The 56,457-nt window shown below is 71.9% G+C and carries 52 protein-coding genes (2 of these 52 cut by a window edge); 24 read left to right on the top strand and 28 right to left on the bottom strand.

Translation table 11 applies throughout. The annotated features are described in order from the left end of the window. On the top strand, positions 1–1,293 hold the 3' portion of the coding sequence (locus BLT97_RS06495) for an MFS transporter (RefSeq protein ID WP_093607641.1). Its footprint begins 24 nt before the window's first position; the window shows 1,293 of its 1,317 coding nt (coding positions 25–1,317); its start codon lies beyond the left edge, outside the window; the stop codon is at positions 1,291–1,293. Here the strand turns inward: BLT97_RS06495 and glgX are convergent. After that, entirely contained in the window at positions 1,268–3,403 is a 2,136-nt protein-coding gene (gene glgX / locus BLT97_RS06490) for a glycogen debranching protein GlgX (protein WP_093607640.1), read from the bottom strand. The genes BLT97_RS06495 and glgX overlap by 26 nt on opposite strands. Positions 3,404–3,603: 200 nt before the next feature. Here glgX and BLT97_RS06485 point away from each other — a divergent pair, with 200 nt between their 5' ends. From BLT97_RS06485 to BLT97_RS06470, 4 genes are all read left to right on the top strand, one after another. Then, the gene (locus BLT97_RS06485; RefSeq protein WP_245769157.1) at positions 3,604–4,395 is read left to right on the top strand and encodes a Tat pathway signal sequence domain protein; all 792 of its coding nucleotides are present in this window, start codon (positions 3,604–3,606) and stop codon (positions 4,393–4,395) included. Between the two features lie 125 nt (positions 4,396–4,520). Then, positions 4,521–5,861 (top strand): copper amine oxidase, encoded by a 1,341-nt coding sequence (locus BLT97_RS06480; protein WP_093607639.1) that lies wholly within the window; start codon positions 4,521–4,523, stop codon positions 5,859–5,861. 146 nt (positions 5,862–6,007) lie between these two features. Beyond that, on the top strand, positions 6,008–7,255 hold the full coding sequence (locus tag BLT97_RS06475; RefSeq protein ID WP_093607638.1) for an SAV2148 family HEPN domain-containing protein: 1,248 nt from the start codon (positions 6,008–6,010) through the stop codon (positions 7,253–7,255). Between the two features lie 98 nt (positions 7,256–7,353). Beyond that, a complete protein-coding gene (locus tag BLT97_RS06470) occupies positions 7,354–8,076 on the top strand; it encodes a 3'-5' exonuclease (RefSeq protein WP_093607637.1) in 723 nt (240 codons plus the stop codon). A 25-nt stretch (positions 8,077–8,101) separates the two neighbouring features. On the opposite strand, the gene BLT97_RS06465 is transcribed toward BLT97_RS06470, so the two are convergent. Beyond that, entirely contained in the window at positions 8,102–8,965 is an 864-nt protein-coding gene (locus tag BLT97_RS06465) for a phosphotransferase enzyme family protein (protein ID WP_093607636.1), read from the bottom strand. A 203-nt stretch (positions 8,966–9,168) separates the two neighbouring features. On the opposite strand from BLT97_RS06465, the gene BLT97_RS06460 reads away from it, so the two are divergent. The 5 genes from BLT97_RS06460 to BLT97_RS06440 all read left to right on the top strand — a co-directional run bounded on the left by BLT97_RS06460 (position 9,169) and on the right by BLT97_RS06440 (position 14,829). Further along, complete coding sequence (locus tag BLT97_RS06460) at positions 9,169–10,098, top strand: carbohydrate ABC transporter permease (protein WP_093607635.1); 930 nt, start codon at positions 9,169–9,171, stop codon at positions 10,096–10,098. Then, positions 10,098–10,931, top strand: a complete 834-nt coding sequence (locus BLT97_RS06455; protein ID WP_093607634.1) for a carbohydrate ABC transporter permease — start codon at positions 10,098–10,100, stop codon at positions 10,929–10,931. Before BLT97_RS06460 ends, BLT97_RS06455 begins: the two co-directional genes overlap by 1 nt. Continuing rightward, positions 10,931–12,217 (top strand): ABC transporter substrate-binding protein, encoded by a 1,287-nt coding sequence (locus tag BLT97_RS06450; protein WP_093607633.1) that lies wholly within the window; start codon positions 10,931–10,933, stop codon positions 12,215–12,217. The genes BLT97_RS06455 and BLT97_RS06450 overlap by 1 nt, the downstream gene beginning before the upstream one ends. A gap of 60 nt (positions 12,218–12,277) precedes the next feature. Beyond that, positions 12,278–13,372 carry a glutamate--cysteine ligase 2 gene (locus BLT97_RS06445; protein WP_093607632.1) on the top strand — a complete coding sequence of 365 codons (1,095 nt, stop codon included), beginning with the start codon at positions 12,278–12,280 and terminating at the stop codon, positions 13,370–13,372. Positions 13,373–13,623: 251 nt separating this feature from the next. Then, entirely contained in the window at positions 13,624–14,829 is a 1,206-nt protein-coding gene (locus tag BLT97_RS06440) for a PP2C family protein-serine/threonine phosphatase (RefSeq protein ID WP_245769156.1), read from the top strand. 43 nt (positions 14,830–14,872) lie between these two features. Here BLT97_RS06440 and BLT97_RS06435 read toward each other — a convergent pair whose 3' ends face one another. Further along, complete coding sequence (locus tag BLT97_RS06435; protein WP_093607630.1) at positions 14,873–15,313, bottom strand: SRPBCC family protein; 441 nt, start codon at positions 15,311–15,313, stop codon at positions 14,873–14,875. Between the two features lie 223 nt (positions 15,314–15,536). Between BLT97_RS06435 and mgt the strand changes: the two genes are divergently transcribed. The 3 genes from mgt (at position 15,537) to BLT97_RS06420 (ending at position 17,753) form a co-directional block, all read left to right on the top strand. Next, the gene (gene mgt, locus BLT97_RS06430; protein WP_093607629.1) at positions 15,537–16,730 is read left to right on the top strand and encodes a macrolide-inactivating glycosyltransferase; all 1,194 of its coding nucleotides are present in this window, start codon (positions 15,537–15,539) and stop codon (positions 16,728–16,730) included. Positions 16,731–16,840: 110 nt separating this feature from the next. Further along, positions 16,841–17,389, top strand: coding sequence for a DUF1697 domain-containing protein (locus BLT97_RS06425; protein ID WP_093607628.1), 549 nt, complete (start codon positions 16,841–16,843; stop codon positions 17,387–17,389). After that, on the top strand, positions 17,382–17,753 hold the full coding sequence (locus BLT97_RS06420) for a nuclear transport factor 2 family protein (RefSeq protein ID WP_093607627.1): 372 nt from the start codon (positions 17,382–17,384) through the stop codon (positions 17,751–17,753). The genes BLT97_RS06425 and BLT97_RS06420 overlap by 8 nt, the downstream gene beginning before the upstream one ends. Here the strand turns inward: BLT97_RS06420 and BLT97_RS06415 are convergent. The 16 genes from BLT97_RS06415 to BLT97_RS06345 all read right to left on the bottom strand — a co-directional run bounded on the left by BLT97_RS06415 (position 17,737) and on the right by BLT97_RS06345 (position 32,947). Beyond that, complete coding sequence (locus BLT97_RS06415; protein WP_093607626.1) at positions 17,737–18,588, bottom strand: aldo/keto reductase; 852 nt, start codon at positions 18,586–18,588, stop codon at positions 17,737–17,739. The genes BLT97_RS06420 and BLT97_RS06415 overlap by 17 nt on opposite strands. After that, on the bottom strand, positions 18,585–19,118 hold the full coding sequence (locus tag BLT97_RS06410; RefSeq protein ID WP_425442649.1) for a GNAT family N-acetyltransferase: 534 nt from the start codon (positions 19,116–19,118) through the stop codon (positions 18,585–18,587). The genes BLT97_RS06415 and BLT97_RS06410 overlap by 4 nt, the downstream gene beginning before the upstream one ends. A 67-nt stretch (positions 19,119–19,185) precedes the next feature. After that, the gene (locus BLT97_RS06405) at positions 19,186–19,959 is read right to left on the bottom strand and encodes a sirohydrochlorin chelatase (RefSeq protein ID WP_093607624.1); all 774 of its coding nucleotides are present in this window, start codon (positions 19,957–19,959) and stop codon (positions 19,186–19,188) included. Between the two features lie 5 nt (positions 19,960–19,964). Further along, positions 19,965–20,945 (bottom strand): ABC transporter permease subunit, encoded by a 981-nt coding sequence (locus tag BLT97_RS06400; protein ID WP_093607623.1) that lies wholly within the window; start codon positions 20,943–20,945, stop codon positions 19,965–19,967. After that, positions 20,932–21,741 (bottom strand): ABC transporter ATP-binding protein, encoded by an 810-nt coding sequence (locus BLT97_RS06395; RefSeq protein WP_093607622.1) that lies wholly within the window; start codon positions 21,739–21,741, stop codon positions 20,932–20,934. The genes BLT97_RS06400 and BLT97_RS06395 overlap by 14 nt, the downstream gene beginning before the upstream one ends. Before the next feature lie 55 nt (positions 21,742–21,796). After that, positions 21,797–22,948 carry an aliphatic sulfonate ABC transporter substrate-binding protein gene (locus tag BLT97_RS06390; RefSeq protein WP_093607621.1) on the bottom strand — a complete coding sequence of 384 codons (1,152 nt, stop codon included), beginning with the start codon at positions 22,946–22,948 and terminating at the stop codon, positions 21,797–21,799. A 249-nt stretch (positions 22,949–23,197) separates the two neighbouring features. Then, entirely contained in the window at positions 23,198–24,550 is a 1,353-nt protein-coding gene (locus BLT97_RS06385; protein WP_093607620.1) for a sulfate adenylyltransferase subunit 1, read from the bottom strand. Further along, positions 24,551–25,486, bottom strand: a complete 936-nt coding sequence (gene cysD / locus BLT97_RS06380) for a sulfate adenylyltransferase subunit CysD (protein WP_093607619.1) — start codon at positions 25,484–25,486, stop codon at positions 24,551–24,553. Beyond that, on the bottom strand, positions 25,483–26,061 hold the full coding sequence (gene cysC, locus BLT97_RS06375; RefSeq protein WP_176953658.1) for an adenylyl-sulfate kinase: 579 nt from the start codon (positions 26,059–26,061) through the stop codon (positions 25,483–25,485). The genes cysD and cysC overlap by 4 nt, the downstream gene beginning before the upstream one ends. Next, positions 26,043–26,753 (bottom strand): phosphoadenylyl-sulfate reductase, encoded by a 711-nt coding sequence (locus BLT97_RS06370; protein ID WP_093607617.1) that lies wholly within the window; start codon positions 26,751–26,753, stop codon positions 26,043–26,045. Before BLT97_RS06370 ends, cysC begins: the two co-directional genes overlap by 19 nt. Further along, a complete protein-coding gene (locus tag BLT97_RS06365) occupies positions 26,750–26,947 on the bottom strand; it encodes a hypothetical protein (protein ID WP_093607616.1) in 198 nt (65 codons plus the stop codon). The genes BLT97_RS06370 and BLT97_RS06365 overlap by 4 nt, the downstream gene beginning before the upstream one ends. A gap of 28 nt (positions 26,948–26,975) precedes the next feature. Further along, positions 26,976–28,670, bottom strand: a complete 1,695-nt coding sequence (locus BLT97_RS06360) for a nitrite/sulfite reductase (RefSeq protein WP_093607615.1) — start codon at positions 28,668–28,670, stop codon at positions 26,976–26,978. A gap of 142 nt (positions 28,671–28,812) precedes the next feature. Further along, complete coding sequence (locus tag BLT97_RS39070) at positions 28,813–28,896, bottom strand: putative leader peptide (protein ID WP_352248988.1); 84 nt, start codon at positions 28,894–28,896, stop codon at positions 28,813–28,815. A 191-nt stretch (positions 28,897–29,087) separates the two neighbouring features. Then, positions 29,088–29,642, bottom strand: a complete 555-nt coding sequence (locus tag BLT97_RS06355; protein WP_093607614.1) for a GNAT family N-acetyltransferase — start codon at positions 29,640–29,642, stop codon at positions 29,088–29,090. Positions 29,643–29,712: 70 nt separating this feature from the next. Continuing rightward, positions 29,713–31,005, bottom strand: coding sequence for a GAF domain-containing protein (locus BLT97_RS06350; RefSeq protein ID WP_245769155.1), 1,293 nt, complete (start codon positions 31,003–31,005; stop codon positions 29,713–29,715). A gap of 295 nt (positions 31,006–31,300) precedes the next feature. Further along, positions 31,301–32,947 (bottom strand): acyl-CoA dehydrogenase family protein, encoded by a 1,647-nt coding sequence (locus BLT97_RS06345; protein ID WP_093607613.1) that lies wholly within the window; start codon positions 32,945–32,947, stop codon positions 31,301–31,303. A gap of 17 nt (positions 32,948–32,964) precedes the next feature. On the opposite strand from BLT97_RS06345, the gene BLT97_RS06340 reads away from it, so the two are divergent. Further along, on the top strand, positions 32,965–34,149 hold the full coding sequence (locus BLT97_RS06340; protein WP_093607612.1) for a YihY/virulence factor BrkB family protein: 1,185 nt from the start codon (positions 32,965–32,967) through the stop codon (positions 34,147–34,149). A 16-nt stretch (positions 34,150–34,165) separates the two neighbouring features. Here BLT97_RS06340 and BLT97_RS06335 read toward each other — a convergent pair whose 3' ends face one another. Together BLT97_RS06335 and BLT97_RS06330 are read right to left on the bottom strand one after the other, a co-directional pair. After that, positions 34,166–35,071 carry an NmrA family NAD(P)-binding protein gene (locus BLT97_RS06335; RefSeq protein WP_245769154.1) on the bottom strand — a complete coding sequence of 302 codons (906 nt, stop codon included), beginning with the start codon at positions 35,069–35,071 and terminating at the stop codon, positions 34,166–34,168. A gap of 101 nt (positions 35,072–35,172) precedes the next feature. Continuing rightward, on the bottom strand, positions 35,173–36,033 hold the full coding sequence (locus BLT97_RS06330; RefSeq protein ID WP_093607611.1) for a fructosamine kinase family protein: 861 nt from the start codon (positions 36,031–36,033) through the stop codon (positions 35,173–35,175). 62 nt (positions 36,034–36,095) lie between these two features. On the opposite strand from BLT97_RS06330, the gene BLT97_RS06325 reads away from it, so the two are divergent. Both BLT97_RS06325 and BLT97_RS06320 read left to right on the top strand, forming a co-directional pair. Next, positions 36,096–37,070, top strand: coding sequence for an AraC family transcriptional regulator (locus tag BLT97_RS06325; RefSeq protein WP_093607610.1), 975 nt, complete (start codon positions 36,096–36,098; stop codon positions 37,068–37,070). A gap of 207 nt (positions 37,071–37,277) precedes the next feature. Continuing rightward, positions 37,278–37,982, top strand: a complete 705-nt coding sequence (locus BLT97_RS06320) for a helix-turn-helix domain-containing protein (protein ID WP_093607609.1) — start codon at positions 37,278–37,280, stop codon at positions 37,980–37,982. Between the two features lie 55 nt (positions 37,983–38,037). On the opposite strand, the gene BLT97_RS06315 is transcribed toward BLT97_RS06320, so the two are convergent. Further along, positions 38,038–38,928, bottom strand: a complete 891-nt coding sequence (locus BLT97_RS06315) for an NAD(P)-dependent oxidoreductase (RefSeq protein WP_093607608.1) — start codon at positions 38,926–38,928, stop codon at positions 38,038–38,040. Between the two features lie 97 nt (positions 38,929–39,025). Between BLT97_RS06315 and BLT97_RS06310 the strand changes: the two genes are divergently transcribed. Then, complete coding sequence (locus BLT97_RS06310) at positions 39,026–39,385, top strand: winged helix-turn-helix transcriptional regulator (protein ID WP_093607607.1); 360 nt, start codon at positions 39,026–39,028, stop codon at positions 39,383–39,385. A gap of 30 nt (positions 39,386–39,415) precedes the next feature. Here the strand turns inward: BLT97_RS06310 and BLT97_RS06305 are convergent, their stop codons facing one another. Beyond that, positions 39,416–39,823, bottom strand: coding sequence for a VOC family protein (locus BLT97_RS06305; protein ID WP_245769153.1), 408 nt, complete (start codon positions 39,821–39,823; stop codon positions 39,416–39,418). A gap of 156 nt (positions 39,824–39,979) precedes the next feature. Between BLT97_RS06305 and BLT97_RS06300 the strand changes: the two genes are divergently transcribed. From BLT97_RS06300 to BLT97_RS06290, 3 genes are all read left to right on the top strand, one after another. Continuing rightward, positions 39,980–40,582: a hypothetical protein gene (locus tag BLT97_RS06300; protein ID WP_093607605.1), complete on the top strand. Its 603-nt coding sequence runs from the start codon at positions 39,980–39,982 to the stop codon at positions 40,580–40,582. 97 nt (positions 40,583–40,679) lie between these two features. Next, positions 40,680–41,399, top strand: coding sequence for a 4'-phosphopantetheinyl transferase family protein (locus tag BLT97_RS06295; protein WP_093607604.1), 720 nt, complete (start codon positions 40,680–40,682; stop codon positions 41,397–41,399). Positions 41,400–41,454: 55 nt separating this feature from the next. Then, entirely contained in the window at positions 41,455–42,117 is a 663-nt protein-coding gene (locus BLT97_RS06290) for a ThuA domain-containing protein (protein ID WP_093607603.1), read from the top strand. On the opposite strand, the gene BLT97_RS06285 is transcribed toward BLT97_RS06290, so the two are convergent. Further along, on the bottom strand, positions 42,091–45,009 hold the full coding sequence (locus BLT97_RS06285; RefSeq protein WP_093607602.1) for a glycoside hydrolase family 2 TIM barrel-domain containing protein: 2,919 nt from the start codon (positions 45,007–45,009) through the stop codon (positions 42,091–42,093). The genes BLT97_RS06290 and BLT97_RS06285 overlap by 27 nt on opposite strands. Before the next feature lie 351 nt (positions 45,010–45,360). After that, positions 45,361–46,452: a ribosome small subunit-dependent GTPase A gene (rsgA, locus tag BLT97_RS06280; protein WP_093607601.1), complete on the bottom strand. Its 1,092-nt coding sequence runs from the start codon at positions 46,450–46,452 to the stop codon at positions 45,361–45,363. Positions 46,453–46,802: 350 nt separating this feature from the next. Here rsgA and BLT97_RS06275 point away from each other — a divergent pair, with 350 nt between their 5' ends. The 3 genes from BLT97_RS06275 to BLT97_RS06265 all read left to right on the top strand — a co-directional run bounded on the left by BLT97_RS06275 (position 46,803) and on the right by BLT97_RS06265 (position 49,863). Beyond that, entirely contained in the window at positions 46,803–47,756 is a 954-nt protein-coding gene (locus BLT97_RS06275) for a GNAT family N-acetyltransferase (protein ID WP_093607600.1), read from the top strand. A gap of 164 nt (positions 47,757–47,920) precedes the next feature. Continuing rightward, positions 47,921–49,336, top strand: a complete 1,416-nt coding sequence (locus BLT97_RS06270) for a bifunctional transcriptional activator/DNA repair enzyme AdaA (RefSeq protein ID WP_093607813.1) — start codon at positions 47,921–47,923, stop codon at positions 49,334–49,336. Beyond that, complete coding sequence (locus BLT97_RS06265) at positions 49,333–49,863, top strand: methylated-DNA--[protein]-cysteine S-methyltransferase (RefSeq protein WP_093607599.1); 531 nt, start codon at positions 49,333–49,335, stop codon at positions 49,861–49,863. The genes BLT97_RS06270 and BLT97_RS06265 overlap by 4 nt, the downstream gene beginning before the upstream one ends. Here BLT97_RS06265 and BLT97_RS06260 read toward each other — a convergent pair. Further along, on the bottom strand, positions 49,860–50,249 hold the full coding sequence (locus tag BLT97_RS06260) for a PPOX class F420-dependent oxidoreductase (protein ID WP_093607598.1): 390 nt from the start codon (positions 50,247–50,249) through the stop codon (positions 49,860–49,862). The genes BLT97_RS06265 and BLT97_RS06260 overlap by 4 nt on opposite strands. A gap of 134 nt (positions 50,250–50,383) precedes the next feature. Then, positions 50,384–51,364 (bottom strand): helix-turn-helix transcriptional regulator, encoded by a 981-nt coding sequence (locus BLT97_RS06255; RefSeq protein WP_093607597.1) that lies wholly within the window; start codon positions 51,362–51,364, stop codon positions 50,384–50,386. Between the two features lie 175 nt (positions 51,365–51,539). Between BLT97_RS06255 and BLT97_RS06250 the strand changes: the two genes are divergently transcribed. Then, positions 51,540–55,319, top strand: coding sequence for a S8 family peptidase (locus BLT97_RS06250; protein ID WP_093607596.1), 3,780 nt, complete (start codon positions 51,540–51,542; stop codon positions 55,317–55,319). A gap of 234 nt (positions 55,320–55,553) precedes the next feature. On the opposite strand, the gene BLT97_RS06245 is transcribed toward BLT97_RS06250, so the two are convergent. Then, positions 55,554–56,457: the end of a TerD family protein gene (locus BLT97_RS06245; protein ID WP_093607595.1), read on the bottom strand. It continues 1,304 nt past the right edge of the window; only the last 904 of its 2,208 coding nucleotides appear in the window; its start codon lies off the right edge, out of view — the gene reads right to left on this strand; it ends in the stop codon at positions 55,554–55,556.

Below are 56,457 nucleotides of genomic sequence, written 5' to 3'. Positions count from 1 at the left end.
CAAGCGGCCTCAGAAGGGACCTTCGGTGCTTATCGCCAGGTGATCGGACGGACCGGAGCGCTGCTCCCGGCCGTCTCGTTCCTCGGACGACTCCCCACCGCGACCATCCAGATGGGCAGCGTGCTGCTCGTCGCCGAGACCAGCGGCTCGCTGGGCACCGGAGGCGCCGTCGGCTGCGCCCTGGCGCTCGGCCAGGTGGCCATGGGCCCGTATCTCGGGCGCCTGGCCGACCGGCTCGGGCAGCGGCGCGTGGTGCTCTGGTTCGCGCTGACCAACGCCGTGCTGATCGCCGCCTTCACCCTGGCCGCGCTGGGCGGACTGCCCACCCCCGCGCTGATCGTGCTCGGCGCCCTGGCCGGCGCGAGCCAGCCCGGCATCGGACCGCTCGCCCGCGCCCGCATCATCGCGCTGCTGCGGGCCAGGCGCCGCCAGGGGGACGGGAAGGGGACGACAGGACCTGGAGGCGCGGACGACCGCCTCGTCGACACCGCGCTCTCGCTCGAAGGCACCATGGACGAGCTGTCGTTCGTGCTCGGCCCGGCGCTCGTCGGCATCGCGGCCGTGGCCGGCCACCCCGCGTACGCCTTTGCCCTTGCCGCGCTCCTGGTGGCCGGCTGCGGCACGGCCTTCGCGCTGCACCCGTCCGCCCGCGAAGTCCCTTTGCTCGTACGGGAATCAGGGCCCGGCGGGCACAAGGGCCGCATGCCGTCCTCCGTCCACGTCGTGCGCGCCGGCCTCGTGCTGCTCGGCATCCTGCTCGGCGCCTGCGGGGCCGGGATCACCGCGCTGACGAAGGAGCTGGGGCAGGAAGGCCAGGCCGGTCTCGTGTACGCGGCGATGGGCGTGATGAGCGCCTTCGTCGGCCTGTCGATGGCGGCGCTGCCCGCGCGCTTCGGGCTGCGCCTGCGCTGGCGGATCGCGACCGCCGCCGCCGCGCTGCTCTCGCTGCCGCTGATCTGGACCGGCAGCATGACCGCCCTGTACGTCGTGGTCACGGTCTTCGGCGCGATCTACGCACCGAACCTGATCACCGGCTTCGGGCTCACCGAACGCGCCGTGCCGAAGGAGCGGCTGTCCGAGGGCATGACCTTCGCGGTCAGCGCCTTCGTCGGCGGACAGGCGGTCACCCTGGCGGTGGCGGGCCATCTCGCGGAGCGGTACGGGGCCCACGTGGCGTTCGCACTCGGGAGCGCAGCGGCCGCCTGCGCCTTCCTGGTCTCCCTCGCCGTACGCGAGCCGCGTCCCGCACCCGCAGCGGAAGAGCCGCTCAGGCAGGCCGCTGCAACACCGTGAGGCTGCGGTCGGCGAGCCGGATGCGTTCGCCGGCCCGCACCTTCGGTCCGTCCTCGCCGGGCACCCCGTCCTCGCGGGAGGTGTCCAGGACGACCTGCCACTGCCGGCCGTGGTTCACCGGCACCTCGAAGTCCAGCGGTTCCGGCGAGGCGTTGAACATCAGCAGGAACGAGTCGTCCTGGATCCGCTCGCCGCGCGGCCCCGGCTCCGAGATCGCGTTCCCGTTCAGGAACACCGAGATCGCGCGGGCGTGCGAGCGGTCCCAGTCGCGCTCGCGCATCACCTCGCCCGCGGGCGTGAACCATGCGATGTCCGTCAACTCGCTGTGCGCGCCCGTCCCTTCCTCCACCGGACGCCCGTGGAAGAACCGCCGCCTGCGGAACACCGGATGCTCCCGCCGCAGCCGCGCCACGGCCCGCGTGAACGCGAGCAGGGTGTCCTCGCCCGCGCCGCCCCCGGCCTCCTCGGGCCAGTGCACCCAGGCGAGCTCGCTGTCCTGACAGTACGCGTTGTTGTTCCCCCGCTGGGTGCGGGCGAACTCGTCGCCGTGGGAGATCATCGGCACGCCCTGCGAGAGCAGCAGCGTGGCGATGAAGTTGCGCAGCTGCCGGCCGCGCAGCGCGAGCACGTCCGGGTCGTCGGTGTCGCCCTCGACCCCGCAGTTCCACGAGCGGTTGTGGCTCTCCCCGTCGTTGTTGTCCTCGCCGTTGGCCTCGTTGTGTTTCTCGTTGTACGCGACCAGATCGTGCAGCGTGAACCCGTCGTGGCAGGTCACGAAGTTGATCGAGGCGAGCGGGCGGCGCCCGTCGTCCTGGTAGAGGTCGGACGAGCCGGTCAGGCGCGAGGCGAACTCGGCCAGCGTCTGCGGCTCGCCGCGCCACAGGTCCCGTACGGTGTCGCGGTACTTGCCGTTCCACTCGGTCCACAGCGGCGGGAAGTTCCCCACCTGGTAGCCGCCCTCGCCCACGTCCCACGGCTCCGCGATCAGCTTCACCTGGCTGACCACCGGGTCCTGCTGCACCAGGTCGAAGAAGGACGACAGCCGGTCCACCTCGTGGAACTGCCGCGCCAGCGTGGCCGCGAGGTCGAAGCGGAAGCCGTCCACGTGCATCTCGGTCACCCAGTACCGCAGCGAGTCCATGATCAGCTGGAGCACGTGCGGGGACCGCATCAGGAGCGAGTTCCCGGTGCCGGTGGTGTCCATGTAGTACCGCGGATCGTCGGTCAGGCGGTAGTACGAGGCGTTGTCCAGGCCGCGGAAGGACAGCGTGGGCCCGAGGTGGTTGCCCTCGGCCGTGTGGTTGTAGACCACGTCGAGGATCACCTCGATGCCCGCCTCGTGCAGCGCCCGCACCGCCGACTTGAACTCCAGGACCTGCTGCCCGCGGTCGCCCCAGGACGCGTACGCGTTGTGCGGGGCGAAGAAGCCGATGGTGTTGTAGCCCCAGTAGTTGTTCAGGCCCATGTCGACCAGGCGGTGGTCGTTCACGAACTGGTGCACCGGCATCAACTCGATCGCGGTGACGCCCAGTTCGGTGAGGTGCTCGATCACCGCCGGATGCGCGAGCCCGGCGTACGTGCCGCGGTCCTCCTCGGGAACGGCCGGGTGCAGCATCGTCAGGCCCTTCACATGGGCCTCGTAGATCACCGTCTGGTGGTACTCGGTGCGCGGCGGGCGGTCGTCGCCCCAGTCGAAGTACGGGTTCACCACCACCGAACTCATCATGTGCGGGGCCGAGTCGAGGTCATTGCGCCGCTCGGGGGCGTCGAAGTGGTACCCGTACACCGCCTCGCCCCAGTCGATCCGCCCGCTGATCGCGCGGGCGTACGGATCGAGGAGCAGCTTCGCGGAGTTGCACCGCTGTCCGCGCTCCGGCGCGTACGCGCCGTGGGCGCGGAACCCGTAGCGTTGGCCCGGCATGATCCCGGGCAGATACGCATGCCGCACGAAGGCGTCGGTCTCGCGCAGCTCCACCGCCGTCTCGGAGCCGTCGTCGTGCAGCAGACACAACTCGATGCGGTCGGCGGCCTCCGAGAAGACCGCGAAGTTGGTGCCGGCGCCGTCGTACGTGGCGCCGAGCGGATACGCCGTTCCAGGCCAGACCTGCATGGGCGAACTCTTCCACTTCCGGCCGTGAGGCCTCGGGCGACTTCGACAAGAGTTCCCCCATAGTGAGGCAACCACCCCTCGATTCCCTCCGTCCTACAGGCCGACCACACATACTCGGAATGTCTGCACCCGCAAAGGTCCTGTCACCGCAGTGAGGACCGGGCAGACGGGGGCGGGCAGTTGAGCACAGAGGGGGAACAGTGCGCACACTGATGCACCGCCACCTGGGCAAGGTGGTGGCCGGTGCGGCCGTCGCGGTCACGGGGACCGCGGTGATGGTCGGCATCACGCTGCCGGGGACCGCGGAGGCGGGGGCGGGCAGATCGACAACGGCCGGGCAGCAGAAGGAAGTTCCCGCCCTTCCGCCCGCCCGCATCGAGGCCGCGCCCGAAGAGGGCGACAAGGGAGTGGGCCGCGACCCGCTCACCGACGACGAACTGCAGCGCGCCGAGGAGATCGCCTCCGGTGCGGCCCAGCTGACCGGGGGCCGTGACGTGGAGGGCGACCGCGGGGTGCAGCATCTCGCCACCAACCTCGGCGAGTTGAGCCCGCAGGAGCAGGCCGCGGCGACCGCACCGCGCCGCGCGGAGCTCACGTACTACGACTACAAGACGGACTCGCTCATCACGAAGACCGTCGACCTGGCGGCCGGCGAGGTCGTCGCCACCGACACCCAGAAGGGCGTGCAGGCGCCCGCGAGCCGCGAGGAGAACCGCGAGGCCACCGAGCTGCTCCTGAAGAGCCCGCTCGCCGACGACCTGAAGAAGGACTACAAGGACGCGACCGGCAAGAAGCTGGCGGGGCCCGACCAACTGCAAGTGCACAGCATGATCTTCCGCTCCGCCGCCGACGCCCCCGCGCCCGGCAAGCTCGCGGACTGCGGCAAGCACCGCTGCGTCCGGCTCTTCCCGAAGGTGGTCAACGGGCCCTGGATCGACGCCCGCGACCTGATCGTCGACCTGAGCGCGCGCACGGTGGGCCGCCTGCCCTGACCCGGCAGGTCCGCCTGTCCTGGCCGGCCGGTCCGCCTGCCCTGACCCGACAGGCCCCATCCGCGCCACCTCACTACCTGCCTTCTCTTCCTGCCTTCTCTTCCTGCACGAGGGAGCACTTCAGCATGCACGTGAACAGAGCACGCCGCGTGCGCCGGCAGACCGCCGCCGCCCTGAGCGCCGCCGTCGTCCTCGGCGGCACGGCCCTGGCGGCCGGTCCCGCGAGCGCCGCGGCACCCGGGACCACCCCCGCCGCACCCGCGGCCGCGGCCGACTGCAGCGCCGCGTACAAGATCGAGCAGACCCTGTCCGGCGGCACCACCTGGCGCATGTGCTGGCACTACGAGACCGCCGCGGGCCTGGTGCTCGACAAGATCTCCTACCAGCCCAAGGGCGAGGCGGCGCCCATCCCGGTGCTCACGACCGCGAAGCTCGCACAGATCCACGTCCCGTACGACGACGGGTCGGTGGAGTACGACGACCTGACGGGAGCCGGCTTCGGCCAGGGCCTGATGCCCATGAACGCGGCGGAGTGCCCCGGCGGCACCATCAAGACCGTGAAGGTCCCCGAGGCCTGGAACCCGGACATGGCCAACGTGAAGGGCCTGTGCGTCACCACCAAGGCCCGCGGCCACGCGTACCGCATGAGCGAGTACCAGGAGAACGGCGGCGTCAAGATCCACCAGGCGCAGGGCAAGGACCTGCTCGTGTACGCCGTCAACCAGGTCGGCTGGTACGAGTACATCACCGAGTGGCGCTTCCAGGACGACGGCACCATCCAGGCCAACGTCGGCGCGACCGGCTCGCTCTCACCCGGCGACTACGACGCGGGCGACGGCCGCGGCTGGCCCATCGGCAAGGGCGCCAGGGACTACGCGACCAGCCACAGCCACAACGTGTTCTGGCGGCTCAACTTCGGCCTCGACGGCTCGCCCAAGGCGAAGATCGAGCAGTACGACTCGAAGATCAGCCCGCCCGCACGCGGTGGCTCCGCGCCGACCAACAAGACCACGCGCACCAGCGTCACCAAGGAACTGGCCGCGAACGCCCAGACGATGCGCTGGTGGCGGGTGGTGAGCACGGCCGGCAAGAACAAGGACGGCCACGCCCGTTCGTACGAGATCGTGCCGGGACCGCAGGCCAAGTACTCCGGCCGCCCCTTCACCAAGAACGACCTGTACTTCACGAACTACAAGAAGTGCGAACAGTTCGCCAGCAACAACATCCCGAACTGCGGGGCGGGCGGCGGCAAGAGCGTGGACAAGTGGGTCAACGGGCAGACCCTCACCCACCCGATCGTATGGGTCAACATGGGCTTCCACCACGTGGCCCGTGACGAGGACCAGCAGCCGATGCCGGTGCACTGGCAGGGCTTCTCGCTGGCCCCGCGCGATGTGACCGCTATGAATCCGCTCACTCCCGCGGACATGGCGGACCAGAACGGGCAGCCGCGGCAAGGGAGTTGAGAAAGCAGCCTGTCCATCCTGCTGCACCGCCCACCGCTCCCGGAGTACCCTTCCTTGATCGTTGAACGGGGCCCGGGCCGGAGTCCGGCCCGGGCCCCGTATCGTCAACGCGACGGGTCCCAGGGGGAGCGGAAGGCGGTGCACGGGTGAGCTCGGGAGGTCTTGAGCTGCCCCCAGGCGACTCGGGTCGCGACGGGGGCGGTTCCACGGACACCCCGCCCTCAGCGGTGTCCCTGGCGCGCCCGGTGGACACGGGATCCCAGATAGGACCGGAGCTGGCCTGGGGCGCCGAGGCGTGGCGCGAGGTGCGCACCCGCGCGCAGCGCGCCGGCCGCGCCTACATCTGGCTGAACCTGGTGGAGCAGCGCCTGCGCGCCGTGGTCGCGGCCGTCCTGCGCCCCGTCTACGAGCCGGTGCACGGCGAGGACTGGGTGGTGGCCGCCGCGGGGCCCGCCGGGCAGGAGTGGGTGCAGCGGGCCGTGGCGGTCCGGGAAGTGAGCCGCCGCAAGGGCTATCTGCTGGACCCGGCCGACGACAATGTGCTGAGTTTCCTCACGCTGCCGCAGCTGCGCGAGCTGATGGTGCAGCACTGGCCGTGCTTCGAGCCGTACTTCGACGACCGCCGCGACGTGGAGCTCGCCCTCGACGAGCTGGAGGTCACCCGCAATGTGGTCTCCCGCAACCGGGCCCTTTCCGAGTCGGTGCTCGCCCAGGCCGAGCGCGCCTCGTCGCGGCTCCTGGAGATACTCGGCGGCGACGCGGAGGTGCCCTCGGCGCGGCGCCTTCCCGTGGACGCGGTGGAGGACATCGTCGGCGACCGGTACGCGGACGTGGTCGGCGTCCACCCGGACCGGGTCCGGCTCCTTCGCCAGTTCCCGGCCGAGGACCTCTTCGGAGGTGCGCGTCGCCTGGACGCGATCGGGATAGGCCTGAACCTGCTCGTGCAGAACTTCTCCGGGCGCCGGCTGATGCGTCTCGCGGAGTCCGGCGGCCGGGTGCGGCTGCTGTTCCTCAACCCGGCGAGCAGTGCCGTGAAGCGGCGCGAGCGGGAACTGGGGCTCAAGCGGGGTGAGTTGAGCCGCGCGGTCGAGATGAACATTTTGCATATGCGACGGGTCCGCTCGCGGCTGCGCGACCCCGGCGCCTTCGAGATCCACGTGTTCGACGAGACCCCCCGCTTCACCGCCTACCTGGTGGACGGCGACGGCCCCGACGGCATCGCGGTGGTCCAGTCGTACCTGCGCCGCATGCGCGGCATGGAGGCCCCGGTCCTGGTCCTGCGCAGCGGCTCACGCGTGGTGAAGGCCGAGGAGCGAGACGACGAGCACGGACTGTTCGAGACGTACCGCGAGGAGTTCGAGTCGGTCTGGTCGGATTCCCGGCCGGTGTCCTGAGCCGGGCCCGCCGTGGACCATCCCGTGAGACCTCGTTGTCAGTGCCTCATGCGATCGTGTGGAGCACACGGGGGAACCGAACGAAGGAGGCGCCACGCATGGGCTGGCACCAGGAGCTGCTGATCGGCTTCGACCTCGAGACCACGGGCACGGATCCGCGCGAGGCACGCATCGTGACCGGCGCGCTGATCGAGGTCAGGGGCGGCAAGCCGATAGGCCGCAGGGAGTGGCTCGCCGACCCCGGCGTGCCGATCCCCGCGGAGGCGGTCGCGGTGCACGGCATCAGCAACGAGCGGGCGGCGTCCGAGGGGCGCCCCGCCGACCGCGTGGCCGACGAGCTGGCCCGCGCCCTGACGGGGTACTGGGACGCGGGCGTCCCGGTCGTGGCGTACAACGCGACCTTCGATCTGACCCTGCTCTCCGCCGAGTTGCAGCGCCACGGACTGCCCTCCCTTCGGGACCGGCTGGGGGGCCGCGACCCCGCCCCCGTCATCGACCCGTACATCATCGACCGCACCGCGGATCGCTACCGCAAAGGCAAGCGCAACCTTGAGGCGGTCTGTACGGAGTACGGCGTCGTGCTCGGCGACGCCCACAATGCGACGGCCGACGCCCTGGGAGCGGCCCGCCTCGCGTGCGCGATAGCGGACCGCTACCCGAAGATCGCCACCCTCGGCCCCGCGACGCTGCACCGGCAGCAGATCGCGTGGTACGCGGAGTGGGCGGCGGACTTCCAGGAGTTCCTGCGCGCCAAGGGCGACACCGCGGCCGTGGTGGAGACGGACTGGCCGATGCGGGAGCTCACCCACCGGGTGAGCTGAGCCGCCCTCGCCGGATGCGGCACCGTCAGAACGGATACCACCGCACCGAAGCGTCCCCGTCCCGCAGCGAGGCCACCCGCCGTTCGAACTCGGCCAGTGCCTTCGGGTTGGTCGGCGCGTGCTGCGCCACCCACGCGCAGCTCGCCGTCTCGCGCGCGCCCCGGAGCACCGCGCACCCGTCCCACTCGCGCACATCCCACCCGTAGACCCGGACAAAGGAGTCATACGCGGCGGGGTCGAGCCCGTACCGGTCCTTGGAAAGGGCCATCACCACGAGGTCGTGCTCGCGGAAGTCAGAGGAGAAGGTCTCCAGGTCCACGAGCACCGGGCCGTCCGCCGTCACGAGCACGTTGCGCGGCAGCGCGTCCCCGTGGACCGGTCCCTTCGGCAGGTGCGGGGTGAGGGTGCGGACGACGTCGGCGAACGCGTCGCGCCGCTCGCGCAGATAGTCCGCGTCGGCCGGCTCGATCGCGTCCCCGGCCAACGTCAGCCACCGCTCGACCCCGCCGAGCAGTTCGCGCGGCGGCAGCACGAAGGAATCCGCAGCAGGGGGGTCCAGCTCATGCACCTGCCGGATCAGGCCGGCGAGATCCGCGGCCTCCGCCGGCCGCACCGCCTCGCCGAGCCGGTGCCACACGGTGACGGGGTGCCCGTCCACCACCCGCGGCTCGGACTCGGCTGCGCGGACCGCCGGCACACCGGCCGCCTCCAGCCAGCGCGCGATGCCCACTTCACGCGCGGCACGCTCGACCAGGCCGGGCGCGGGGCGCCCCACCTTGACGACGAGATCGCCGAGTGCGAACACCGCGTTCTCACCCAGCGCGAGCAGCCGCGCGTCCCCGGTGAGCCCCGCACCGTCGAGCACCTCGCGCGCCCTTGCCTCGTCCATCCGCCGCCTCCGTACCTTCGTGACCTTGCCGCCGCGGCGCCGCTCCGTTTGCTGTCCGGCGCCCGCGGTCGTGGATCAGTCTTGCATTCGCACAGGCCGCAACTCCTGCGAGGCCGCTTGACGTATCAGGTCCACGTCAGCACGATGACGTGGGCCGCCAGGGCGGCCGTACCCCCACGTACCCGCCCGAAGGAGCCGATTCCGTGACATTGGCGACCGCGACGAAGTCGAGGCGGTCAGCGAAGAGCGGGCCGCCGCGCAAACCGGTCGACCACGGAGCCTGGTTCCTGGTGCTGCCGGCGCTGATTCCGATTCTGGTCCTGAGCGTCGGGCCGCTGCTCTACGGCATCGCGCTGTCCTTCACGGACGCCCAGTCGGGCCGCACCGAACCCACGCAGTGGATCGGCCTGTTGAACTTCCAGGACCTGCTGCACGACACCCTGTTCTGGGACTCGTTCCGCATCGGGCTGCTCTGGGCGGTCGGTGTCACGGTGCCGCAGTTCTTCCTGGCGCTCGGCCTCGCCCTGCTGCTCAACCAGAACCTGCGCTTCCGCTGGCTGGCCCGCGCGCTCGCGATCATCCCCTGGGCGATGCCCGAGGTCGTGGTCGGCATCATGTGGCGGCTCGTCTACCACCCCGACGCGGGTGTGCTCAACGAGACGCTCTCCAACCTGGGCCTGGGCGAAGGCCGTGACTGGCTCACGGGCACGGCCACCGCGCTCTTCGCGGTGATCGTCGTCGGCATCTGGGCGGGCATGCCGCAGACCACGGTCGCGCTGCTCGCCGGACTCCAGAACACCCCGAAGGAGCTCCACGAAGCGGCCGCGATGGACGGCGCGGGCGCCTGGCGCCGCTTCCGCACGGTCACCTGGCCCGCGATCAAGCCGGTCGCGCTTGCCATCTCGGCGCTCAACTTCATCTGGAACTTCAACTCGTTCGCCCTGGTCTACGTGCTCACCCAGGGCGGCCCCGGCGGCCGCACCCGCCTGCCGATGCTCTTCGCCTACGAAGAGGCCTTCCGCTACGGCCAGTTCGGGTACGCGGCCGCGATGGGCTGCGTGATGGTCGCCGTGATCTCGGTGATCCTCGCCTTCTACCTGGTGGGCCGGCTGAAGGGAGGCGACGCGTCGTGATGCGTACGAGGAAGTCCGCGCGCGCCGCGCAGTACGTGGCCCTGCTCGCCTATCTGGTCTTCCTGGCCTTCCCGTTCCTGTGGCTGATCTCCACGGCCTTCAAGCCGGCCAAGGAACTGGGCAGTCTGGACCCCACCTGGATCCCGAAGGATCCCACGCTGCAGAACTTCCGGCAGGCCTTCGACGAGCAGCCCCTGCTCCAGGCCGGCCTCAACTCCCTGCTGGTGGCGCTGAGTGCGGCCCTGGTCGCCGTGGTGATCGCGACCCCGATGGCGTACGTGATGGCCCGGCACCAGAGCCGCCTGTCGAAGGCGGCCACGGGCTGGGTCGTGGTGAGCCAGGCGTTCCCGTTCGTGCTCATCATCATCCCGCTGTTCCTGATCCTGAAGAACCTGCACCTGATCAACGCCCTGCCGGGCCTGGTCCTGGTGTACGTGGTGTGGTCGCTGCCCTTCGCGCTGTGGATGCTCGTCGGGTACGTACGGGCCGTCCCGGCCGAACTGGAGGAAGCCGCGGCCGTGGACGGCGCGGGCCGGATGCGCACCTTCGTCTCCGTCGTCGCCCCGCTGCTCGCGCCCGGAGTGGTGGCCACTGCGATGTTCGCGTTCATCACCGCGTGGAACGAGTTCTTCTTCGCGCTCGTCCTGCTCAAGACCCCGGAGAAGCAGACCTTGCCGGTCATCCTCAACCGCTTCATCGGCACGGAGGGCGTGGCCGACCTCGGCCCGCTCGCCGCCGCCGCCTTCCTCGCCACCATCCCCTCCCTGGTGATCTTCTCGATCATCCAGAAGCGGATCACGGGCGGGATGCTCGCCGGGGCGGTGAAGAGCTGATGCGCCGCCTCAAGTGCCTTGCCGCGGCCGCCGCTTCGCTCGCCCTGCTGCTCTCCGGCTGCACGGGTGACTCGTCCGACGGCGACGGGAAGATCACCCTCCAGTTCCAGTCCCTCGCCTGGCAGGCCGAGTCGGTCGAGGTGAACAAGGAGCTGGTGAAGGAGTGGAACGCCGCGCACCCCGACGTCCAGGTCAAGTACATCCAGGGCAGCTGGGACAGCGTCCACGACCAGCTGCTCACCTCCTTCGAGGGCGGCGAGGCGCCGGACATCATCCACGACGCCTCCGACGACCTCGCCGACTTCGCGTACGGCGGCTACCTCGCGGACCTCACCGACCTGATCCCCGCGCGCCTCAAGTCCGACATCCCGCGCAACAGCTGGGAGACGGCCACCTTCCAGGACGGGATCTACGGCGTGCCCTTCCTCCAGGAGCCGCGGGTCCTCATGGCCAACGCGAAGTGGCTGAAGGAGTCGGGCGTCCGCATCCCGACCCCGGACAAGCCCTGGACCTGGCAGGAATTCCGGGCGGTCACCAAGGAGTTGAGCGGCGACGGCAAGTACGGCGTCGCCTGGCCGCTCAAGGAACCCGTCTCCGCCACCCTCAACCTCTCGCTGTCCGCCGGCGGACGGCTGTTCCACCGGCAGCAGGACGGCAAGGTCGAGATCCGCTTCGAGGAGGGCGACGCGGTCGTGCCCGGCACGATCCACGACCAGGTCAACACCGACGGCAGCGCTTCCGGTACGACCCTCGGCATGGGCGGCTCCGACACCCTGCCCGGCTTCTTCGGCGGCAAGTACGCGATGGTGCCGCTCGGCTTCTCGTACCGGCAGCAGATCGTCCAGCAGGCACCGGACGGCTTCGAGTGGCAGGTGCTGCCCGCGCCCGCCGGGGCCGACGGCCTGACCCAGGGCGTCTCGCCGCAGACCCTGTCGATCTCCGAGGACACCGAGCACAAGAAGGAGGCCATGGAGTTCATCGACTTCATGCTCCAGCCGGAGAACATGGTGCGCCTCGCCCAGGGCGACTGGATGCTGCCCACCGGCACCGAGGCACTGAAGGCCCCCGCGCTGCACGCCGAGAAGGACGGCTGGGCCACCGGCACGGCGCTCGCCGCGCACCTGACCTCCGCCCCGGCCCAGTCCGTACGCGGCTACCCGGAGTGGAAGGACAAGGTGGCCACCCCCGCGCTGCAGGAGTACTACAGCGGCGCGATCGACGCCGAGGAGCTGGAGAAACGGCTGGTGAAGGACGGAAACCTGGTCCTCAGGCGCTATCAGCGCTAACCGTCCCCCTGCCGGGTACCCCGTTAGCTCAAACGGCCGGACGGGACGAGGATGGTAGGTATGCGCACAGTCGGGGTGGAAGAGGAGCTGCTTCTCGTCGATGGCGAGAGCGGGGAACCCAAGGCGCTGTCCCAGGCCGTCCTCGCCATGGCCGCGCACGACCGGCCCCGCGACGACGCCTTCGAGCCGGAGCTCCACCGCCAGCAGCTGGAGTTCGCCACCAGCCCGCAGGAGGAGATGTCCGCGCTCGCCCAGGAGATCCTGCGGTGGCGCGAGGCGGCGGCGCAGCACGCCAAGACCCTCGGCGGCGCGATCGCCGCACTGGCCACGTCCCCGCTCCCGGTGAACCCCACGCTCGGGAACGGGCCGCGCTACCAGTGGCTGGAGGAGCAGTTCGGCCTGACCACCCAGGAGCAGCTCACCTGCGGCTGCCATGTGCATGTCTGTGTGGACTCGGACGAGGAGGGCGTGGCCGTCCTCAACCGGATCCGGCCCTGGCTGGCGGTGCTGCTCGCGCTGAGCGCCAACTCCCCGTTCTGGCAGGGCAAGGACACCGACTACCACAGCTACCGCAACCGGGTGTGGGGGCGCTGGCCCTCGGCGGGGCCGGTGGAGCTCTTCGACGACGCGGCCGCGTACCACGAGCAGACCCGCGCCATGGTCGCCACCGGTGCCCTGCTCGACAAGGGCATGGTCTACTTCGACGCCCGCCTGTCGGACACCTATCCGACCGTCGAGGTGCGGATCTCGGACGTCTGCCTGGAGCCGTCCGGGACGCTGCTGATCGCGCTCCTGGTCCGCGGCCTGGTGGAGACGGCGGCACGCGAGTGGCGGGCCGGTACGGCGCCCGTCCCGCACTCCGTGGCCCTGCTCCGCCTCGCCTCCTGGCGGGCGGCACGCTCGGGCCTCGCGGAGGACCTGGTGCACCCGCTGCGCATGGAACCGACCCCCGCCGCGACGGTGGTCGAGGCGCTCTTCGACCACGTACGCCCCGCACTCGAGGACACCGGCGACCTCGACATGGCCCGCGCTCTGCTCGACCGCCTGCTGCGGGACGGGAACGGTGCCGCGTTCCAGCGGTCGGTGTACGAGCGCGGCGGAAGCCTGCGCGAGGTGGTGGAGGAGTGCGTGCGGCGTACGGCGCGTGGGGTGTGACGGGGCTCGTACGGCGTACGGCCTGCGGGGTGTGACGAGGCCCGTACGGCGTATGGCGTACGGGGTGTGACGGCGCCGCGGAGGCCCGCGTGGAGCCCGGTGCGCGCAGGCGCGGGCGTCACTCCGCCGACGGCGCGAACAGGACCGCACCGCCGGACGGTGTGACACTGCCAGGAGGCAGGCAGCTGCCCGGACCGCGGGGCGGCACCGACTCCGGAGCGCCGATGTGTCGGCTGGTGAGGGCAGGGAATGTGACCGCTGGTGAGGGCAGGGAAGACCTCGACGCCAAACTGGCCGCGTTCCTCGCGGGCGGCCACATCGCCGAGCTCGACCTGTCCACCGTCGTCACGCTGGCGGCCGAGGCGCTGGATCTCGCGCCGGTCCAGGTCTATCTCGCGGATCTGCAGCAGCGGCAGCTGATTCCGCTGACGGCTCCCGCGGACCCGCTGCCGGTCGACGACTCCGCCGGCGGCTGGGCGTACCGGAAGCAGAGCCTGCACGTCGAGGAGGGTGCCCGGGACATCACCGTCTGGCTGCCGCTCATCGACGGGGCCGAGCGGCTCGGCGTCCTCGCCGTGCCGACCCCGGCCGTGGACCCCTCGTTCCTGCTGCGCAGCCGGGCCCTGGCCTCGCTGCTCGCGCCGCTGATCACCTCGAAGCGCGCGTTCAAGGACTCCGTGGTGCAGCGCACCCGCACCGAGACCATGGGACTGCCCGCGGAGATGCTGCGGGCCCTGCTGCCGCCGCGCACCATCGGCACGCCGCGGATCGTCTCCACCGCGGTGATGGAGCCCGCCTACGAGATCGGCGGCGACGCGTACGACCACGCGCTGACCACGACCACGCTGCACGCCGCCGTCGTGGACGCCATGGGCCACGACCTGTCGTCGGGGCTGACCGCCGCGGTGGCGCTCGCCGCCTGCCGCAACGCCCGCCGCACCGGCTCGGACCTGTCCGAGCTGACCTCCGCGGTGGACGAGGCGCTGGGCGCCTGGCTGCCCGACCAGTTCTGCACCGCCGTGCTGATCCAGCTGGACCTGGCCACCGGCGCGCTGCGCTGGATCAACTGCGGTCACCCGCCGCCGCTGCTCGTCCGCGGCCCGCGCCTGGTGTCCGAGGCCATGGAGCGCGAGCCGGACGTCCCGATGGGCCTGCCCGCGCTGCTCACCGAGGCGCCCCGGCAGGTCCACCAGATCGCCCTGGAGCCCGGCGACCGCGTCCTGCTGCACACCGACGGCATCACGGAGGCGCGGCTCGCCGACGGCGAGGAGTTCGGCGCCGACCGCTTCGCGCAGGCCGTGATCCACGCGGCCTCCACCGGGGAGCCGGCCCCGGAGACCCTGCGCCGGCTGATCCACTCGGTCCTCGACGCGAGCGAGAACAAACTCCGCGACGACGCCACGATCCTGCTCCTGGAGTGGAATCCGCCGTCGACGTCGGGCCCGGCCGCGGAGTGAGGCCCGGCGGGGGAGTGAGGGCCGGCCGGGGGCGACCCGTCGGTCACGCCTGCCCGTGCCCCTTCGCCGCCTCGCGCTCGGCCATGTTCTTGAACTGGCCCAGGTCGTAGTTGGCCAGCGTGGAGTCGAGGTTCGTGAGCGCCCCCACGTGCTCCACGAACCCCTTCGGGTCGTACTCGATCTGCAGCGTGACGCGACTCGTCGTGTCGCTGAGCCGGTGGAACGTGACCACGCCCGCGTGCTCCACGCCTTGCGTGGTGTGCCACGCGATGCGCTCCTCGGGGATCACCTCGGCCAGCTCGGCCACGAACTCCTTGTCGGCGCCGGGCAGGGCGAGCTGCCAGGCGAACCGCTGCCCGTCGATGCGCTTCACATGCTTCACATGGCTCAGGAAGGACGGCCAGCGCTCGACGTCGTTCCACAGCGTCCAGCTCACCGAGACCGGGGCCTTGACGTCGACGGCTTCGATCAGTGAGGAGCTCACGGAGATGCCTCCTTTGGCATGACTTGTTCGGTACGTCGCCTACGGCCACCCGTGTGCCCGGCAGGGCGGGTCCCATGCCTCGGCGCCCGGTCCTGCAGCAGCGGACCCGGCCTCGGGGACGCGGACCCGGCCTCGGGACCGCGATCCGGCCTCGGGGCCGCGGATCCGGCTCACGAGACGATCCGTCTTGCACGAGACGTCTCGTCTCGTCTAGGGTGAACGCATGACACCTCACAAGCCCGCGCATATCGCCATGTTCTCCATCGCCGCTTCCGGGCATGTGAACCCCAGCCTGGAAGTCATCCGCGAACTCGTCGCCCGCGGCCACCGCGTCACCTACGCGATTCCGGAGTCCTTCGCCGACAAGGTGGCCGCCGTCGGAGCCGAGCCGAAGGTGTGGACCTCGACCCTGCCCACCGACGAGGACCCGGACGCCTGGGGCACCGAACTCATCGACAACATCGAGCCGTTCCTGACCGACGCGCTCCAGGCGCTCCCGCAGCTCGAGAAGCTCTACGAGGGCGACGAGCCGGATCTCGTCCTCTACGACATCACCGCGTATCCGGCCCGCGTCCTCGCCCACCGCTGGGGCGTGCCGATCGTGCAGTTCTCGCCGAACCTCGTGGCCTGGAAGGGGTACGAGGAGGAGGTGGGCAAGCCGCTGTTCGACCCGCTCAAGGAGACCGAGCGCGGGAAGAAGTTCTTCGGCACCTTCGCGGGGTGGATCGCCGAGAACGGCATGGACCTCTCGGTCGAGAACTTCATGGGCCGCCCCGACCGCTGCATCGTCGTGATCCCCAAGGCGCTCCAGCCGAACGCCGACCGGGTCGACGAGTCCGTCTACACCTTCGTCGGCGCCTGCCAGGGCGAGCGCACCGAGGGGGAGTGGCAGCGGCCGGCGGACGCCGACAAGGTGCTGCTCGTCTCGCTCGGCTCCACCTTCACCAAGCAGCCCGGCTTCTACCGGGAGTGCATCAAGGCCTTCGGCGATCTGGCCGGCTGGCATGTGGTGCTGCAGATCGGCAAGCACGTCGATGCTGCCGAACTCGGCGCGATCCCGGCCAACTTCGAGGTGCACTCCTGGGTGCCCCAGCTGGCGATCCTGCGCCAGGCGGACGCGTTCCTCACCCACGCCGGCGCGGGCGGCAGTCAGGAGGGTCTGGCCACCGCGACCCCGATGGTCGCGGTGCCGCAGGCCGTGGACCAGTTCGGCAACGCCGACATGCTCCAGGCCCTCGGCGTCGCCCGGCACGTCCCGGCCGAGGAGGCCACGGCCGAGGTGCTGCGCGAGGCCGTGCTCGCCCTGGCCGCGGACCCGGAGGTCGCCCGCAGGCTCGCGGAGCTCCAGGCGCAGACCGCGGCCGAAGGCGGCACCAAGCGCGCGGCCGACCTGGTGGAGGCCGAACTGCGGGGCTGATACCGCCTCCGGCCCAGCCCCCGGCCCGGGCCTCTCCGGCCACCCCCGGACGGCCGTCGGAATCCCGGCGGCCGTCCGCGGTTGTCGGTGCCTGCCTTTATCGTTCGGACATGACGAAGACTTACGCGGCACTGCTGCGCGGTATCAACGTCGGCGGCCGCGCCAAGGTCCCCATGGCCGAGCTGCGCACGCTGCTCACCGGCCTGGGATACGGCGGCGTGGCCACGCATCTGCAGAGCGGCAACGCGTTCTTCACGACGGCCGAGGGCGACGAGGAGAGCCTCGCCGCCGAGCTGTCGGCGGCCATCGAGAAGCAGTTCGGCTTCCCGGTGGACTGCCTGGTCCGCGACCATGCGTATCTCCAGGCCGTCGCCGAGGCCTGCCCGTTCCCGGCCGCGGACCTGGAGCCCAAGCAGCTGCACGTCACCTACCTCTCGCAGCAGCCGGACCCCGGGCGCTACGAGGAGATCGACCAACCCTCCTTCCTGCCCGAGGAGTTCCGGTTCGGCGACCGCTGCGTCTACCTCTACGCACCCGACGGGCTCGGCCGCTCCAAGCTGGCGGAAATCCTGTCGCGCCCGCGGATGACCAAGGGCATGATCGCCACCACGCGCAACTGGAACACCGTCACCAAGCTTGTGGAGCTGACCCATGGCTGAGCAGTCCGCCGCCGTCACCGCCGCCATCGAGGGCGAGCTGCTGCTGCTCGACCCCGAGGTGCGCCGGGACCCGGAGCGGGTCGGGGCGCTGCTGCACGAGGAGTTCACGGAGTTCGGGGCGTCCGGGGCCTTCTGGGACCGCACGTCGATGCTGGAGGCCATCGCCACGTCGGACTTCGACGGGGGCACGCAGTTCGTCGCCTCGCGCATGCGCGGGGTTCAGCTCGCCGACGACCTGGTCCAGCTCACGTTCGACACCGAGAACGGGGGACGGCACGCCCACCGCAGCTCCCTGTGGCGGCTCACCCCCGAGGGCTGGCGGCTCTGGTTCCACCAGGCGACGCTGTTCACCCCGCAGAGCTGAGCCCGTCCAGCTCCGCCATCTCCTGCGCGCCCAGCCGTACCGCTCCCGCGTCCAGGTTCTCCTCCAGATGCGCGAGCGTCCCCGTGCCCGGCGTCGGGCACAGGGCGGGGGAGTGGTGGAGCAGCCAGGCCAGGGCGATCTGGCCGGGCGTCGCGTCGTGCGCCCGCGCGATCCGCGCGCACACCGGATCCTCGGTCAACACCCCGTTGCCCAAAGGGAACCAGGGCAGGAACGCGATCCCGTGCCGCTCGCACAGCTTCAGGAGCTCGTCCGAGGCGCGGTCGAGCAGGTTGTAGCGGTTCTGGACCGAGGCGATCGGGACCAGGTCGAGGGCGAGCGCGCGCGTCAGGTCCTCCGCGGTGACCGTGTCCAGACCCGCGTACCGGATCTTGCCCTCGGCCCGCAGCTCGGCCAGCGTGCCCAGCTGGTCCGCGAGCGGCACCTCGGGGTCGAGGCGGTGCAGCTGGTAGAGGTCGATGCGGTCGGTGCGCAGCCGGCGCAGGCTCGCCTCGCACATCGCGCGCACGGTCGCGGGCCGGCCGTCGATGCGCCGGGTGTCCGGACCGGTGCGCACCACACCGCCCTTGGTGGCGATCACCAGGTCGGAGGGGTACGGGTGCAGGGCTTCGGCGACGAGTTCCTCGGCGATCCACGGTCCGTAGTTCTCGGCGGTGTCGATCAGCGTGACGCCCCGCTCGACCGCCCGCCGCAGCACCGCGGTCATGTCCGCCGCCGGGCCGCGCGGCCCCCAGTAGCCGGGGCCGGTGAGCTGGGCGGTGCCGTAACCGAGGCGGCGGACGGGCAGTTCACCGCCGAGCAGGAAATGATCGATCATTCTCCGACGGTATCGGAGCCCCGCCGGTGGGTGAGCAGCTGGGTCGTGCTGCCGTCGTCCTCGCGGACGTCCTTGGTGTGCACGAAACCGATCTTCTTGAGGACCTTGAGCGAGCGCGCGTTCTCCGCGTTCACGGTCGCGTGCACCTCCGTCAGGCCCAGCTCCTCGTGTCCGTACGCCGTGAGGGCGGCGGCCAGTTCGGTGCCGAAGCCGTGGCCCCAGCTGCGCGCGGTGAGCCCGTAGACGATCTCGTGACCCTTGAGCCAGGGCTCGGGGGAGGGCTTGATCTCGGCGTGGCCGATGTAGCGGCCCTCGTGGCGCACCGCCCAGACCGGGAAGCGGTCCTCGGCGTAGATCAGGCTGAAGATCCGGCCGAACAAGGCGTGGTCCTCGGCGACGGGCCGGCGTTCGGGACCCTCCCAGAACCACTGGCCGGACGCGCTGTCCTGGAAGAGCGCCACGAAATCCGCTTCATCCGTGGGGACATACGGGGACAGAACCAGGCGTTCCGTACGCAGTTCGGGAGTCACCTGGCCGACGCTAGGCAAACCGCCGCGTCCCGGCAACTGCATTCCGGACACAACCTGAGGACTTTCCTCACGCCGTGAGCGCGGGTTCGAGCGAGGCGGCCGCACGGCACTCGTCGTAGCGGTCGGCAAGGAGCCGCGCCACCTCCGGTGCGGGTCCGAGCACCTCGGCGAGGACGTCGGCGCCGGCCTCGCGCGCCCCGTTCGCGATCCGGTCCGGCAGGAAGCCGGGCGCGAGGACGTACGGCGCGACCGCGACGCGCCGTACGCCCTGGGCGCGCAGCTCCCGCACGGCGTCCTCCGTGCGGGGAAGAGATGCGGAGGCGAACGCGGGCCGCACGGCACACCAACCGGTGCGCCGCCACTCCCGCGCGATTTCTGCGATCACCGCGATCGCCTCCGGGTCCGAAGAGCCCGCCGAGGCCAGTACGACCCCGGTCGAGCCACGTTCACCGGGGCGCACCCCGGCTTCGTACAGCCGCCGCTCCAGCGCGCCGAGCAGCAGCGGCGACGGGCCGAGCACCTCGGCCTGCCGGATCCGCAGCCGTGGAAGGCGCACCGCGGCCTCCTGGAGCACGGCCGGAATGTCGGCCTTCGCGTGGAAGGCGCGGGTCAGGAGCAGCGGCAGCGCCACGACGTCCCGTACCCCGTCGGCGTCCAGACGCTCCAACACCCGGGGAACGGAAGGGGCGTTGAAGTCCAGGAAGCCCGTCTCCACGCGCAGGCCGGGGCGCAGCGCCCGCACCCGGTTCACCAGGGCGTGCACGGTCGCGGCATGGCGCGGGTCGCGGCTGCCGTGGGCGACGACGAGGAGCGTGGGGTGCGGGGAGGTCGTGGTGCGCATGGAGGTCAGCCCCTCGCGAGCAGGCCGCGGCTGCGCAGGACACGGCGTTCGATGGGCGCGAAGATCAGCAGCTCGATGCCGATGCCGACGATCAGGATCAGCAGGATCGCGCTCAGCACCCAGGACATGTCCTGCAGTTCACGGCCCTGTTCGAGCAGTTGGCCGAGACCGACGCCCAGGTCGGCGGCGTTCACGATCAGCTCGGCCGCCATCAGGGAGCGCCACGAGAAGGCCCAGCCCTGCTTGAGGCCCGCGATGTAGCCGGGCAGCGCGGCGGGCAGCAGGACATGGCGTACGCCGTTGAGTCCCGTCGCGCCGATCACGCGGCCGGCCCGCAGATACAGCGGCGGCACCTGGTCCACACCGGCCACCAGGCCGTTGGCGATCGACGGCACGGCGCCGAGCAGCACGACCGCGTAGATCGTGGCGTCGCTCAGACCGAACCAGATGATCGCGGCCGGCACCCAGGCCACGGAGGGCAGCGACTGGAGTCCGGAGAGGATCGGTCCGATCGCGGCCCGCACCACCTTGACCCGGGCCACGATCAGACCCAGCGGGGTGCCGATCGCCACCGAGATGAGGAAGCCGAGCGCGCCACGGGACAGCGAGGTCCATACGTAGTCGAGCAGCGTGCCCTCGAGCCACTTCTCCTGGAGCGTGCGGCCCACGTCCGCGGGGCTCGGGAGCAGGTAGTGCTCCTTGACCTTGAAGTGGTACGCGAGCTGCCACAGGACCAGGACGAGGGCGACGGCCACGATCGGGGGCAGCGCCTTGGAGAGCAGCTTGCGGCCGAAGGCGGTGCGCTGCGCGGTCTGCGTCTCCAGGGCGTCCAGGCCCGCTTCGAGACCGGCGAGGTCGGCGCCGTTCTCCTTCGGCGCCTCCCGCGCGTCTGGCCGCGCGTCTGGCCGCGCGTCTTCCCGCGCGTCCGGCCGTGTCTCCGGCTGTGCGTCCGGCGTATCGGACGTGGTGGTCTCAGTGCTGGCCATGTCGGCGGATCTCCCCCCGCAGTTGTTCGGTGATCTCGATGGAGAGGTCGGCGACCGCGCTGTCCTCGATCCGGCGCGGCTGCGGGATCCCGACCTCCCACTCACGGGCGATCCGCCCGGGGCGCGAGGAGAGCAGGACGACCCGCTCGGCGAGCCGGACGGCCTCGCGCACGTTGTGCGTGACGAACAGGACGGAGAGGTTCGTCTCGCGCCAGATGCGGGTCAGCTCGTCGTGCAGGACGTCCCGCGTGATGGCGTCGAGCGCGGCGAACGGCTCGTCCATCAGGAGCAGTTGGCTGTCCTGCGCGATGGCGCGGGCCAGCGCGACGCGCTGGCGCATACCGCCGGACAGCTCGTGCACGCGCTTGCCGTACGCCCCCTTGAGCCGCACGATCTCAAGGAGCCGCTCGGCCTCGTCGCGCCGCTCGGACTTGGCGAGTCCGCGCATCTTCAGGGCGAGTTCGATGTTCTTGCCCGCGGTCAGCCACGGGAACAGGGCGTGCTCCTGGAACATCAGGGCCGGACGCCCGCCCGGCACCTCGATCTCGCCGGCGCTCGGCTTGTCGAGGCCCGCGACGAGGTTGAGGAGCGTGGACTTGCCGCAGCCCGAGGCTCCCAGGAGGGTGACGAACTCGCCCGGCGCGACATCGATCGTGATGTCGTCGAGGACGAGCTGCTGCGCGCCCGGCCGGCCGAACGACTTGGAGACATGGGAGATCCGCGCGGCGTACGCCGGATCCGTGGCGGACGCCGTGGTCGACTTGTCCACCGCGGCCTCGGTGAGCGTGGCTGCCATGACCGTCACCTCCTGGGAGTGGGCTTGCGAAGGGGTTGCGTGACGCGGTGCTGCGCTACTTGGCGCCGAGTCCGGCGTCGTCGACCGAGGGCTTGCCCGCGGCGCTGAGCACCTTGTTCAGCGGACGCAGGTCGTAGATGCCGTCGAGCAGCGGGTCCTTGAGCAGCCCGGCCTTCACCGCGTGCTGGGCCTCGTCGCGCAGGGTGGCGGCCAGCGGGTCGTCGAGGAAGTCGACGTTCTCGAAGGCCGGGTCGATCACCTCGGCCGGCAGGGCCTTGCCGGTCTCTTCCTTGAGCACGTCGTTGATGGCCTGCTTGGCCTCGTCCGGGTTCTCGTTGATCCAGGCGTTGGTGTTCACCGAGCCGCGCAGGACGGCCTCGACGACCTTCGGGTACTTCTCCAGGAACTCCTGGCGGACGATGATGTTCGTGATCACGAACTTGCCGTCCTTCCAGAGCTTGCGCTCGTCCAGCAGGACCTTGCCGCCGTCGGCCACCAGCTTGGACGCGGTGGGCTCGGGCACCCAGGCACCGTCGATGTCGCCGTTCTTGAAGGCGATCGGCGTGACCTTGTTGTCCGTACGGGCGATGTTGACGTCGCCCTTGCCGCTGGTCGCGTCGACCTTGTAGCCCTTCTCGGCCAGGTAGTTGAGCAGCGCCACGTCCTGGGTGTTGCCGAGCTGCGGGGTCGCGATGGTCTTGCCCTCGAGGTCGTCGAGCGACTTGATCTTCTTGGGGTTCACCACCAGCGAGACACCGCCGGAGGCGGAGCCGGAGATGATGCGCAGGCTCTTGCCCTGGGACTTGGTGTAGCCGTTGATCGAGGGCGAGGGGCCGATCCAGCCGATGTCGATGGCGCCGGAGTTGAGGGCCTCGATCTCGGCGGGGCCCGCGTTGAAGACCTGGGACTTGACCTTGGTGCCGCCCAGTTCCTTCTGGATCAGGCCGCCCTGGCCGAGGCCGACGAGGGCGGTGCCGTGGGTGACGTTGGCGAAGTAGCCGATCTTCACTTCGCCGAGTCCGTCGATGGCCTTGCCCTGGGCGACGGGGGAGGCGTCCGAGCCCTTGTCCTCCGACTTGGAGCCGTAGCCGCAGGCGCTGAGCGCGAGCAGCGGGAGGGTGAGGGCGGCGACGGCGAGGCGCTGGCGCTTGGCCGAGCGGGTGGAGCGGGTGGTACGGGCAAAGCTGTCGGAACTGGTGGCAGGCACGGGAGGTGATCCTCTCGGAGGCCCGGTTCTTACGTCCCCCTCAAGTGCGGGTACGCGGCCGGGAGTTCGGCAGGTCTTCGTCTGTGTCGTACGGGCAGGGCGTGCTCACGGGTGCGAACGCGCGGGTCGCGCGGGGCGTGCATACAGGTCAGCGCACACATCGCACGACACCCCCGGTCCCGGCACCCAGGGCGCCGCTGCCGACCCGGCCGCCCTCCTTCGCGAAGGTCGCGTACACGTCGATGGCCATCAGAAATCCCAGCCCTCTTCATCGGGGGTGGACGGAGCGGGCTCCTCGCCCTGTGCGAAGGCCTCGCCCGACATGCCGGCGGCGAGCGTGGTGCCGTCCGCCGGGTCGATCAGCAGGAAGGAGCCGGTACGCCGCGAGTCGGCGTACGCGTCGAGCGCGAGCGGTTCGGCCGTGCGGACCTTCACGCGGCCGATGTCGTTGGCGACCAGCTGTCCCGGCTCGGCGTGCTGCGAGAGGTCGTCGAGCGTGAGCCGCGACGGGATCTCCTTGACGATCGCCTTGACCGTACGGGTGGTGTGCTTGAGCAGCACGCGCTGGCCGACCGTGAGCGGCTGGTCCGCGACGTGGCAGACCGTGGCCTCGATGTCCTGGCTGGTGGCCGGGGCGTCGTGGGCCGGCACGATCAGGTCGCCGCGCGAGATGTCGATGTCGTCCTCCAGGAGGAGCGTCACCGACTGCGGGGTCCAGGCCACGTCGACCTTCTCGCCGAGCAGGTCGATCCCGGCGATCTTCGAACTCCGCCCGGAAGGAAGGACCTTGACCTCCTCGCCGACCCGGAAGGTGCCGGCGGCGATCTGGCCCGCGTACCCCCGGTAGTCCGGGTGCTCGGCGGTCTGCGGCCGGATCACGACCTGCACGGGGAAACGCGCGTGGCAGGTGGCGAGGTCATGGCTGACCGGCACCGTCTCCAGGTGCTCCAGGACGGTGGGGCCCGCGTACCAGTCCATGTGCGCGGAGGGCTCCACCACGTTGTCCCCGGCGAGCGCGGAGATCGGGATGGCGGTGATCTCCGGGACGCCCAACTCCTTGGCGTACGTGGTGAATTCGGCCGCGATCCCGGCGAACACGGACTCCTCGTACTCGACGAGGTCCATCTTGTTCACCGCGAGCACCACGTGCGGGACGCGGAGCAGCGCGGCGATCGCGGCGTGCCGGCGGGTCTGCTCGACCACACCGTTGCGGGCGTCGACCAGGATCACCGTCAGCTCGGCGGTGGAGGCGCCGGTGACCATGTTGCGGGTGTACTGCACATGGCCCGGGGTGTCGGCCAGGATGAAGCGGCGCCGTGCGGTGGCGAAGTAGCGGTAGGCGACATCGATGGTGATGCCCTGCTCGCGCTCCGCGCGCAGCCCGTCGGTGAGCAGCGCGAGGTCGGGCGCGTCCTGGCCGCGGCTCGCGGAGACCCGCTCGACGGCTTCGAGCTGGTCGGTGAGCACGGACTTGGAGTCGTGCAGGAGCCGGCCCACGAGGGTGGACTTGCCGTCGTCGACGGATCCTGCGGTGGCGAACCGCAGCAGCGTGGTCGCCGAGAGGCCTTCGATGTCGGTCAACTGACCGGTGGTGCTGGACATTTAGAAGTACCCCTCGCGCTTGCGGTCTTCCATCGCGGCCTCGGACAGCTTGTCGTCGGCGCGGGTCGCCCCTCGTTCGGTGAGCCGGGACGCGGCGATCTCGGTGATGACCTGCTCCAGGGTCACCGCGTCGGAGTCGACGGCGCCGGTGCAGGACATGTCGCCCACGGTGCGGTAGCGCACCAGGCGCGTCACGACCGGCTCGTTCTCCTTCGGGCCGCCCCACTCGCCGGCGGTCAGCCACATGCCCGAGCGCTGGAACACCTCGCGCTCGTGCGCGAAGTAGATCTCCGGCAGCGCGATGCCCTCGCGGGCGATGTACTGCCACACGTCCAGCTCGGTCCAGTTGGACAGCGGGAACACGCGGACGTGCTCGCCGGGTGCGTGCCGGCCGTTGTACAGGTTCCACAGCTCGGGGCGCTGGCGGCGCGGGTCCCACTGCGAGAACTCGTCGCGCAGCGAGAACACCCGCTCCTTGGCGCGCGCCTTCTCCTCGTCGCGGCGCCCGCCGCCGAAGACCGCGTCGAACTTCTCACTCGCGATCTTCTCGGTGAGGGGCACGGTCTGGAGCGGGTTGCGGGTGCCGTCCGGGCGCTCCTTGAGCACCCCGCGGTCGATGTAGTCCTGCACGGAGGCCACGTGCAGCCGCAGCCCGTGCTCGGCCACCACGCGGTCGCGGTACTCGATGACCTCGGGGAAGTTGTGCCCCGTGTCGACGTGCAGCAGCGAGAACGGGATCGCGGCCGGACGGAAGGCCTTGAGGGCCAGGTGCAGCATGACGATGGAGTCCTTGCCGCCGGAGAAGAGGATCACCGGCCGCTCGAACTCGCCCGCCACCTCACGGAAGATGTGGACGGCCTCGGACTCCAGGGCGTCCAAGTGGCTGAGCGCGTACGGGGAATCGGTCTCCCCGGCGACGGAAGCTACGGTCGTCACGCCAGACCCCTCTCACTGAGCAGCGCATGAAGCGCCGCGGCCGACTCCTGCACGGTCTGGTCCTGCGACTCGATCCGCAGATCCGGTGACTCGGGCGCTTCGTACGGGTCGTCGACCCCGGTCAGGCCGGAGATCTCGCCCGCCGCCTGCTTGGCGTACAGACCCTTCACATCGCGTACGGAGCACACGTCCACGGGGGTGGCCACATGCACCTCCAGGTAGGGCGTGCCCTCGGTCTGGTGGCGCTTGCGGACCGCCTCGCGGCTGTCGGCGTACGGGGCGATGACCGGGACGAGCACCTTCACGCCGTTGGACGCGAGCAGTTCGCTCACGAACCCGATGCGCTGCACGTTGATGTGCCGGTCCTCGCGCGAGAAGCCGAGGCCCGCCGAGAGGAACTCGCGGATCTCGTCCCCGTCGAGCACCTCCACACGGTGGCCCTCCGCGCGCAGCCGGCCCGCGAGTTCGAGCGCGATGGTGGTCTTGCCCGCGCTCGGCAGTCCGGTGAGCCAGATGGTGGCTCCGGTCACGTTGCTCTCCTTGGCAGTTCCTGAACTCATCCGTGCAGCCCGCATTCCGTCTTGGCCCGCCCGGCCCAGCGGCCCGAGCGCGCGTCCTCGCCCTCGGCGACCCGGAAGGTGCAGGGCGCGCAGCCGATCGACGGGTAGCCGTCGTCCAGCAGCGGGTTGGTCAGGACGCCGTGTTCGGCCACGTACGCGTCCACGTCCTCCTGGGTCCAGCGGGCGATCGGCGCGATCTTGACCTTCTGCCGCTTCTCGTCCCAGCCGACGACCGGGGTGTTCGCGCGGGTCGGGGACTCGTCGCGGCGCAGACCCGTGGCCCACGCGTCGTACGAACCCAGGCCCTGCTCAAGGGGCTTGACCTTGCGCAGCGCGCAGCACAGGTCGGGGTCGCGGTCGTGCAGCTTCGGCCCGTACTGGGCGTCCTGCTCGGCCACGGACTGCACGGGCGTGAGCGTGATGAGGTTGACGTCCATCACCGCGCCCACCGCGTCCGCGGTGCCGAGGGTCTCCGGGAAGTGGTAGCCGGTGTCGAGGAAGACCACGTCCACGCCGGGCAGGGCGCGCGACGCGAGGTGGGCGACCACCGCGTCCTCCATCGAGGAGGTCACGCAGAAGCGCGGGCCGAAGGTCTCGGCCGCCCACGTGAGGATCTCCAGCGGGGTCGCGTCCTCCAGGTCGCGCCCCGCCTGCTCGGCGAGCTCCTTGAGCTCGGCCTTCGAACGTGTCGTCTGAGCCGTGGTCATATCTCGTCCCCTCCACCGGAGTTGACTGCCTGATCGGCGGTCCGCCGAACTCCCCGGGCGAGCAGCCCGAGGAACTTCAGCTGGAAGGCGCGGTTGCACGCCGCGCATTCCCAGGCGCCGTGACCTGTCTCGTTGGGGCGCAGATCCTCGTCCCCGCAGTACGGGCAGTGGAAGGGCGCCGCTCGCTCGCTCATGCCGTGCCCCTCGCCTCGTTCGCCGCGCTCACGAGAGGGCCTCCTCCGAGGCGCGGGCGGTCCAGGTCGCGAACCGCTCTCCTTCCTCGCGCTCGGCCTCGAACCGCTTGAGGACCCGCTCGATGTAGTCGGGCAGCTCGGCCGAAGTGACCTTCAGACCGCGGACCTTGCGGCCGAACCCGGCCTCTAGACCGAGCGCGCCGCCGAGGTGCACCTGGTAGCCCTCGACCTGCTCGCCGTTGTCGTCGAGCACCAGCTGGCCCTTGAGACCGATGTCCGCGACCTGGATACGGGCGCAGGCGTTGGGGCAGCCGTTGATGTTGATGGTGATCGGCTCGTCGAACTCGGGGATGCGGCGCTCGAGTTCGTCGATCAGCGAGGCGCCGCGGGCCTTGGTCTCGACGATCGCCAGCTTGCAGAACTCGATGCCGGTGCAGGCCATCGTGCCGCGCCGGAACGGCGAGGGGTTGACCGTCAGGTCGAGCGCTTCGAGCGCCTCCACCAGGGACGGGACCTGGTCCTCGGCGACGTCGAGCACCAGCATCTTCTGCTCGGCGGTGGTGCGGAGGCGACCCGAGCCGTGGGCCGCGGCCACCTCGGAGATCTTGGTGAGGGTGGCACCGTCCACGCGGCCGACGCGCGGCGCGAAGCCCACGTAGAAGTTGCCGTCCTTCTGCCGGTGCACCCCGACGTGGTCGCGCCAGCGGCCCACGGGCTGCGCGGGCGCGGGCCCGTCGATCAGCTTGCGCTTCAGGTACTCGTCCTCCAGGACCTGGCGGAACTTCTCCGTGCCCCAGTCGGCGACCAGGAACTTCAGGCGGGCGCGGGTGCGCAGCCGGCGGTAGCCGTAGTCGCGGAAGATCGAGATGACGCCCTCGAAGACATCGGGCACCTCGTCGAGCGGCACCCACGCGCCGAGGCGCTGGCCGATCTTCGGGTTGGTGGACAGACCGCCGCCGACCCAGACGTCGAACCCGGGCCCGTGCTCGGGGTGTTCGACGCCGACGAAGGCGATGTCGTTGATCTCGTGCGCCACGTCGAGCAGCGGCGAGCCGGAGATCGCGGACTTGAACTTCCGCGGCAGATTGGAGAACGCGGGGTTGCCCACGATGCGGCGGTGGATCTCGTCGAGGGCGGGCGTGCCGTCGATGATCTCGTCCTCGGCGATGCCCGCGACGGGCGAGCCGAGGATCACGCGCGGGGTGTCACCGCAGGCCTCGGTGGTGGACAGGCCCACCGCTTCGAGCCGGCGCCAGATCTCGGGCACGTCCTCGATACGGATCCAGTGGTACTGGATGTTCTGCCGGTCCGTGATGTCCGCGGTGCCGCGCGCGAACTCCTGCGAGATCTCACCGATCACCCGCAGCTGCTCGGTGGTGAGGCGGCCGCCGTCGATCCGGACGCGCAGCATGAAGTACTTGTCGTCCAGCTCCTCGGGCTCGAGGATGGCCGTCTTTCCGCCGTCGATCCCGGGCTTGCGCTGGGTGTACAGACCCCACCAGCGCATCCGTCCGCGCAGGTCGTTGGGGTCGATCGAGTCGAAACCCGTCTTGGAGTAGATCGTCTCAATACGTGTCCGCACATTGAGACCGTCGTCGTCCTTCTTGAACTGCTCGTTGCCGTTGAGCGGAGTGAAGTGACCGACGGCCCACTGACCCTCGCCGCGGTGGCGTCCCGGCCGGCGGCGTGGGGCGGGTGCGGGCTTCTCGGGGGTGGCGGCCATGGGCGTGTCCTTCACTGCAGATGAGCGGCTCTGACCTGCGCAAACGCGGGATTTCAGGCGTACGGGAGTACGCGCGCGTCATTGCGCCAGGTCATCAAAGAGAGGTGGAGCGTGGGGAATTGCGAGCGTGGTGCTGAGAGCTTCAGCGCGCCGGACAGATGGCGCTGGACACGCGGCCGAGGTCGACGTGACGCCGACTCACCAAGGCAATTCCAGCTCGAGACATGACGGAAGCGTGGCACGGGACTTTGGACCCAGTCCAGCATCGTCCATCATGCGGACATGGATGTCCCGTATCGCGAGACAATGTGGCCCGGGTCACCTGGACCGTATCGGTGCAGGTCACCCGGGCCGCGCGGGGGCGGATCGCCCCGGCAGGTCAGGTGCGGCAGGCTGCCGCGGGTGCGAGGGGCCGCGTCACCATGCGCGCGACGGGCGCTCGGCCTCCTCCGCCACCTTCGTGTCGAACAGGCGGAAGCCCCGCCGCCGGTAGTTGTCCATCGCGTGCTCGCCGTCGAGGCTGCACGTGTGCAGCCACACCCGCTTCGTCGGGGTGCGTCCCGGCCAGCGCTCGGCGAGGTCCCAGGCGCGCGCGGTGCCGTACGACAGGAGGTGGCCGCCGATGCGGCGGCCGCGGAAGGCCGGGATCAGGCCGAAGTAGACGATCTCCACGACCCCCTCGTCCTGCGGGTCGAGCTCCACATAGCCGGCCGGCGTCCCCTTCTCGTACGCGACCCACGTCTCGACCCCCGGACGCTCCAGGTGCTGCTGCCACTCCTCGCGGCTGAGCGCGAGCCGGTCCGTCCAGAAGATGTCGCCGCCGACGGCCGAGTAGAGGAAGCGGCTGAAGTCCGCGGAGGGCACCTCGGCCCGCTCGATGCGCACGCCGGCCGCGGGATCCGGTTCGCGTGCGGGCCTGAGGTCGGCGGGCGAGGTCTGCTCCAGGGACCAAGTGGTCACAGTGATGCTCATGGTGCCCAGCGAACCATGGGGCGGCTCGCGCTCCCAAAGGGGGCCCGAGACCGTCTAGGCCTGCCTGCGCTCAGACCCGCTCGCCCCGCCGCGCCCGCACCACCGTCCGCACCCTCGACTGGGGCAGCAGGTCGGCCGGGTCGTCCGGGAGCGTCACGCGGACGTCCACGTCCTCGCGGAAACGATACGGCCGGCCCTCCAGGAGCCCCGCCAGATACCGCCGTATCCGCGACAGCTCGGCGCGCACGGTCACCGCGCGGCCGGGGTCGCCGAACAGCTCGCCGGCCAGCGCGGGCGCGGTGCTGCCCGTGGGCGAGACGGCCAGCAGGTAGAGCAACTCGGCGTGGCGCGGGGTCAGTTCATGGGTCCAGCTCCCCGTGTCGCCGGTCACGGTGACGGTCCAGTGGCGCGGACTGCTCAGGTCGAGCAGCACCGTGGCGGACGTGCCGGGCCTGCCGTCCTCGCTCTCGTCGGGCCGCAGCAGCCAGCCGCCGGGCAGCGGCTCGATCCGGCACTCGCCGAGCGAGGGCAGCCAGGCCCGGCCCGGCCCGAACGACTTGGGCAGCGCGATCCGGTCGGCCGGCGCCATGCCCGTGACGGCGGCGGTCCAGCCGTGGGAGTCCACGACGAGCGCCCGGCCCTTGATCCCGGCGAGCAGCGGTACGGCCGTGGTGCGCAGCCGGTCCAGGGTGGTCAGATGCCGGGTGCGCAGCTCGGCCTCGGCGAGCCGGGTCACCGAGTGCACGAGGGCGAGGGTCGCCGGATGCATCGTGTCGAGCGGTCCGCTCACATCGACCACGCCGATGAGACGGCCGTCCCGCGGATCGGTCACCGGGGAGCCCGCGCAGGTCCAGTTGTGATGGGTCCGTACGAAATGCTCCGCCGAGAACACCTGCACCGGGCGGCGGGTGATCAGCGGCGTGCCGACCCCGTTGGTGCCCACGGTCGCCTCGGTCCAGTCCGCGCCCAGCTCGAAGCCGTGGCCGTCGGCCATCCGCAGCACGGCCGAGGAGCCCTCGCGCCACAGCACCCGTCCCTCGGTGTCCGCGACCACCATGATGTGCTGCGCCGCGTCGGCGATGGACACGAGTCCGCGGCGCAGCTCCGGAAGCACCTCGGCGAGCCCCGAGGAGCGCCGGCGCTCCTCCAGCTCCTCGCGGGACAGCAGCCCGTTGCGCACATCGCGGTCCGGGTCCACGCCGCCGCGCAGCATCCGCCCCCAGGACTCCTCGATCACCGGGCGCGGTTCGACCGGCGGCCGCTGCCCGGAGAGCGCGGCGTCGCGCACGCCCCTGAGCACCCGGGCCGCATGGACGGAGTCCATCGCCGCCAGCCTGACCAGGTCGATCGTTGCATTCGTCACCGGAGCCTCCCACAACACCAGTGCGCATCGTGCTTCACCCGTCGCCGCACCGGTCCCCCCGAACAGGGGGACCACGGAGGGCGGTTCGTGAGGTCCCGTCGCCGCGGGCCCCCACGATGCAACCCCTTGCAACTCTCGCGGACAAGCGCGCGGCCGACCGAAAATGAACCGGCCGCCGCTTCTGCGGCGTTCATGCCCGCCTGACTACGGGGCCATGAGGCGGGGGTGGTGCCGTGTCGGCGCAGCACCACCCCCGCGACCACGAGGGCGTTCCGCCACCGGGACCCGGCGCGGCTCATGCCACCGGACGCGCGCGCTCCACGACCGCCTCCAGATCCAACGTATGCGGCAGGGTGCCGAACGACACGCCCCAGTCACCGCCGAGACGTGAGGCACAGTACGCCTCCTCGACATACGACGGGGCGAACCGCACGAGCAGTGAGCCCTGGAGCACCACGGCCATCCGCTCCACGAGCCGGCGGGCGCGCGCCTCGATGCCGCTCAGGTCGGCGAGTTCGGTGAGCAGCGACTTGATGGCCGCGTCGAGCCGGTGGTCGGCCCCGCGCGCCTGCCCCACCTCGCGCAGGAAGGCGTCGAAGGCCTGCGGTTCGCGTTGCAGGACGCGCAGCACGTCGAGCGCCTGCACGTTCCCGGCGCCCTCCCAGACGGAGTTGAGCGGGGACTCGCGCAGCAGCCGGGGCATCCCGGACTCCTCGACGTAGCCGTTGCCGCCCAGGCACTCCAGGGCCTCGGCCACCAACGGCGTACATCTTTTGGTCACCCAGTACTTGGCGACCGGTACCGCGAGCCGCAGAAAGGCCCGCTCCTGCGCACTGCCTTCGCCGTAGGCGCCGTCGTACGCCGCCGCGAGCCGGAGCGCCAGCGTGGTCGCCGCCTCCGACTCGACCGCGAGGTCGGCCAGGACGTTGCGCATCAGCGGTTTGTCGACAAGGAGACCGCCGAACGCGCTGCGGTACGCGGTGTGATGGACCGCCTGCGCCACCGCCTGCCGCATCAGGGCCGCCGAACCCGTCACGCAGTCGAGCCGCGTTGCCGCCACCATCTCGATGATGGTGCGCACCCCGCGCCCCTCCTCGCCGACCCGGCGCGCCCACGTCCCGTCGAACTCCACCTCGCCCGACGCGTTCGACCGGTTGCCCAGCTTGTCCTTGAGCCGCTGGATCGCGAACCGGTTGCGCGTCCCGTCCTCGAGGACCCGCGGCACCAGGAAGCAGGTCAGCCCGCCCGGCGCCTGCGCGAGCACCAGGAAGGCGTCCGACATCGGCGCCGAACAGAACCACTTGTGTCCGGTCAGCGCGTACGTCCCGGCCTCCGCGAGCGCCTCGGCCCGCGTCGTGTTGGCGCGCACGTCGCTGCCGCCCTGCTTCTCCGTCATGCCCATCCCGACGAGCGCACCGGCCTTCTGCGCCAGGGGCCTGAGCCCCTCGTCGTACACGAGCGAGCTGAGCTTCGGCTCCCAGACGGCGGCGAGCTCCGGCTCGTGGCGCAGCGCGGGCACCGCCGCGTGCGTCATCGACAGCGGACAGCCGTGCCCCGCCTCGACCTGCGTCCACACCAGGAATCCGGCCGCCCGCCGGACGTGACCGTGCTCACGCGTCCACGCGCCGGTCAGGCCCGCCCCGACCCCCTTGGCGAGCAGCCGGTGCCAGGCCGGGTGGAACTCCACCTCGTCGATCCGGTGCCCGTACCGGTCATGCGTGTGCAGCACCGGCGGATGCCGGTCGGCCTGAACACCCCATGTCTGGGCCTGGGTCGAACCGGCCGCACGCCCCAGCGCGCTCAGCTCCTCCCGCACCTCCTCGCGCAGCCCTTGCGGCAGATGGCGCTCGACGCCCTCCGCCAGAGCCCGGTCGGCGGCGAACACGTCGTATCCCACCAGGGGCTCGGCCTGGTTGGTGACGGTGTGGGTGGGTGCGGTCATGCGGATACGGTAAGGACGTGCACCAGGCAAAAGAAACACCCGAGCGCCCCTCGGGGCGGCTCCACCGGGCCCGCGCCGTGTATCGCAACGTGTCCAAGCGCAGGACCGCCTGGCTGCTTCTCAAGGACACGGTCAACTCGTGTATCGAGTACCGCATTCTGGGCCTGGCCGCCGAGGCCGCGTTCTTCACGCTCCTGTCGGTGCCGCCGCTGCTGCTCTCGCTGGTCGGCCTGCTCGGTTACGTGGACGCCTGGACCGGCGCCGAGACCATCCAGTCCGTACGGGACAACATCCTGGAGGCGGCCCGCACCGTGCTGTCCGACCGGGGTGTGCACGACATCGCGGAGCCGATCCTCGACGACGTGCTCAAGGGCGGCCGGCCCGATGTGATCTCGCTCGGCTTCATCCTCGCGCTGTGGTCGGGCTCGCGCGCCGTGACGGTGTTCATCGACACCATCACCGTGATGTACGGGCTCGACGGCGTGCGCGGCATCGTGAAGACCCGGCTCCTGGCCTTCCTGTTGTTCCTGGTGGCCCTGGTGATCGGCTCGGTGGCGCTGCCGCTGATGGTGGCCGGGCCCGACGCGGTGCTCCAGCTCGTGCCGATGAGCGACTCCGTGGTGCAGATCCTGTACTGGCCCACGGTCATCGTGCTCGGCATCGTCTTCCTCACCACGCTCTACCACGTGTCGGTGCCGGTGCGTTCGCCGTGGATCGAGGACGTGCCCGGGGCGCTCGTGGCGCTCGGCATGTGGGTGCTCGGCAGCTTCCTGCTGCGGATCTACCTCACCAACACCGTGGAGGGGCCGACCATCTACGGATCGCTGGCCGCCCCGGTCGCGGTGCTCCTGTGGATCGGTGTCTCGGCCTTCGCGGTCCTGGTCGGCGCGGCGGTGAACGCCGCGATCGACCGGGTCTGGCCCTCCATCGCGACGGCCGCGGCCCGCGAGGCCAACGAGCGGATGCGGGAGGCCAAGGCCGTCGAGAAAGTGGCGCGCGCGGCCGCCGCGCGGGCCGCCGCCGAGGACGACGACCCGGACGATCCGGACATGCCCTCCGAATTCCCCGAGCGCTGGGCGCAGTTCCTGCCCCCCGACGACGTCACCTCGCGGCTGCGCACCCATGCGAAACGGCACGGAGAGCCGCGCCCCCCGAAGCAGCCCTCGACGAAGGACACCCCCGGGGAGCACGGCGGGCCCTGAGCGCCCGGGGCCTGCCTCAGGCCTTCCAGGTCCCGGCCGACGCGTGCTCCCGTACGAACTCCTCGAAGGTGCGCGGCGCGCGCCCCAGCGCCTGCCGGACCCCGTCCGTGACCGAGGCATTGTGCCCGTCCAGCATCGTCTCGAAGAGCTCGACGAGGAACTCCGCCACCGGTCCGGGCGTTCCGATCTCGGTGAGGATCTCGCCGTAGGCCTGTGCAGGTACGGGGATGTACGGGATCTCCCTGCCGGCCGCCGCGCCGATCTCCTCGACGGCGGTGCGGAACGAGAGCAGCCGCGGTCCGGTGACGTCGTACGCCTTGCCGATGTGCGCCTCGTCGGTCAGCGCGGCCACCACGATGTCCGCGATGTCCCGTGTGTCGATGAAGGGTTCGAGGGTCTCCCCGGCGGGGAACGCCAGCTCGCCGGTCGCCTGCATCCCGCCGTACATCTCGCCCTCGCTGAAGTTCTGCATGAACCACGCGGCCTGCACGATCGTCCAGTCCGCCCCCGAGTCCCGCAGCGCCCGCTCGGCCGGCGCGGCCTGCGGCTCGCCGCGCGCCGAGAGCAGTACGAGCCGCCGTACGCCCTTCTCCAGGGCCTTCGCGGCGAGGGCCGCGACGTCCTCGGCCGTCCCGGGGGCGCCGATGTCGAAGTAGTGCGCCAGGTACACCGCGTCCACCCCGTCGAGCGCCGCGTCCCAGGTCGAGCGGTCCGTCCAGTCGAAGGGGACGGCCGCGGACCGCGACCCGCGCCGCACGTCGAGCCCGGCCCGCTCGGCGGCCTCCGCCACGACCCGCCCGGTCTTGCCGGTCGCCTGGGTCACGAGCACGGTCCGGATCCGCCGGTGGTGGTCGGTCCGCCCGGTCTGCTGGTTCTCCGTCTGCTGCTTCTCCGCCTGCTGGTTCTGCGTCTGCTGTGTCATGACTCCAGTGAACGGCCGTACGGCCCCGGCTCCCATCGCCGAGACGCTCGGCGGCATACGCGTGCGTCTCGCGTGCCGGAAGCCCGTCCTGACCTCGGGGTTCAGAGGCGGAGCGCGGCGCGTGCGGCCTGAAGGGTCTGCCCGGCGTACGAGCGGCCGAAGAGGACCGTGTGCACGAGGAGCGGGAACAGCTGGTGCAGCGGGACGCGCTCGCGCCGGCCCTCGGACAGCGGTCCCGCCTGCGCGTACCCGTCGAGGACCGCCGCGAGGTGCGGGCAGCCGAAGAGTTCGAGCATGGCCAGGTCGGTCTCGCGGTGGCCGCCGTGGGCGGCGGGATCGATCAGATACGCGGGACCCGCCGCGCTCCACACCACGTTGCCGTTCCACAGGTCGCCGTGCTGCCGCGCCGGCGGCTCGGGCGGTCCCGCCAGCTCGGGCAGCCGCGCGCACACCTCCTCCACGACGGCGGCCTCGCGCCGCTCCATGGCGCCCTCGTCCACCGCGCGCCGCAGATACGGCAGTACGCGGTGCTCCGCGTACCACTGCGGCCAGTTGTCACCGGTGACATTGCGCATCGGTGCCTGCCCGATGTACGCCTCGACGGGGCCGCCCGGCGGCGGCGCGCCGAACTCCGGTGCGCCCGCGGCGTGCAGCCGCGCCAGACCGCGGCCAAGACCGACGGCCGCCTCGCGGGTCGGACGCCCTTCGGCCACCAGCTCGGTCACCAGCCAGCGCCGGTCGCAGCCGAACACCTCCGGCACCCGGACCGCACCCGGCGCGGCCAGCCAGCGCAGCCCCGCCGCCTCGGCATGCGTCGCCTCCGGCGCGTCGTCCCGTTTCACCATCACCCGCCGCCCGTCGGCGAGTTCGACCTCCGTGAGGGCGCCGGACCGCGGCCGTACGTGCGCCGCCGCCTGCCCTGTGTGGTGCGCGGCGGCGGCACCGGGACCGTCGGGAAGCATGGGGGCAGCGTACGCGCGCGAGCAGCTCACGGCCCGCGGGCCTGCGGCCTACGCTGAGCGCCATGGACGCTCTCGCCGGTCTCCTCGAAGGCCCCCGCGCCAAAGGCGCGTTCCTCATCCGGGCCTGCTTCGACCCGCCCTGGTCCGTACGGATCGAGGACCGCGCACCCGTGAGCGTGATGGTGATGCTGCGCGGCGAGGGCTGGCTCATCCCGGACGACGGGGAGAAGATCCACCTCGGCACCAACGACATCGCGGTGGCCCGCGGACCCGAGCCGTACGTCTGCGCCGACGACCCGGCCACCGAGCCGCGCGCGGTGATCCTGCCGGACGGCCGGTGCACGGCGCCGGACGGCAGCGAGGCCAAGGACTACATCGACCTCGGCACCCGCACCTGGGGCGGGCGCACGGACGGCGCGGCGGTGATGCTGGTCGGCACGTACCAGATGCAGGGCGAGCTGAGCTCCCGCCTGCTCGACGCACTGCCGCCGCAGCTGGTGCTGCGCAAGGACGTCTGGGACTGCAAGCTGACCCCGCTGCTCGCCGAGGAGATCGTGCGGGACGAGCCGGGCCAGGAGGTGGTGCTCGACCGGCTGCTCGACCTGCTGCTCATCGCGACGCTGCGGGCCTGGTTCGCCTCGCCGGAGGCCTCACCTCCCGCCTGGTACCTGGCACTTGGGGACCCCGTGGTGGGCGTGGCGCTGCGGGCGCTCCAGGACGACCCCGCGCATCCGTGGACGGTCGCGGAACTCGCCGCGCGGGCGGGCGTCTCACGGGCCGCGCTGGCCCGCCACTTCACCGAACTCGTCGGCGAGCCGCCGATGGCGTACCTCACGGGCTGGCGCCTCGCGCTGGCGGCGGACCTGCTGCGGGACACGGCGCTGACGGTCGGGGCGATCGCCCGCAAGGCGGGCTACGGAAGCCCGTTCGCCCTGTCGACCGCCTTCAAGCGGGAGTACGGGGTGAGCCCGGCGGAGTTCCGGGAAGGGCGGGGTGGGGCGGGCTTGGGTGCGGGGGTGCCGACGGGTCTTCGGTGAAGCGGCCGGTGGCCCTCGGGCGGTGTGCCGACGGGCCTTCGGTCATGCGCCCAGCTCCCCTTGGGCCGTGTGCTCGGTGTACCTGGCGGTCGGTGGGCAGTGCCGGGTGGGAGTTCGAGCGCGCGGCCGGTGCACCTGGCGCGGGAGGGCCGACGGGTTGCGGGCGCCGCTTGCCCGGCCGTACTGCGGCAGGCCTACCCTCGACGTATGTACAGCGAGCGGGCCTCGGTGTTCCCCGGGGCCGTGGTCTGGAGCCGCGCGCCGCGGGAGCGGGAGCGGGGCGACGCCGCCTACCCCGTGCTGCCCGACGGCTGCATGGACCTGCTGTGGCTCGACGGGCGCCTGGTCGTCGCCGGTCCCGACACCCGCGCCCACCGGCCCGCCGACGGACCGCCCGCCGCCGTCTCCGGCATCCGTTTCGCACCCGGCACCGCACCCGCCCTTCTCGGCGTGCCGGCCCGCGAACTCCTCGACCAACGCGTGGAGTTGGCCGACCTCTGGCCCGCCGCACGCGTCCGCCGGCTCGCGCACCGGATCGAGGCGGCCCGCGATCCCCGTACGGGACTCGAGGAACTCGCCCTCGCCCGCGCCGCCGACACCGCACCGGCCGACCCCGCGCTCCGGCACGCGGCCGAGCGGCTCGCCCAAGGGGCCGCGGTCGCCGAGGTCGCGGCCGAGACCGGGCTCGGCGCGCGGACCCTGCACCGCCGCTCCCTGGCCGCCTTCGGCTACGGGCCCAAGACGCTGGCCCGCATCCTGCGCCTCCAGCGCGCGCTTGAGCTGGCACGCGGCGGGCTCTCGCCGGCCGAGGCCGCGGCTGCTGCGGGCTACGCCGACCAGCCCCATTTCGCCCGTGACGTAAGGGACTTGGCCGGCCTGACGCTCGGGGAGCTGCTCGCCCTCACACCGTGACGCCGAGCAACTCCCCGCCTCCGGCCGACTTCCCGCCTCCGGCCGACGCCCCGCCTCACTTCCCGAGCAGCTCCGCCATCCGCGCCGTGCCCTCCTCGGGGCTGCCGACCTCCAGGGTGCGGCTCATCAACGCGTAGTACGGCAGGAGCAGTTCGGAGCTGATGCCCTGGCCCTCGGCCGTGTCCAGCAGGGTCTGGTTCCCGGCCACCTGCATGGCCAGGTTAGAGACCACGTCGGAGGTGAAGTCGCGGGTCTTCAGGTGGACCGCCTCCTGGTGCACCGCCGGTGCCATCGCCGTGAGCCAGTCGCCGAGCAGCTGGGCGAAGGCAGACAGGTCGATGTCCTCCTCCCGTACGAGGGCGAAGGCGTGGGTGATCCCGGCGAACATGCCCGACATCGCGCTCAGGAGCGCCACGTCGTGCAGCGCCGCGAACCCGGCGTCCTCGCCGACATAGGAGGTGCCGGCCGGCACCGCGAGCACCTCGCGGTACTGGTCGAACAGAGCCTGCGAGCCGCTGTAGAACACATAGCCGCCGGCCTCCGGGGCACCGATCATCGGCGGCACGGCCATGATGCCGCCGTCGAGGTAGCGGGCGCCGCGCTCCCGGGCCCACTCCGCGCGGGCCCGGGCCTGCGCGGGGGTGCTGGTGATCAGGTTGACCACGTCCTTGCCGTTCAAATCGGCTCCCGCCAGCGCCTCGTCCACCGAGGCGTCGTTCAGGAGGCAGACGATGACCAGCCGGTTCGCGGCGACCGCGGCCGCCGCGCTCGCGGCGACCCGGGCCCCTTCGGCGGCAAGCGCCTCGGCGCGGGCGGGGGTGCGGTTCCAGACGGTCAGCGGGTGGCCGGCGTCGAGCCAGGTGCGGGCGAGCGCGGTGCCCATGGCGCCGAGTCCGAGCAGGGTGACAGGGGTCTTCGAAGCCGTTGCGGCGTTGTTGTTCTCCATGTCCTTCAGCCTCGTACCGGCCCAAAGCATGATCAAGTACGCACTTGGAAGTGGGTGGTTACCCTGAAGTGAGCGAGCAGGTCGGAAGGGTGGGGACATGGCGACGGTGAATCGTCCGGTCGAGGACGGGGACCACATCTGCGGCATCGACACGGCCATGGAGGTGATCGGCGGCAAGTGGAAGGTGCTGATCCTCTGGGCACTCCACGAGCGCCCGCACCGCCGCTTCGGAGAGCTGCGGCGGCTGCTTCCCGGCGTGACCGAGAAGGTGCTCGCCTCGCATCTGCGCGAGATGGAGGCGGACGGGATCGTGCAGCGCATCTCGTACGAGGAGGTGCCGCCCCGCGTCGAGTACTCCCTGACGAAGGATGGCATGTGCCTCAACGACGCCCTGGAGCCGCTGGCGGCCTGGGGGCGTGACCGGGTGACCGCGGCGGGCGCGTCCGCATCCGGCTAGTTCTCCGGACCGGCCGGGGCTCGGGTCCGGCTAGCTCTCCAGGGGAGCGAAGAGGTCCACTCCGTTCCCGTCCGGGTCCTGGACCGTCGCGTAGCGCTGGCCCCAGAACGCGTCGAACGGCTTGAGTTCGGTGCCGGCCCCCGCCGCCGTGAGCGCCTCGTACTGCGCGTCCACGTCGGCCGGGCTCGCGCACAGGAAGGCGAGGTCGATCCGCCCGCCGGGCGCGGGCGGCTGCCAGCCGGGGTGGAAGGAGCGCAGCGTCTCCTCGGTGTCGAGGGCGAAGCGCAGTCCGCCCGGCAGGGTCACCTCCACATGCGGCTCGCGCTCGGCCCCTGCGGGGAAGCCGAGGCCGAGCCGCCGGTAGAAGGCGACCGAGGCGGCCATGTCCGAGACGACGATGCCGATCATGTCGAAGCGTGGTGCGGGGTGCGTGGTCATGCGACGACCGTAGGCCGGGCGGCGGTGCGGCGTCTTGAACGAATCGGACACCATGCGCCTCCCGGTCGCGCGGTCGTACGGACGCGATCCGGACCCTGAGTCCTCCCTTCCGCCCCACCGTCCCCAAGAGGCCGCGCCCTGGGCGAAGATGCGCCCATGAACAGACTCGCGCGGTACGCGCCCGCCGCCCTCCTGCCGCTGCTCCTGACGGCCTGCGGCACCGAATCCGCCGGCTCCGGCGGCCCCGCCCCCGACCGGGCCGCCCTGGAGGCGCGGGCGCAGGCGGCGCAGATCGACATCGCCAAGGTGTACGTCACCGAGGCCGAGGGGTTCGAGCTCGCGAGCCAGTCCGTCGGCGTCGTCGGTGCCGACGGATTCCAGGCCACGTACATACGCAAGGACACCCCGGCCGCGCAGCTCACGCTGTCCGTGGACGCGGGCACGATGGACGCGGCCTCCTGCCCCGGCCCCGAGTCCGCGCGCTGCGAGCGGGACGGCGAACACTGGTACCGCAGCACGGACGCCGGCCACGCGTACGTCCTGCCGGTCGACGGCGTCCTGGTCCGCCTGAGCGCCGACCGTTCCGCCGTCGACCGGGAGACGCTGCGCGAGGCCGCCGAGAAGGCGCACCGGGCGAGCGACGCCGAACTCGACGCCGTCCTGCCGGAGTCCTCCGGCGGCACGGGCGGGGTGGAGCGCGGCGACCTGCCGGCCGAGGGCGACGGGGCGCCTCAGGACCCGCCGGGCGCCGGCGGGTGAAGCCGCGACGAGGGCTGACGGTCCTCGGACCGTGCGCCGTGGCCGACGTATGCCGGTGTCCGGACCGCCCCGCCACGCCGCCGTCTAGAGTCGACGCATGATCCACCGAGCCGAACCGGAGCAGCAGGAGGAGCGCCCGGAGCCCAAGGAGTACGGCCGCCACCCGCTGCCGGCCGGCCCGCTTGCGTACCCCGAGGTCTGGCTGGTCCGCGCGGCCGCGGCGGCCGAGCTCCCCGATGTGCTCGACGCGGCCGAGCGGGAGCGCGCGGCCGCCCTGCGCCGCCCTCAGGACCGGGCGGTCTACGAGGCCTCGCACCGGGCGCTGCGCGTTCTCGCCGCCGCCCGCCTCGGCCTCGACCCCGCGGCGCTGGCCTTCCGGCGCGAGCGCTGCCCGGGCTGCGGCGGCCCGCACGGCCGGCCCGCGCTCGCCGGCCACCCGGAGCTCCAGTTCTCGCTCTCGCACAGCGGCGGTCTCGCGCTCGTCGCCTTCGCCGCCGTACCGGTCGGCGTCGACCTGGAGGCCGTGCCCGCGCCCGCGGCCGTGCACGACGTCGCCGCCGCCCTGCACCCGCAGGAACGTGCCGAACTCGGGCAACTGCCGCCCGCCGCACGCCCGTCGGCGTTCGCGCGCTGCTGGACCCGCAAGGAGGCGTACCTCAAGGGGACCGGCGAGGGGATCGCGGGCGCGGCGTTCGCGGCCACGGTCGTCGGCACGGGTGAGCATCCGTGCCCCGTACCCGGCTGGACGCTCACCGACCTGAGGGTCGACGAGGGCCACGCCGCTGCACTCGCCGTCCGGCACGCTCCCGTCCCGTAACGCGCCGTCCGGCACGCCCCCCGTCCCGTGATCCGCCGCCTCCGAGGAGCGCGCCATGCCGCAGACCCCGGTCCTCGTCCTCACCCGCACCACCGACTACCGCCACGCGGCGATCCCGCGCGCCGTGGCCGCCCTGCGCGAACTCGCCGCGGACGAGGGCCACTTCGCCGAGGCGACCGAGGACCCGGCGGACCTGGAACAGGACCTGTCCGGCTACGCCTGTGTGGTCTTCCTGCTCACCAGCGGGGACGTGCTCACCGCACCCGGGCGCCGCGCGCTCGCCGCGTACGTCGAGCGCGGCGGCGGCTTCCTCGGCGTGCACTCGGCGGCCTGCACCGAGACCTCCTGGCCCCGCTTCGGCGAGCTCCTCGGTGCCCGCTTCACCCGCCACCCCGCCTACCAGCCCGGGTGCGTCCTGGTCGCCGACCGCGACCACCCCGCGACCCGGCACCTGCCGCCCGTCTGGTCCTTCACGGACGAGTGGTACGACTTCGACACCCGCCCCGCCGGCGCCCGCGTCCTCGCCCGCGCCGACGAGTCCTCGTACGACACGGAGGGCGGCGGCATGGGCGAGGACCACCCGCTGGTCTGGTGCCGCGAGCAGGGCGCGGGCCGGGTGTTCTACACGGCGCTCGGGCATGCCGAAGAGGCGTACGCGGACCCGGAGTTCCGCGCACACCTCCGCGGCGGCCTACGCTGGGCGGCGCGGCGCGGCTGAGTCGCGCACGGAGAACTGCACCCTGAACTGCTCCTGCCCGGGCCGGAGTCGGTGATCCGGCAACACCCCGGGACCGCAGGAGGCGGAGCCGATGCCGTGCTGCCGTGCGTCCAGGTGCAACCACACCGTGTCGCCCGCCACCAGATCCGTGCGGTGCGCGGCCGCGTCCAGCTCCCGTGTCGACCACGGACGCGCCGTGAACGCGAACGTGCCCCCGTCCACCAGCAACGGCCGTACCCCGTCGGTGAGTTCGGCCCAGCGGGTCCCGGACCGCGCACCGTTCTCCTGCGGACGCACATACGGCGTCTGAAGCTCGGGGACGGTGGCCGACCAGATCCCGAGCATCGCACCGGCCCCCGTGTCCGGGTAGGACTCGCCGGGACCGGCGCCGAACCAGGTCACGCGGTCGTACGCCGCGGGGAGCCCGAGCCGGACCCCGAGCCGGGGCAGCGGCACCTGCCACGCGCCCTCCGGCTCGACGTCCATGCGCAGGGCGAGGCGGATCCCGTTCGAGATCCAGTGGTACGTGACGCGCAGCGCGAGGTCGCTCGCCGCGGGCGCCACCCGTGTGCGGACCACCAGGGAATCCGCCCTCGGCTCGACCGCCTCCACGCGGTGCTGCATCCGGTCCAGACCCAGCGCCCGCCACTTCGCGGCCAGCGACGAACCGGCCACCCACGGCATGCCGTTGTCGTTGTCCGTCGGGGCCCGCCACACATCGCACCCGAACCCGGTCACCGGCAGTCCGCCGACGGCGAGCAGCGCGCCGGTCCGCGCGTCGAACTCCCCGCAGCCGAGGGCGATCCGCCCGCCTGCGCGCACCGGGGCCGACCCGCCCGGTGCCGGCGGCTGCATGCCGCCCTCCACCGGCAGCTGCGCCCACGCCACCACATGCCCCCGCTCCGCCCACGCCGTGTCCTTGGCGAGCCGCGCCCGCAGCGTCCACTGCGTCTCGGCGTCCGGGTCGCGGCGCGGCGGCTCGGGCAGCGCGAGCTCCACGCTCCCGCCGGGCCCGACGGCGGGCACGTCGAGCACGCCCTCGCGCACCGTTGCGCCGTCCTTCTCGTACGCCCAGGCGAACTCCAGGTGCGACAGGTCGCTGACGTCGTACAGATTCCTGATCCGTACGACCCCCTCGCGGCCGTCCCCGTCCATCCGCACCGGCTGGACCACGGACTTGAAGGCGGTCAGGCCGGGGGATGGGGTGCGGTCGGGGAAGAGCAGGCCGTCGCAGACGAAGTTCCCGTCGTGCAGCTCCTCGCCGAAGTCACCGCCGTACGCGTACCCGAACTCCGGATGCGCGAGGCCGTGGTCGATCCACTCCCAGACGAAACCGCCCTGGAGCCGCGGGTACTTCTCGAAGAGCTCCTGGTACTCGGCCAGCCCGCCCGGACCGTTGCCCATCGCGTGCGCGTACTCGCACTGCACGAACGGCATCGCGCGCCGGCGTGCGTCCGACTCCGGGTCGTCCAGGGCGGCTTCCTCGCCCCTGCCGATCGCCTCGACCTCCGCGTGATCGGCGTACATCCGCGAGTAGAAGTCGGTGTCCTTGCAGGACCGGTCACCCTCGTAGTGCAGCGGCCGGGACGGGTCGCGCTCGCGGATCCATGCGGCCATCGCGGACAGGCCCTCGCCGGTGCCGCACTCGTTGCCCAGGGACCAGACGACCACCGACGGATGGTTCTTGTCGCGCTCGACCATCCGCGCCGCGCGGTCGAGGAGTGCCGGGGTCCAGCGCGGGTCGGCGACCGGGTTGCCGCGCCAGCCCACGGCGTGGAAGCCGTGCGTCTCCAGGTCGCACTCGTCGACCACCCAGAGCCCCAGCTCGTCGCAGAGGTCGAGGAACGCGGGGTGCGGCGGATAGTGGCTGGTGCGGACGGCGTTGATGTTGTGCCGCTTCATCAGCAGCACGTCCTCGCGCATGGTCGCGAGGTCGAGGGTGCGGCCGGTCTCCGGGTGGAACTCGTGCCGGTTGACGCCGCGGAACAGCAGCGGCCGCCCGTTCGCCTTGATCAGGCCGTCCTCGACCCGCACGGTGCGGAAGCCCACGCGCAGCCGCACCCGCTCCCCGTCCGTCACCAACTCGCCCTCGTACAGCCGCGGTTGCTCGGCCGACCAGGGCTCCACGGGCACGGTCGCGGTCTCGCCGGACGCGACGTCGATGCCGAGCTCGGGGACCAGGACGCGGCCGGCCGGCTCGCTGTCCACGCGCAGCGTGCCCGTGCCCCGAACGTGGTCGTACGAGGCGTGCACGAAGTGGTCGCGGACCGCGCCCTCGGGGCGGTGCAGCAGCGTCACGTCACGGAAGATCCCGGGCAGCCACCACTGGTCCTGGTCCTCCAGGTAACTGCCCGACGACCACTGGTGCACCCGCACCGCGAGCACGTTGCCGCGGGGGCGCAGCTGTCCGGTGACCGCGAACTCGTGCGGCAGTCGCGACCCCTTGAACTCGCCCAGCTCGGCGCCGTTCAGCCACACCCGCGCACAGGACTCGACCCCGTCGAAGCGCAGCACCGCCTCGCCGCCGGCCGGCCAGTGCGCCGGCAGGTCGAAGGTGTGCAGATGGTCGCCGGTCGGGTTCTCGGTGGGCACGAAGGGCGGGTCGACGGGGAAGGGGTAGGGCGTGTTCGTGTACGCGGGGGAGCCGTGCCGGCCCTGCCCCTGGAGCACCCAGTGACCGGGCACCCGCAGCGTGTCCCAGGCGGAGGCGTCGTAACCCTCCGCGGTGAAGGCCGTGTCCGCGTCGGCGTACGGACTGAGCCGGAAGCGCCAACTGCCGTTCAGAGAAAGCCGGGTGGCGTCCGAGGCCGGCGGCCAGGCGCGCGGGGGAAGGGTGCCGGAGCCGGGGGAGACGTCGACGACGTACGCGATATCCGTGTCGGTGTCGGTCATACATCGGATCCTCACCCGGTCCGGGCGGTGCGCGGAAGGGTGCGGGGCTTGGACTTGCGGGCCAGTGGTTGGACGAATGCACCCGGAGCTGCGGCGGCGGTGGTTCGACGAATGCACCCGGGCCTGGGGGGCGGTGGCCGGGGAGGCGGCCGGGTCTCCCGGGCATGCCGAAGGGCCCGTCGGCCAGGCCGCCACAGCCGGCCGACGGGCCCTTCTCCCCCGGTGCCCGGCCAGGCACCGGCCCTGCCGGTGAGGGGAGGAGTGACTGACAACTCCCCTCACCGGAAGTCGGATTGACACCACCGCCGGGCGGCGGGGCGGCTCAGCGGAGCCCGCGCCCGGCGTGGCGCCTCAGCGCAGCCCGCGCCCCTTGGCCTCCATGGCCGCGCGGCCCTCGGCGTGCTTGAGCTTCCAGTCGCGCCGGATCTCCGCCCGCAGCCGGGCGTCGGTCTTGGCGAGCAGCCGCTGGTTCTCGCGGAGCAGCTTGCGGTAGCTCTCCAGACGGCGCTCGGGGAGCGAACCGTCCTCGAGCGCGGCGAGCACCGCGCAGCCGGGCTCCGTCTCGTGCGCGCAGTCGTGGAACCGGCACTGCTCGGCCAGCTCCTCGATCTCCGAGAAGACCTGGCCCACCCCGGTCTCGGCGTCCCACAGGCCGACGCCCCGCAGACCGGGGGTGTCGATGAGGACGCCGCCGCCGGGCAGCGCCAGGAGGTTGCGCGTGGTCGTCGTGTGCCGGCCCTTGCCGTCCACGTCACGGATGGCCTGGACCTCCATGACGTCCTCGCCGAGCAGCGCGTTGGCGAGGGTGGACTTGCCGGCGCCGGACGGGCCGAGCAGCACGCTCGTACCGCCGGCGACGACGGCCTGGAGGATCTCGACGCCCTCGCCGAGCGCGGAGCTGACGGGCAGCACCTGCACGCCGGGGGCGGTGGTCTCGACGTCCTCGACGAGATACGAGAGGGCCACCGGGTCCGGCACCAGGTCGGCCTTGGTGAGGACGACCAGGGGCTGGGCCCCGGATTCCCAGGCGAGTGCGAGGAACCGCTCGATACGGCCGAGGTCGAGATCCCCGGTCAGCGGCACCGCGATGATCGCGTGGTCGACGTTGGCGGCGAGGATCTGGCCCTCGGACCGCTTGGACGAGGTGTTGCGTACGAAGGCCGTACGGCGGGGCAGGTAGGTGCGCACCAGCGGCGGGTCGGCGACGGTGTCGACGACGGCCCAGTCACCGGTGCAGATGACCTTCAGGGGATCGCGGGGTGTGACGAGCGCGGTGTCGGCGCGCAGCGTGCCCTCGGCGGTCACGATGTCGCACAGCCCGCGGTCGACCCGCACCACACGGCCCACGACGAGGCCCTGCTCCGCATACGGCGCGAAAGCGGCCTCCCAGTCCGTGTCCCAGCCGTAGCCGGTCAGGGGGTGGGAGGAGGAAGAGATATTCAACTCGGGGGGACCCTTCGAAGGGAAGTGGCCCCGGCAGTGCGCCGCGCTCTCGGCGGCGCCGTTGGTTCAGTGTGGGATCAGCCGGAGACCACAAGGGGGTTGGTGATGGTCTTCTGCGTGCGGACGCGGTCCGCCAGGGCGACGACAGTCATCAGTCACACCTCCCGGTTCTCCAGTGATTTCGGCTCGACCGGTGACCTGGGTTCGGGCTCCGCCCGGTGCCGGTCCTCGGTTCGACGGAGGAAAGGTAACCCGACGCGGGGGCCCGGCGCCAAATGTTTTTCCGCGCCGGGCCTCGTGCGCTGAAAGATCGTTGACGGGCGGTGTGCGGCTGCCTACTGTCGGCCTCCATGCCTGCACACGGAACCGCCTCAGACCTCGTCCTCCGCCCCATATCCGGGCCCGAGGAGATCGACCTCTTCACCGCCCTGCCGTACACGATCAACCACGAGCTGGCCGACGACCTCGCAGAGGACCGCCGCCGTCCCGGCTGGATGTGGCTGGCGCTGCGCGGCGAGCGCGTCGTGGCCCGGCTCGCCTGGTGGGCGCGCACCGGCACCGGGGAGCCGGTGTACCTCGACATCCTGGACGTCGACGACAGCGATCCGGACGCCGGCGACGCGGCCCGCGCGCTGTACGCGAAGGCGTCCGCCGCCGTCCTGCCCGAGGGCACGACCCCGCCCGAGTACGAGCGTTTCGTCCCGGCCGACTGGCGCGAGGACCCGGCGGCGCGGCGCGCAGTCGAGACCCGTATGTCGGTCCTGGAGTCCGCCGGGGCCCGGCTCACCGTCGAGCGGCTGCGCCTGGAATGGCGCCCCGGCACCGAGCTGCCGCCCCGCGACCCGCGGCTCGCCTTCCGCCCGGCTCTCGACGACGCCGAGCTCCTCGCCCTCCAGACCCGCACCCTCGAAGGCACCCTCGACTTCCACAGCCAGGACGACCTCAAGCGGATGACCCCGGCCGAGGCGGCGCAGGCGCAGTGGGAGGAGGAGTTCGCCCGCTACACCACCCCGCGCGAGTGGTGGCAGATCGCGACGCTCGCGGACACCGGCGAGGCGGTCGGCTTCGTGATCCCCGCCCACAACGGGTACAACCCCGTCCTCGCGTACATCGGGGTCGTCCCCGAGCACCGGGGCAAGGGCTACATCCACGGCATCCTCGGCGAGGGCACCCGCATCCTCGCCGCCCAGGACGTACCGCGGATCCGCGCGGCCACGGACCTCGGCAACGTCCCGATGGCGAACGCCTTCGTCCGGGCCGGATACGTGAACTTCGAGCGGGCGATCAACATGGCCTGGGCGTAGGGACAGCTGCGGCAGGGGGGCAGGACACCTCCGGCAGCGCACGGGCGGGGCCCGGCAGCGCACGGGTGGGGCCCGCACCCACGGGTGGGGCCCCGCACCTCCGTGAACGCCATGTCCGATTCCCGCCAGCCGCACACCCCGGCGGGGCCCACACTGGAAGGGTGATCGACCAGGAAACCGCCTACGAGGCGGTACGCAGCCGGGACCCCCGCTTCGACGGGGAGTTCTTCTTCGCCGTGGCGACCACCGGGATCTACTGCCGTCCGAGCTGCCCGGCCATCACGCCCAAGCGGCACAACGTCCGCTTCTATCCGACCGCCGCCGCGGCCCAGGGCGGCGGCTTCCGCGCCTGCCGCCGCTGCCGCCCCGACGCGGTGCCGGGCTCGGCCGACTGGAACGCGCGGGCCGACGTCGTCGGCCGGGCCATGCGCATGATCACCGACGGGGTCGTGGACCGCGAGGGCGTGCCCGGCCTCGCGCTGCGCCTCGGCTACAGCCCCCGCCAGGTGCAGCGCCAGCTCACCGCCGAGGTGGGCGCCGGACCCGTGGCCCTCGCCCGGGCCCAGCGCGCCCACACGGCACGCGTCCTGCTCCAGACCACCGAGCTCCCCGTCACGGACGTCGCCTTCGCCTCCGGGTTCGCCAGCGTGCGGCAGTTCAACGACACGATCCGCCAGATCTACGCCCGCACCCCGAGCGAACTGCGCACGGAGACCGGCACGAAGACCGCGAAGCCGGCCGCCGGGACCGCGAAGCCGAAGCCGGGCGCCGGGGCCGCCAGGTCGGGGCCCGGCTCCGTGGTCGCGGGCAGCGCCGGTGTCCCGCTGCGCCTCGCCTACCGCGGCCCGTACCACGCCGCCTCCGTCTTCGACCTGCTCGCCGCCGAGGCCATCGCCAGGATCGAAGAGGTCACGGGGCAGCCCGGCACCCGCACCTACCGGCGCACCCTGCGCCTGCCGCACGGCACCGGCATCGTCGCCGTGGACGAGCACGCGCCCGGACCCTGGCTCGACGCCCGGATCCACCTCACCGACCTGCGCGACCTCACCACCGCCGTGCAGCGGCTGCGCCGGCTGTTCGACCTGGACGCCGACCCGTACGCGATCGAGGAGCGCCTGTCCGCCGACCCGCGGCTCGCGGAACTCCTCGCCGCGCGCCCCGGACTGCGCTCACCCGGTGCCGCCGACCCGGAGGAGTTCGCGCTGCGTGCCGTCCTCGGGCCGGAGGCGGCCGAGGAGGCGCTCGCGCGGTACGGGACCGCGCTGGCCGACCCCTGCGGCACGCTCACCCATGTCTTCCCCGAACCCGCCCTGCTCGCCCACGAGTTGCCGCTCGCCAAGGCGCTCGCGGACGGCTCCGTACGCCTGGACCCCGGAGCCGACCGCGACGACGCCGACGAGGCGCTGCGCACCGTGGCCGGGGTGGACCCGCGCACCGCGGCCCTGATCCGCACGCGCGCGCTCGGCGACCCCGATGTCGCACCCCCGGACGAGCCCTCCGACGACACCTGGCGCCCTTGGCGCTCCTACGCCCACCGCCACGTGCAGGCGGCCCGCACCGAGAAGGAACTCCAGCGATGACCACGACGACCGCGCCGACCGCCACGACCACGACGACAGACAGCACCGCCACGTACTACACGACCGTCCCGAGCCCTGTCGGTGAACTCCTGCTGACCGGGGACGGCACCGGCGCGCTCAGCTCGCTGTCCGTACCCGGGCAGAAGGGCGGCCGGACCGTGCAGGACGGGTGGGTGCACGCACCGGAGGCCTTCGCCGAGGCGGAGCGCCAGCTCGCCGCGTACTTCCGGGGCGAACTCGAGGAATTCCACCTGGAGTTCCGCACCGAGGGCACGGCCTTCCGCGAGCAGGTCTGGGCGGCGCTGGACGCGGTCCCGTACGGCGCCACCACCACGTACGGCGAGATCGCCCGCACCATCGGCGCCTCGCGCGCGGCGGTACGGGCGGTGGGCGGCGCAATCGGCGCCAACCCGCTGCTCATCGTGCGCCCCTGCCACCGCGTGATCGGCGCGGACGGCACCCTCACCGGCTACGCGGGCGGCTTGGAACGCAAGGAGCGGCTGCTCGGCCTGGAGGGCGTCCTCTAGGCGTCCTCACCGCGTTCGGCAAGGCCCCAGCTGTGCGTCCACTCCGGAACGATCCGGATGACCTCCTGGCTGAAATGCGCCCCCAACGCGTGGGGTCCGACGAGGAGTTCCGCGGTGCCCCGCACCTCGATCCCGCGCACCGTCCACGGCCGCAGGCTCACGATGTCGTCGACGACCAGCGAGATCCGCGGGTTGGCCTGCAGATTCCGCCACTTCTTGCTCCTCCCCATCGCGTATCCGCCGATGAGGATCGACCCGTCGTCCTGGAGGAAGTACCCGACGGGGTTGGCTTGGGGCTGCCCCTTCGGGTCGACGGTCGCCATCCGGCCAAGGCGCTGGCTCTCCAGATACGTGCGCTCCGCGGCGCTGAAGCTGATTGCGGTCATGCCCCGACCCTGGCACCGGGCGGCCCGCACCGCATCGGGCCACGGTCCGCGTGCGCACGGCCGCGCGACCTAGGACCGGCGGACCAGGCCGCGGGTGGAGCGGACGAACGACAGGGGGGACGCTCCCGAAGGAACTACCGCGCCACCCAAGCCCGTTCATACGCATGCCACCCCAGCTGCAACCGGGTGGTCACCCCCGTGAGCTCCATCAGGCGCTTCACGCGGCGCTGCACCGTACGCAGCCCCAGGTCGAGCTGCTTCGCCACGCTCGCGTCCGTCAGGCCCGCGAGCAGCAACGAGAGGATCTCCAGGTCGGTGGCGTCCGGGCCGTCGGCCTCCTGTGTCTCCAGGGTCTCGTCCTCGCCGATCCGCAGCGGCAGCGCCTCGCGCCAGACGGAGGCGAACAGGCCGTAGAGCGATTCGAGCAGCCCGCTGGCATGCACCACGAGCGCAGCCGGCTCCGCGTCGCGCGAGGTGAGCGGCACCATCGCGAGGGAGCGGTCGGCGATGACCAGCTTCGTCGGCACCCGGTCCACCACCCGCACCTGCTCGTTGCGGCGCAGGGCCGTGGAGAGTTCGAGCAGCCCGGTCGGCAGGTCGAGCACGGCCCGCTCCACGATCACGCGGTACGCGACCCCGCGCGCCGTGGCCTGCTCCTCCGCGTCGTTCTCGTACCCGGAGACCACCGTGGGCCGCCCGGTCACCAGCGCGCACACCTCCTGCGTGGCGCCCAGCTGTAGCTGGAGGAACCGCTGGGCGACCGCGCCCGCGCCCGTGACCACCTCGACCAGATCGTGCACCGACGGCTCGTCGACCTGCGCCCGGTACTCCTCGGCGAGCAGCGCCGCGGCGAGCTCCGCCTGCTCCAGCTCATGGCGCTGCTGGGTGAGCAGCGCACCCAGGGCGACGCCCGGGGGAGCCGCGACCCAGCGGCCCTGACGCGCACTGGACCGGGCGGCCAGACCGTGGTGTTCGAGGCGGCGCAGCGCCCGTTCGGTGTCGGTCTCGTGCAGTGAGAGCCGGTCGGCGAGATCAGGCACGTCCGCCGCGCCGAGCGTCACGAGCGCGCGATACGCCGCCTCCTGGACCTCGTCCAGACCTATGGCCCCCAGCATCCGCCCGTACCCCTCACGCACGTACAACCCCGACCTCTCGGCCGAACCCGACCCCTCGGTGCCTCGCGCCGTGGCGGGAAACGGCCACGGCACAAACCCGCCTCGGCACATCATCCCTGCACCACCCGTTTCTTTGCCAATGTGTCGCCACCGCAGGCTCTAGTGGGGGAGACATATGCGTCCCATATCCCGTAAGGCCCTGGTTGCGGCCACCGCCGCGGCCCTGGCCGCCACCTTGGCCGCGCCCTCACAGGCCGCACAGGGTGGATCCGAACCGGACCGCAGACCTCTGGTCGGCAGCCAGGCCGCGCAGGCCGCAGGCAAGGGCGCCCAGGAGTCCACCGTCACGCTGGTCAACGGCGACAAGGTCCTGGTCACCACGGACGACTCCGGCCGCAGCACGGCCGTCGCGCTGCCGCGCGAGGACGGCACGGTCCCGTTCTTCCAGACCCGAACCGCCGGCAAGGACCTCTACGTGTACCCCGAGGGCGTCACCGAGGCGCTCGCCGCGGGCACGGTGGACGAGGAGCTCTTCAACGTCTCCGGCCTGATCCGGCAGGGCTACGACGACCGGCACGCCGCGTCCCTGCCCCTGATCGCCGTCTACGACAAGACCGTGGACGTCGGCCGCAGCGCCCCCGCGGCCCCCCGCGGCGCCGAGCGCGCGCTGGTCCTTGACGCGATCGACGGTGTCGCCCTCAAGGCCGACAAGAAGAAGGCCGCCGACTTCTGGCAGGACGTCACCACCGCCAAGTCGCGTGCCACCGGCGGCCTGAAGAAGCTCTGGCTCGACAAGAAGGTCGAGAGCACCCTCGACCGGTCGACCGCGCAGGTGCACGCCCCCGAGGCCTGGGCGGCCGGCTACGACGGCAAGGGCACCAAGGTCGCCGTCCTCGACACCGGCACCGACACCGCGCACCCCGACCTCGAGGGCCGTGTCACGAAGGCGGAGAACTTCACCGACTCCGACACCGCCCAGGACCGCGACGGCCACGGCACCCACACCATCTCCACCGTCGGCGGCTCCGGCGCCGCGAGCGGCGGAAAGAACAAGGGCGTCGCACCCGGCACCGAACTGCTCAGCGGCAAGGTCCTCAACGACTACGGCCAGGGCATGGAGTCCTGGATCATCGCCGGCATGCAGTGGGCCGTGGACAGCAAGGCCGACGTCGTCTCGATGAGCCTCGGCTCGGGCGCGCCCAGCGACTGCTCCGACCCGATGGCCATGGCCACCGAGGAACTCGCCGCGAAATCCGGCACGTTGTTCGTCGTGGCGGCCGGCAACCTCGGCCCGCAGGCCAACACCGTCTCCTCGCCCGGCTGCGCCCCCAGCGTGCTCACCGTCGGCGCCGTGGACCGCGAGGACAGGACCGCGCAGTTCTCCAGCCGCGGCCCGGTCACCGGCAGCCACACCCTCAAGCCCGAGATCGCCGCCCCCGGCGTGGGCATCTCCGCCGCCCAGGCCGGCGGCCGCGGCGTGTACGCGTACCAGTCCATGAGCGGTACGTCGATGGCAACCCCGCATGTCGCGGGCGCCGCCGCGATCCTCAAGCAGCGCCACCCCGACTGGACCCCGGCGCAGCTCAAGGCTGCCCTCGTGGCCTCCGCCGACCAGGACATTCCCGGCGACGTGCGCGAGGTGGGCGGCGGCGTGCTCGACGTCAAGGGCGCGATCGACCAGAAGGTGCTCTCCGCACCCGCCGTCCAGGGCGGTGCCTTCAACTGGCCGCAGGACAGCAGCGACCGCACCACTGTCGAGGTCCCGTACACCAACACCGGTGACGAACCGGTCCGGTTGAACCTCTCCGTCGAGGACGTCACCGGCAACGACGGCAGCCGCATCCGCTCCGCCGTGGCCAGGGTCGAGCAGCGCTCGGTGACCGTGCCCGCGGGCGCCACCGTCAAGGTCCCGCTGCGCATCGACCCGACGGCGTACCTCACGCGCGGCCAGTACGGAGACGTGGCCGGCCGGCTCGTGGCCGAGACCCGCGGCACCACCGTCTCGACGCCGTTCTCGCTGTACGTGCAGCCCGAGACGGTCACCCTGCGCGTCAAGCTGGTCGACCGCCAGGGCAAGCCGGCAAGCGCCGGCTCCTCCGTCGACGTGATCAACATGGACGCCAACACCGGGGAGCGGCGCTTCAACGAGGGCGCCGCCGACCAGACGTACGAGCTGCGTCCCGGCAGCTACTTCCTGTCCGGCTACGTCGCCACCCCGGACGCGGGCGAGAACGCCACGCTGGTCGACTCGCTCACCTACCTGGGCCACCCGCAGGTCGAGCTGAAGAAGGACACCACCATCGTCCTCGACGCCCGAGCGGCGCACCGGCTCGACGTCGACACCGACAAGCCGGCCGAACTGCGCGGCACCACCCTGTCGTTCCTGCGCTCCTGGGACGACATCTGGGGCCACGGCGGCACCGCGAGCGGCGGCCGGTCGATCCGCGGCTACTACGCCTCCGTCGAAGGCCGGGCCACCGAGGGCGAGTTCAGCCTCGGCAGCCACTGGCGCGGCGGCGCCCCGCAGATCAGCGAGCTGAAGGTCGTCGGCGGCCAGGCGCTGCACCCGGTCACCTCCTCCACCAACTCGGCCAACCTGGACGGCACCGGGACGGCGCAGCTCGTCGACGCGGGCGCCGGCACGCCCGCCGAGCTGACGGCCGCCGGAGTCAAGGGGAAGATCGCCCTGGTGAAGCTGCCCGAGGGCAGCACCTCGGTGGCCCGGGTCAGCCGGGACGCCAAGACCGCCGGAGCCCTCGCGGTGATCGCCCACCGCGACGCACCCGGCCGCTGGTACCCGGCCGCCGGCTTCGTCGGCGGCGAACTGCCCGCCCTCGGCCTGCCGTCGGACGAGGCGAAGGCGCTGCTCGACCAGCTCGCGAAGGGCACGGTGGAGCTGTCCTGGAAGGCCACCGCGAAGACCCCGTACATGTACAACCTGTCCTTCTCCGAGGACGGTCCGCTGTACCGCAACCGGACCTACAAGGTCCGCGACAGCCGGCTCGCCAAGGTCGACTCCACGGTGCACGCGATGGGCGTGGCCGCCGACTACCTCGACTTCGTCAAGTCGGTGCGGCCGGACGGCACCGAGGTCATGCTCGGTGACATCGAGACGGTCCCGGCGCCGGGCGAGCGCACCGACTACTACACGGCCGGTGACGGCGCCCGCTGGCAGCGGATGCTCTCCAGCAGCTTCCCGTGGGGCGAGTTCATGGTCGGCACCGAGCGCGAGCTCGTCGCGGGCCGCACCGTCACCGAGCGCTGGTACGACGGCGCGGTCGCACCGGCCGCCCCGCGCGACCAGGCCACCGGCAAGGAGGTCCTGACCGCCGAGCGGCAGGGTGAACTGATGGGCTTCGCACCGGGCTTCTGGGGCGACGGCTCGCACCACGGCGAGGCCGGCGGGTTCGGCGACATCGGCAACCTGAGCCTGTCGAAGGACGGCGAGGAGATCGGCACGCGGCCCGTCCCGTACGGCGTCTTCGAGGTGCCGGCCGAGGAAGCCGCGTACGAACTCACCATGCGGACCGAGAAGTTCGGCGCACCCGCCCGGGTGTGGGAGCGCTCGCAGGGTGTGCAGACGACCTGGAAGTTCCGCTCGAAGCTGGACTCCGCCCAGTACTCGGTGGGCCTGCCGCTGCTCTACCCGCGTCTGGCCCTGCCCGAGGACGGCATGAAGACCCTCGCCGCCGCGGACGGCCAGAAGATCGAGCTGAAGGTCACCGGTCACGCGGGCTACACGCCCGGCGCCATCAAGTCGGCCGCCCTGTCGTACTCGTACGACGGCGGTGAGACCTGGACCGAGGCGGAGATCTCCGGTTCGGGCGCCACCCGGACCGCGACCGTGGACCACGCGGGCGCCTCGGGCAAGCCGGTCACCCTGAAGACCACGGTGACCGACGTCAACGGCAACACCGTCGAGCAGCTGGTGGTCCGCGCGTACGACGTGCGCTGACCCTGCTCGCAACAAGACCGGTCCGCCGGGCGTCCTTCCCGTGGGGGGTGGGGTCGCCCGGCGGACCTCGAGTCGTCGGTGAGGAGAGCGGGACGGCTAGGTCAGCAAAGGAGTCTGAGAAGGAAGCCGTCCCAGGGCCTCACCGGACCGAGGAGAGCGAAGCGGCTATTCGTCTATTCATGAAGAAGGGAGAAGGAAGCCGCCTCATGGCCTCGGTGCGCCGCACGCTAGCAGTCAGGCCGGCACCACGTCGCGCAGATTTTCCGGCGTGAGCACCCGCGCCTCCGGGTGCAGCCCCTCGGGCCGCCGCATCCCGATGAACGTGACCGGCCTTTCCGGCACCGACACCCCGTCCCACACCGTCACCTCCGCACCGCGCATCAGGCCGAGCAGCCAGCGCACCGTCAGCTGCTCGCGGTCGACGATGCCCCGCAGCAGCGCACCGACCGTGACCTTGTTCTCCTCGACCCGGTTGGCCTGCGGCGACCCCTTCAGGTACAGGTGCAGCCAGTGCGCGTGCCAGCGCCCTTCCCCGTCGCGCCGGAACACCAGCGGCAGCGCGACGCGGCCGGGACCGCGCAGCTCCGACTTCATGCGCACGGTGCGCGGCTCGAAGGGCCGGCCCTGCTGCTCGCCCTCGCGCAGCATGAACCCGAAGAAGGACTCCGCCACCTCCAGGAAGCTCTCCCCGGAGTACAGCAGGACCTCGGGCACGATGTACGGCCCGCGCACCGCGCCGAGCCGCAGCTCGATGAACTCCGAGGCGCCGTCCGGTGCTTCGGTGACATCGCCCGAGTGCCTGCCCTCCACGTCGGCAAGGCGGGTGTAGGAGAGCCAGGTGACCTCCTCGTACTCCTCGTCGAGCACGAGCGCCGACAGGTCGTAGTCGGTGGTCTCCCGCCGCTCCTTCCAGTACGTGAAGAAGCGCAGCAGCTCGCCGTCCACCGGTGACACCGAGCCGCGCGGCAGCACGCCGATGCCCGAGGAGACCGCCTTGCCGCTGAGCGGCAGCGCGACCTCGAGCATGTCCGGGTCGACCAGGACGGGCCCGGGCTCCGGCAGCCGGCCCGCGATCTCCGCGTCGAGCACCGAGACCAGCCGGTCCCGCACGGCCGCCGGGAGCGCGGGGCGCGTGTCC

It is taken from the genome of Streptomyces indicus (genome assembly GCF_900100315.1).
Lineage (GTDB): Bacteria > Actinomycetota > Actinomycetes > Streptomycetales > Streptomycetaceae > Streptomyces > Streptomyces indicus.
This window is presented reverse-complemented; position numbering and strand designations above follow the sequence as displayed.

Bases quoted from the DNA above. Each gene is read 5' to 3' on its own strand.
- BLT97_RS06250 (WP_093607596.1), top strand. From the start codon at position 51,540: ATGCGTCCCATATCCCGTAAGGCCCTGGTTGCGGCCACCGCCGCGGCC.
- BLT97_RS06470 (WP_093607637.1), top strand. From the start codon at position 7,354: ATGGGCTGGCACCAGGAGCTGCTGATCGGCTTCGACCTCGAGACCACG.
- BLT97_RS06265 (WP_093607599.1), top strand. From the start codon at position 49,333: ATGACCACGACGACCGCGCCGACCGCCACGACCACGACGACAGACAGC.
- BLT97_RS06325 (WP_093607610.1), top strand. From the start codon at position 36,096: ATGGACGCTCTCGCCGGTCTCCTCGAAGGCCCCCGCGCCAAAGGCGCG.
- BLT97_RS06295 (WP_093607604.1), top strand. From the start codon at position 40,680: ATGATCCACCGAGCCGAACCGGAGCAGCAGGAGGAGCGCCCGGAGCCC.
- BLT97_RS06400 (WP_093607623.1), bottom strand. From the start codon at position 20,945: ATGGCCAGCACTGAGACCACCACGTCCGATACGCCGGACGCACAGCCG.
- BLT97_RS06405 (WP_093607624.1), bottom strand. From the start codon at position 19,959: ATGCGCACCACGACCTCCCCGCACCCCACGCTCCTCGTCGTCGCCCAC.
- BLT97_RS06335 (WP_245769154.1), bottom strand. From the start codon at position 35,071: ATGACACAGCAGACGCAGAACCAGCAGGCGGAGAAGCAGCAGACGGAG.
- BLT97_RS06305 (WP_245769153.1), bottom strand. From the start codon at position 39,823: ATGACCACGCACCCCGCACCACGCTTCGACATGATCGGCATCGTCGTC.
- BLT97_RS06395 (WP_093607622.1), bottom strand. From the start codon at position 21,741: ATGGCAGCCACGCTCACCGAGGCCGCGGTGGACAAGTCGACCACGGCG.
- BLT97_RS06425 (WP_093607628.1), top strand. From the start codon at position 16,841: ATGACGAAGACTTACGCGGCACTGCTGCGCGGTATCAACGTCGGCGGC.
- BLT97_RS06385 (WP_093607620.1), bottom strand. From the start codon at position 24,550: ATGTCCAGCACCACCGGTCAGTTGACCGACATCGAAGGCCTCTCGGCG.
- BLT97_RS06450 (WP_093607633.1), top strand. From the start codon at position 10,931: ATGCGCCGCCTCAAGTGCCTTGCCGCGGCCGCCGCTTCGCTCGCCCTG.
- BLT97_RS06315 (WP_093607608.1), bottom strand. From the start codon at position 38,928: ATGGAGAACAACAACGCCGCAACGGCTTCGAAGACCCCTGTCACCCTG.
- BLT97_RS06465 (WP_093607636.1), bottom strand. From the start codon at position 8,965: ATGGACGAGGCAAGGGCGCGCGAGGTGCTCGACGGTGCGGGGCTCACC.
- BLT97_RS06445 (WP_093607632.1), top strand. From the start codon at position 12,278: ATGCGCACAGTCGGGGTGGAAGAGGAGCTGCTTCTCGTCGATGGCGAG.
- BLT97_RS06365 (WP_093607616.1), bottom strand. From the start codon at position 26,947: ATGAGCGAGCGAGCGGCGCCCTTCCACTGCCCGTACTGCGGGGACGAG.
- BLT97_RS06310 (WP_093607607.1), top strand. From the start codon at position 39,026: ATGGCGACGGTGAATCGTCCGGTCGAGGACGGGGACCACATCTGCGGC.
- BLT97_RS06275 (WP_093607600.1), top strand. From the start codon at position 46,803: ATGCCTGCACACGGAACCGCCTCAGACCTCGTCCTCCGCCCCATATCC.
- BLT97_RS39070 (WP_352248988.1), bottom strand. From the start codon at position 28,896: ATGTCTCGAGCTGGAATTGCCTTGGTGAGTCGGCGTCACGTCGACCTC.
- BLT97_RS06420 (WP_093607627.1), top strand. From the start codon at position 17,382: ATGGCTGAGCAGTCCGCCGCCGTCACCGCCGCCATCGAGGGCGAGCTG.
- cysC (WP_176953658.1), bottom strand. From the start codon at position 26,061: ATGCGGGCTGCACGGATGAGTTCAGGAACTGCCAAGGAGAGCAACGTG.
- BLT97_RS06355 (WP_093607614.1), bottom strand. From the start codon at position 29,642: ATGAGCATCACTGTGACCACTTGGTCCCTGGAGCAGACCTCGCCCGCC.
- mgt (WP_093607629.1), top strand. From the start codon at position 15,537: ATGACACCTCACAAGCCCGCGCATATCGCCATGTTCTCCATCGCCGCT.
- BLT97_RS06360 (WP_093607615.1), bottom strand. From the start codon at position 28,670: ATGGCCGCCACCCCCGAGAAGCCCGCACCCGCCCCACGCCGCCGGCCG.
- BLT97_RS06415 (WP_093607626.1), bottom strand. From the start codon at position 18,588: ATGATCGATCATTTCCTGCTCGGCGGTGAACTGCCCGTCCGCCGCCTC.
- BLT97_RS06300 (WP_093607605.1), top strand. From the start codon at position 39,980: ATGAACAGACTCGCGCGGTACGCGCCCGCCGCCCTCCTGCCGCTGCTC.
- BLT97_RS06260 (WP_093607598.1), bottom strand. From the start codon at position 50,249: ATGACCGCAATCAGCTTCAGCGCCGCGGAGCGCACGTATCTGGAGAGC.
- BLT97_RS06330 (WP_093607611.1), bottom strand. From the start codon at position 36,033: ATGCTTCCCGACGGTCCCGGTGCCGCCGCCGCGCACCACACAGGGCAG.
- BLT97_RS06455 (WP_093607634.1), top strand. From the start codon at position 10,098: ATGCGTACGAGGAAGTCCGCGCGCGCCGCGCAGTACGTGGCCCTGCTC.
- BLT97_RS06285 (WP_093607602.1), bottom strand. From the start codon at position 45,009: ATGACCGACACCGACACGGATATCGCGTACGTCGTCGACGTCTCCCCC.
- BLT97_RS06345 (WP_093607613.1), bottom strand. From the start codon at position 32,947: ATGACCGCACCCACCCACACCGTCACCAACCAGGCCGAGCCCCTGGTG.
- glgX (WP_093607640.1), bottom strand. From the start codon at position 3,403: ATGCAGGTCTGGCCTGGAACGGCGTATCCGCTCGGCGCCACGTACGAC.
- BLT97_RS06255 (WP_093607597.1), bottom strand. From the start codon at position 51,364: ATGCTGGGGGCCATAGGTCTGGACGAGGTCCAGGAGGCGGCGTATCGC.
- BLT97_RS06320 (WP_093607609.1), top strand. From the start codon at position 37,278: ATGTACAGCGAGCGGGCCTCGGTGTTCCCCGGGGCCGTGGTCTGGAGC.
- BLT97_RS06290 (WP_093607603.1), top strand. From the start codon at position 41,455: ATGCCGCAGACCCCGGTCCTCGTCCTCACCCGCACCACCGACTACCGC.
- BLT97_RS06480 (WP_093607639.1), top strand. From the start codon at position 4,521: ATGCACGTGAACAGAGCACGCCGCGTGCGCCGGCAGACCGCCGCCGCC.
- BLT97_RS06370 (WP_093607617.1), bottom strand. From the start codon at position 26,753: ATGACCACGGCTCAGACGACACGTTCGAAGGCCGAGCTCAAGGAGCTC.